The following is a 55997-nucleotide window of genomic DNA, read 5'->3' on the forward strand; positions in this document are numbered from 1 at the left end:
CGCGAAGACGCCGCGCTGAACGCATTGCGCGAAGCGATCAAGGCGCTGGAACTCCAGGCCGAACGGGAATTGCTCGCGCGCCTGGAACGGGCGGCGGAAGGCTGGAGCGCCGGGGAATCCTCGCCGGCATCCGCCTGGCTCGAAACCCTGGCGGATGCGGCGGGAGAGCGGGACCGCGACGCGCTGGAGCGGTTGCGCGCAGCGGCCCTGGCACCTTAGGCGGTGGTCGGCGGCGTCGAGCCGTTGCTGCCGGCGCTGGCCGAACCCTGGCCTTCCGCGGGCGCGGCCGCGGGGCTGGCCGGTGCGGCGGCGGGCTTGCCACGGGTCGGCGCCTTGCGCGCGACCGGCTTAGGTGCGGCCGACTTCGGCGCGGCCTTGGCGGTGGAACCGGCGGTCGTCGGGCGGGAGGCCGGCTTGGCTGCGCCGGTGCGGGCGGGCTTCGCGGCGTCATTCGTGGTCGCGGCCTTGGACGCCGGACGGGTACGATTCGCCGGTTTGGCGGCGGGTTTTTCGCTCGCGGCGGACGCCGGCTTGGCGGGTTTCGCCGCGCTACGGGCGGGCGACGTGGCGCCGCTCGCGGGGGTGGCCGGCTTGGCGCGGTTGACCACCGGCTTGGGCGGCGCCTTCAGCGTCTTGGTGGCGACAGGCTTGCTCGCCTCGCGGGTGGGCGCCTTGCTTGCCGGGCTACGGGAAGTCGAGACCTTGGCTTCGCGGGCGCTCAGCGCCTTGGCGGTGGCTTCGCGCACCTTGCCGATGCCCTGGGCCAGCTTCAGGCTTTCCTCGGCATCCTGCTTCAACTGGGCGATGTAGCCGCGGGTTTCCGCCTGGCGATCCTGCAACGCCTCGAGCAGGGTCTCCAGTTCGCCGACCGCCAGCTTGGCCTTGGCCTGGGCCTTGAGCTTACCGGCGCCGATCGCGTCCTGCAGCTTGGCGCGGCTGCCGAGGAGCTTGTCCTGGGTCTTGCCGCGCTGCTTCTCCAGCTTGGCCAGCAGCTTCTCCGCATCGATCAAGGCCTGGCTGCACGCGTTCTCCAAATGTTCGAGCAGGCTGCTCGACAGTTGCTGCAACAGGTGCAACGGGGTGCTCACGGGTTTCTTTTTAGCCGACATAGACGCCTCCGGGGCGGACGGGAATGCGCCCCATACTAGACACCTGTCCGGGCACTCGCCAGCACTGCATCGAGTCACGCGCCGCGACTGGCATAATCCTCGCCCTCGACCCACGGAGAACCCCCATGTCGCGTCCGCTGTTGCTCGGTCTTCTGCTGCTCTCGCCGCTCGCCCAGGCGGCCGAACCCGAGAGCCCCCACGATCTGGCCTACAGCCTCGGGGTACGCCTGGGCGAGCGCCTGCACGAGGAAGTACCGGACCTGCAACTGGAAGCGCTGCTCAAAGGCCTGAGCGATGCCTACCGCGGCGGCACGCTGGAACTGCCGGCGGCGCGCATCGAACAATTGCAGGCGGCCCACGAGGCCCGCATGGCCGAGGCGGAACGGCTGCACACCCGGGAGATCGCCGCGGAAACCCGTTTCCTGGTGGAGGAAAAGGCCAAGCCCGGCGTACGCGAACTGCCCGGCGGGCTACTGGTGAGCGTGCTGCACGCGGGCCAGCCGAATGCGCCGCGGCCGCGCGCGGGCGGCGAAGTGCGCGTGCGCTACAGCGGGCGTCTGGCGGATGGGAGTCTGTTCGATGCGAACGAAGCGCCGCAATGGTTCAAGCTGGACAGCGTGATCGCCGGCTGGCGCCAGGCACTGGTGGAGATGCCGGTCGGCGCGAAATGGCGGCTGGTGATTCCCTCGGCCCTGGCCTACGGCGCCGAAGGGGCGGGCGATCTGATTCCGCCCTACGCCCCCCTGGTATTCGAACTGGAACTGCTCGACAGCCGCTGAATCAGGCGGGTTCGACGTCCTGCTGCTGATGGGTGTTGTGCAACACCTCGATCAGGCAGTCCTCCAGCTCGAAACGCTCGTTGAGCAACTGGCCGAGGCGCTTGAGCTCCTCGGTGAGGCAGGTTTCCCGGGAAGCGCCCTTGTCGCACTGGTCGTTGAACGCCAGGGCTTCCTCGGTGATGACCTCGATGCGCGGGTAGATCTGCCGGGCGAGCTCCAGGCCACGCTGGTCGCCGTAGGCCTTGGCTTCGCTGAGCAGGTGTTCGTAGACCTCGAAATGGCCGGCGGACACGTAGTCAACCAGGGTCTCGCAGAAACTCGACAGGGCCTCGGGATTGTCGCCGGGCGCCTGCGGGGCGTCGCTCAAGGCCTTGTAGCGACGGACCAGTTCATGCCGCTCCTGCAACCAGCGATCGATCAGAAGATGGACACCGCCCCAGCGTTCCTGGGCGTTCTGGCAACTCTCGAGCATGATGGCTTCCCTTGTCTTTAATGCTGTGGACGTCTGCTCCGAGACGCTCTTGTCGATCGGCGAACAGTCGTGGGGAAGGCCCGCGGACGACTGTCCGACGGGAGTGTGGGGGCCAGATTATGCCGCCTGTCAGATGCCTTCAAGGCACCCGAGGGGAAAATTTCATACGCTCGTTCGAACGCAAAAAACACTGAACCGAAGGGTTCCCGCGGGGTCCTCAGCCCGCACCGGATGCGGGCTGCACGTTCTTCAGGCGCGGCGCAGCAACTGATACAGGCTAAACAGCATCATGCCGACGAAGGCCAGCAGCGCCCATTCCGGCAGGCTCATGCCGAACAGGGTCCAGGTCACCTCCACGCAGTCCGCACTGCCATGCAGCACCAGGCCGATGATCTCCTGGAAGGGCAGCGCGTCCATCATGTATTCCAGGCTGGGCAGGCAGGCGGGCAATTGGTCGGCGGGCACGTTCTGCAGCCAGATCTGCCGGCCGGCGGTGGCACCGCCGCCGGCCGCGCTGAACAACATCAGCGCGGCGTACACACGGCGCCCGATGGTCGCGGGGTTGTGCAGGAAACCGAGCAGGCCGAAGACCCCGAAGAGAATCACGAAGATGCGCTGCAGGATGCACAGCGGACAGGGCGCCAACCCGACCACGTGCTCCAGATACAAGGCGCCGGCCATGATGGCGACGCTACCGAGAAAAGCCAGGAGAAACAGCGAGCGGGGGCTGGCCAGAGGCATGGCGGCTCCGTTAGGGGGTCGAGGAAGGCGGTTACGGTAGAGCAAGCCCTGGGGGCTTTCAAGACGCAGCGCGGCGGCGGAGGGGATGTCGGTCCGGATTAATGCGCCACGCGTCCGATTATGCCCGGCGAGCCGCTGTGCCGCGCCGACCGGAGTCGGCGCGGCGAGGCCTAGCCGACCCGTTGCAGCGCGGACGGACGCGGCAACTGGCGCCGTTCCAGGGTATCGAAGCCCTCGCGGAACAACTGGTTGCTGCGTTCGACTTCGCCGAGCTCGGCCAGCAGGTGGGCCAGTTCGGCGCAGGTCTCCGGGTCGCGCTGCAACGTCAGGCTCGACTCGAGGTAGTCGCGGGCCTTGCCCCACAGCTGGTTATGCAGGCACAGGCGCCCGAGGGTCAGCAGCAGCGCGGGGTCACCCGGTTGCTGGGCCAACCAGCCTTCGGCGGTCTGCAACTGCCGGGCCGGATCGGCGCCCCGCAGTAGCCCGTATTCCCGCACCAGATGGCTGTCGTACTGCCTTTTCAACGCCTGGCGGATCACCTGCTCAGCCTCCTCCTGGGCATCCAGCCGCCGCAGTTGCCCGGCGTAGGCGGCCACCAGGGCCGGTTCGTTGCGCTGCGCCGAAGGCACCTGCTGCCAGGCCCGGGTCAGGTCCTGCAACGGACTCTCGCCGTCCGCGGCGGGCTGGCCGGCCTCGGCGAGCCGCTGGGTCCAGACATGCCGCTCCAGGGCGTTCAGTTCGCTTTCGCCGAGGATCTTTTCCTTGCGCAACTCGGGTAGCAGCCCGATGGCCGCCGACCAGGCGCCGCGCTGCACATAGAGCCGCTGCAACTGGCGCAGCACCTGATGATGATGGGGATGGCGGCTGCGCATCGCCTCCAGGGTTTCCTCGGCCTTGTCCGGCTCGCCGCGGGCCTGCTGCAATTCGGCATGGGTCAGGGCGATGGCCAGTTCGGCCTGCGGTTGGCGCTCCAGGGCGCGTTCCAGCAGGGCGTCGCTTTCGGCATGCTCGCCCAGCTCGTGGGCCGCGCGGGCGGCGCCGAGGTAGTACACCAGCGGCTGCGGGTCGGCTTCGGCGGCGCGCTTGAGATGACGCTGGGCCCGGGCCCAGCGCCCTTCGGCCAGATCGAGGAAGCCTTGCTCCGAAGCCTGGCGCACGCGCCGCTGCTTGTGCCGCCGCGACCAAGGGTTGAGCGCGCCGCCGGAAGCGGCCAGCAACACGATCAACAGGCGCAGCAGATAAAGCAACAGGACGACCACCGCCACCAGGGCCAGGGTGGCCCACAGGCTCGCCTCGTAGCGGAAGCCTTCATAGGCGATCAACACGTAGCCTTTGTGCTCGGCGATCGCTAACCCCAGCAGCGCCAGGCCGGCCGCCACCAGGAGCAGGAGAATCAGCAGGCCGACGCGCTTCATGGCGCCTCCCCCGCTTCCGCGGCTTCGGGCTCCACGGGCACGGCGTCACGGGCGGCCTGCTTGTGCTGCAGGTAGGCCTGCACCGCATCCAGGGCGCCGCTGAGATCGGGCGTGGCCACCGCCACCGGCTGCTTCTCCAGGTCGTCGAGGCGCGCACGGAGGGCACGGCTCTCCGGGTTATCCCGGTTAAAATGGGCATCGAGCACGCCGCGCGCCTGGCTCAGGGCTTGCCGATAGACCTCGGCTTCCCCATGCAACGCGCCCCACTGGGCTTGCTCCAGGGCCAGGGAAAGCGTCAGGCGCACTTGATCCAGGCTCTGCCCGGCCAGCAAGGGGCGGATGTTGCGGTCGGCGTCGAAGTCGATGCGGAAATATTCCGAGAGCTTGGCCAACCACTGCGCCCAGCGCCCATCGTCCTTGTGCTGAGCGGCCAGGGCGCTCAGGGCGTCGCCCTTGTTCTCGAACACCGGGGCCTGCGGGTTGAGGGCGGCGGCCTGCTCGCGCAAGGCACCCAGTTGCAGGAACAGCCCGGTGCGGTCCGGGCGCGGCAGCGTGCGCAGGGCCTCCAGGCTCTTCGCCAGTTGTTGGCGAGCGGCATAGCCGCTGGGGTCGTTCTGCTCGCGGAGAATGTCGTCGGCCGCCTGCACCAGCGCCTGGGCGCTTTCGATGTCCTGCAAGGCGGACAGGCGCAGCGCCGCCAGGCGCAACAGGTGCTCGGCCTCGGCCAGGCGCCAATCCTGCCGACTGGCCCCGAGCACGCTTTCCAGGCGCTCGCTCAGGCGTTGTTGTTCGCCCTGCAGGCTGGCCAACAGGCGCTGGCGCTCTTCCAGTTCGTTCGGCGCCGGCAGCTCCGCCAGGCGCGCGCTGAGCCGCTGCTCGCGCAGGGCGACCGCCTGGGCTTCGCCACGGGCGCTCTCCAACTGGGCGAGACGCTGCTGGTCGCGAGCATCCAGCTGGCGAACCTGCCACAGGCTCCACCCTCCGACGACGCTGGCGGCGATGCCCACCAGCAGCGCCAACAGGGCTACGCCGGTACCGCGGGAGGCAGGGCGCTCGGCCAGGCTCACCGGCTCGGGGGTCAGGGTCGTCTGTTCGTCTTTCGGAAAGGCTGTCTCGCTCACGTATCCATCCTTTGCATCAAGGGGAAGGCGTCGCGGAAGTCCCGAGCGCCGCCAGCAAGGCCGCGGCACTGGCGCCACGACAATCCACTACATTCTTCGCACCGGCAACGCGCGCCTGCTCGGCCACCCGGGGGCTCGGCACGAACAGCGGCATCGCGGAAAGGTCCGGCCAGGCATCGCCCGCCAATTGGAGCAGGTGCGCAAACCCCTGCCCACTGCTGACCACCAGGCCGTTCAAGCGTTCCGCCGCTATCCGCCGCGCCAGGGTGCCCGGCGGGTAACTCGGCAGCCGCCGCCGATAAAGTTCCAGATAGTCCACGGCGACGCCGCGTTCGCGCAACCGCTCGGCGAGCAGCCCGCGCCCGCCTTCGCCGCGCAGGATCAGCGCGCGCGGCTCTGGCCGGGCCAAGGCCTCGGCCAGGGCCGGCAGCGCCAGCAGGGCTTCGCTGTCGTCGCCCGTCTCGGGCCAGGCGACGTCCAGCCCATAGTCGAGGAGCAACTGCGCCGTGGCGCCGCCCACGCTGAACCAGCGTTGCGCGAAAGGCGGCTGCGGCCAGTAGCGGTCCAACAGCTCCAGGCCACAACGCGCGGCGGGCTTGCTGACCACGATCACCGCGGCGTAGCGGTCCAGATCGAGGATCAGGTTGCGCTGCGCCGGGGTTTCCGCGAGGGCCTCGATCGCCAGCAACGGCAGGCAGGAGCCGTACACCCCGCGTTCGGCGAGCGCTCCGGCCAGGGCCGCGCAGTCATCGGCGGGGCGGGTCAGCAACAGGCGCCAACCACCGGTCCCGGGCGCGGTGGCAGGCGTCACTCCGCGCCGGCCTCGCCGTAGACCGCCGCGAGGATGGTCGCGGCGCCCTTGTCCAGCAGTTCTTCGGCGACGCGCACGCCGAGGGCCTCGGCGTCGGCCGCGGCGGCATGCCCCTCGGCCCGCAGCAACAGGCTGCCGTCCGGATGGCCCACCAGGCCGCGAAGCCAGAGTTGGTCGCCCTGCAATTCGGCATAGCAGGCGATCGGCACCTGGCAGCCGCCGTTGAGGTGTTTGTTCAGCGCCCGCTCGGCGCTGACGCGCAAGGAAGTCTGCGGATGATGCAAGGCCTCCAGCAGGCGATGGATCTCGTGATCCTCGCTGCGGCACTCGATGCCCACCGCGCCCTGCCCGCCGGCGGGCAGGCTGTCGGCCACCGACAGGGAGGAACGGATGCGCGCCTCGAAGCCCAGGCGGATCAAACCGGCGGCGGCGAGGATGATGGCGTCGTATTCGCCGGCATCCAGCTTGGCCAGACGCGTGTTGACGTTGCCGCGCAGGAAATGGATGGTCAGGTCGGGCCGCCGGGCCAGCAATTGAGCCTGGCGACGCAGGCTGGAGGTGCCCACCACGCTGCCCGGCGGCAGGTCATCCAGGCTTCCATGGGCATTGGAGACGAAGGCGTCGCGCGGGTCTTCGCGCTCGCAGATGCAGAACAGCCCGAGGCCCTCGGGAAAATCCATGGGTACGTCCTTCATGGAGTGCACGGCGATATCGGCCTCGTGCTCCAGCAGGGCGGTTTCCAGCTCCTTGACGAACAATCCCTTGCCGCCGATCTTCGCCAGGGGTGCATCGAGCAGCTTGTCGCCGCGGCTGACCATGGGCACCAGGCTGACGCTCAAACCCGGATGCGCCTGTTCCAGGCGCGACTTGACGAACTCGGCCTGCCACAGGGCCAAGGCACTCTTACGGGTGGCGATGCGGATTTCGCGGGGCATGACAGGTAATTCCAGGAACGAACTACCGGGCATGATACCAGCCGCGACGACCGGCGAATTGAGGCTCGTCAGTGCGCGCGGCGGTGTTCGGGCAGGGAAGCGGCACGGCCGCTACAGGTTGTTCATCAACTTGCGCACGCCGGCGACGTGGCGCCGGCTGACGGTCAGCGCTTCGCCGTTCATGCCTTTCAGGTAGAGCTGGAAATGCCCGAGCGGCGTGCGCTGCAGCCGCTCGATGCGCTCGCGCGCCACCAGGGCGTTGCGGTGGATGCGCACGAAGCGCTCGCCGAACTCGTCCTCCAGGGCCTTCAAAGGCTCGTCCAGGAGCACTTCGCCGCCCTCGTGGCGCAGGGTGACGTACTTGTGGTCGGCGATGAAATAGATGACCTGATCCAGCGGGATCAGCTCGATGCCCTTGCGGGTGCGCGCGCTGATATGGCTGCGCGGCCCGTTTCCGGACTCCGCCGCCGGCCGGGTGAGGGCCGCCAGTTGCACCCGGTTCGGCCGCTCGGCCTTCTTCAGCGCCTCGACCAGGGACTCGGGGCGTACCGGCTTCACCAGATAGCCCACCGCGCTGACCTGGAAGGCCTCCAGGGCGAACTCGTCGTGGGCGGTGCAGAAGATTACGGCAGGCGGCGCGTCCCGCTCACACAGGCGCGCTGCGACTTGCAGGCCATCCAGGCCGGGCATGCGGATATCCAGCAGGACGACATCGGGTTTCAGGCTCTCGATCAGGCTCAACGCCTCTTCGCCATTGCTGGCGGCAGGTTCCAAAACACGGTACCCGTCGATGTCGCCGACCAATCGGCTCAAGCGTTCGCGGGCAAGGGGTTCGTCATCGACGATCAGGACATTCATATTGCTCTGGCTTCCTGCGTGAGTCTGGCACAAGGATAGCGTAGACAGGTGAAGTGGCGACCGTCACGGCGCTCCACGGTGAGACTCGCCCGCGGTCCGAAAAGTGCCGCAAGACGCGCCTCGATGTTGATCAACGCTTGTTGCGTTCCACGGGACGGCGCTTGGGCGCCGGTCCCTTCGAACGGGTTACTGACGCAGAGACGGAACACGCCGTCCGCATACTGAGCTTCGACCTGTACCAGGCCGCCTTCTATCCGCGGCTGGATGCCATAAATCAGGGCGTTTTCCAGCAGCGGTTGCAGCGTCAGTTGCGGAATCGGCAGATCGTCGGGCACCCGATCCACGTCCCAGCTCATTTGTAGACGCTCGCCCAGGCGATAATGTTCGATCGACAGATAACGCCGAGCCAGTTCGAGCTCCTCGGTCCAGCTCACCAGGCTGCCCGGCTTGGCCAGGCTGGCGCGAAACAGGTCGGACAGATCCAGCACCGCCTGCTCGGCCTTGGAGGGATCGATCGCCACCAGGCTGGCGATGCTGTTTAGGCTGTTGAACAGGAAATGCGGGCGGATGCGCGCCTGCAACGACTCCAGCCGGGCCCGCAGCTCCGCCTGTTGCTGGCGTCGCCACTGGCTCTGCAGGTAGAAGTAGCGCAGCAGCAGCGCCGACATGATCAGGCCGATCAGCGAGTGGCGCAGGTAGAGGTTGACTTCGCCGGTGCGGGACAGCGGGCCGCCCAGTTGGAAATGATCGGCGACGGCGGTGCAGCCCAGGGTCAGGCTGACCACCAGGGCGCAGCAGGCGACGCCCGCCAGCAACGCCGGCAGGCGCGCCAGCAGCGGCCGCAGCCGGCACAGCAGCGCCGCCGACAGCAGCACGATCCACTGTACGAACAGCGAGGTCAGCGCCAGTCGCGTCCAGTTGAAGGTGGCGACGAAGGGCTCCGCCAGCACCAGCACCATGACCAGCAGCTCGGCCAGCAGCACCAGGCCGAGCAAAGCCTCCGGCTCGCACAGTTCGGGGACGAAGAACTCATCGGTGGGCATGCGCTCGCGCATGCGGTCAAGCCAGTGTATTCGCATCGAGGCAGTTTCCGTGGCAGCCGCCCCGGCAGCAAGCCGGCGCGCTCCAGCCGGTGGAAATAACGCCGCGAAAGGCGGGCGGCATCCGGAAACTGTGAGGCGCCCGACACTTCCCGAATCGACCGCGGCGGCGGCGAAGCCGGCGGCAAGGCTGCTATCATCGGCGGCACTCCCCTGCCACGCAGGCGTCGCGCCTGCCTTCGTCACGAGTCAGCCCATGAGCACCGAAAAGACCAATCAATCCTGGGGCGGCCGCTTCAGTGAACCCGTCGATGCGTTCGTCGCCCGTTTCACCGCCTCGGTCGACTTCGACAAGCGACTCTATCGCCACGACATCATGGGCTCCATCGCCCATGCCACGATGCTGGCCCAGGCCGGCGTGCTCAGCGACGCGGAGCGCGACGCCATCGAGACCGGCCTCAGGCAGATCCAGGCGGAAATCGAGGCCGGCACCTTCGAGTGGCGCGTCGACCTGGAAGACGTGCACATGAACATCGAGGCACGCCTCACCGATCGTATCGGCGTCACCGGCAAGAAACTCCACACCGGGCGCAGCCGCAACGATCAGGTGGCCACGGATATCCGCCTCTGGCTGCGCGACGAGATCGACCTGATCCTCGGCGAGATCACCCGCCTGCAACAGGGCTTGCTGGAGCAGGCGGAGCGCGAGGCGGACACCCTGATGCCCGGCTTCACCCACTTGCAGACCGCGCAGCCGGTGACCTTCGGCCATCACCTGCTGGCCTGGTTCGAGATGCTCGCGCGCGACTACGAACGCCTGGTGGACTGCCGCAAGCGGGTCAACCGCATGCCGCTCGGCTCGGCCGCCCTGGCCGGCACCACCTACCCGATCCGGCGCGAGCTGACCTGCGAGTTGCTCGGCTTCGACGCGGTGGGCGGCAATTCCCTCGACGGCGTGTCCGATCGCGACTTCGCCATCGAATTCTGCGCCGCCGCCTCCCTGGCGATGATGCACCTGTCGCGCTTCTCCGAGGAGTTGGTGCTCTGGACCAGCGCGCAGTTCCAGTTCATCGACCTGCCGGACCGCTTCTGCACCGGTTCCTCGATCATGCCGCAGAAGAAGAACCCGGACGTGCCGGAGCTGGTGCGCGGCAAGGCCGGGCGGGTGTTCGGCGACCTGGCCGGGCTGCTGGTGCTGATGAAGGGCCAGCCGCTGGCCTACAACAAGGACAACCAGGAAGACAAGGAACCGCTGTTCGACGCCGCCGACACTCTGCGCGACTCGCTGCGCGCCTTCGCCGACATGATCCCGGCGATCAAGCCCAGGCGCGACGTCATGCGCGAGGCGGCGCGCCGGGGGTTCTCCACCGCCACCGACCTCGCCGACTACCTGGTGCGCAAGGGGCTGCCGTTCCGCGACTGCCACGAGATCGTCGGCCACGCGGTGAAATATGGCGTGGAGTCCGGCAAGGACCTGGCCGAGATGAGCCTCGACGAGCTGCGCCGCTTCAGCGACCAGATCGGTGAAGACGTGTACGCCGTGCTGACCTTGGAAGGCTCGGTGAATGCCCGCGACCACATCGGCGGCACCGCGCCAGCGCAGGTGCGTGCCGCGGTCGCGCGCGGCAAGGCATTGCTGGCCGCGCGCTGATGACAGAACCCTGGATACCCGGCCGGCGTATCTCAGTGGTCGGCTGCTCCGGCGCGGGCAAGACCACGTTGGCGCGCCGCCTGGCGCGACAGCTGGGCTATCGCCATGTGGAGCTGGATGCCCTGTATCACCAGCCCGACTGGCAGCCCCTGCCCACCGAGCGATTCCAGCAGGCGGTCGCCGAGGCCCTGGAGGGGGACGACTGGGTGGTGGAAGGCAACTACTCCTCGGTACGCCCCCTGGTGCTGGAACGCGCGGACACGGTCATCTGGCTGGATTTGCCCAGGGCCTCGGTGATGCGCCAGTTGGTGCTGCGCACCCTCAAGCGCGTGCTCGGCAGGCAGGTGCTGTGGAACGGCAACCGGGAGCGCTGGAGCAACCTGTACAGCCTGAACCCGGAACACTCGGTGATCGCCTGGGCCTGGACCCGCTACGCCATCCATCGACAGCGCTATGCGGCGGAGATGCTCAACGCCCGCCCCGGCCTGCGCTATCTCCATCTGGCTTCGCACGGGGCGGTCGACGCCCTGTTGGCGCGCACCGCGGACCGCCCGCCAGGCACCGACGCGCAGCCCGCCCGCGCCCGAGCGGGCGACACCCTCGAATCGATGCCCCCTTTACGCTAGAAGGCCTACCCCATGTCGCTGACCATCCGCCCCGCCAACGCCGACGACGCCGAGTTGATCCTGCGGTTCATCCGCGATCTGGCGATCTATGAAAAAGCCGAGCACGAGGTGCAGACCGATGTGGCCGGCATTCGCGACAGCCTGTTCGGCGCAGAGTCCAGCAGCCATGCGCTGATCTGCGAGCGCGACGGCGAAGCGATCGGCTACGCCGTGTACTTCTTCAACTATTCGACGTGGCTGGGCAAGCACGGCCTGTACCTCGAAGACCTCTACGTCAGCCCCGCGGCGCGTGGCAGCGGCGCCGGCAAGGCGCTGCTGCGCCATCTGGCGCGCCTCGCCGTGGCACGCGGCTGCGGGCGCTTCGAATGGGCGGTGCTGGACTGGAACACCCCGGCCATCGAGTTCTACCGCGCCTTCGGCGCCCGCGCCCAGGACGAGTGGACCACCTATCGCCTGAGCGGCCAGGCGCTGCTGGACTTCGCCGCCGACCACGACTGAGAGAGAGCCCCGACATGACCGTCCACGACGACAGCGACGAAGCCTTCGCCGAATCCGCCCTGATCCAGGCCGTCGAGAACCAGTTGCAGGCCGACGACCCCGCGGCGGTGCAGGCCACCCTCAACAAGCTGACCCTGGTCGGCTACGACCGCGAGGAAAGCCTGCGCCTGATGGCGCTGGTGCTGGCCCAGGAAATCCGTGCCATGCTGCGCGAGGACCGTGCCTTCGATCGTGCCTGGTACGAGCAGGCCCTGCGCGCGCTGCCGGACCTCCCGGAAGACGACGGCGAGGCCTGATCCGCTCGGGCTTTCGCTGTCGCCCCACTCGGCCCCAAGGAATTCGCGCCGAATGAGCCACCCGCTGTCCGTGTCGTCCCGGCTGTTGACCCTGATGCTGTTCCTGCTGGTCGTCGGGAGCCTTCGAGCACGCGCGGAAGAACCCGTGCCGATCGGCGCCGAGGACGACTGGTACCCCTTCACCGCACTGAAGGACGGGCGGATCCAGGGCATGTCGGTGGATATCGTCAAGGCCGCCTTCGCCGCGAGCGAAACGCCGATACGGCTGGTGGCCTACCCCTATTCGCGCTGCATGCAACTGGCGAAGCGCGGCGAGCTGGCGGGCTGCTTCAACACCGCGCCGGACGCGCGGATCGCCGAGGACTTCCGCCTGCCCCGGGAGCCGCTGTTCAGCGACGACATCCTGCTCTGGACGCGCCGCGAGCAACCCGACCCCATCGACGACCTGCATCGCCTGAATGGCCGGCGGGTGGCGGTGACCCTCGGTTACGAATACGGCGAGGCCTTCGATACCCTGAACGGCATGATCCGCGTGCAAGTGCGCAAGGACCTAAACGGCTTCCTGATGCTCAGTCACCGCCGGGTGGACTACGCGGTCGCCTACCGCGGCACGGCCGAGCAATTGTTCCAGGACACCCCTGCCCTGCAGGGCCTTTTCGTCGCGGTCGCGCGGGTGCACCAGCCGCAGCTCTACCTGTCGTTCTCGCGCAACCACCCGCGCAGCGAATTTCTCCTGCGCCGCTTCGAACTGGGCATGCGGCGCATCCGCGCCGATGGCCGCTATCAGGCGATCCTGGACGCCTGGCAACCCCCGGGCGGCGATTCCCCTGCACATTGAGGCGTCACTCGCTACACTGCGGAAGGCCCCGCCGCCTGGCGGCACAGGGCCCATCCCTTCAAACAAGAACAGCCCGGAGCGCCCATGTCGTTCACCCCCGAACTGATCGCCGAACTGGAAATCCTCGCCTTGTTCAACCTGGGCAACACCCTGGAAGGCATCAAGGTGCATAACAACGCGACCCGGGACGCCCTCGGCGCCATCGATCGCCTGCATGCCAAAGGCCTGACCACCCTGCCGGATGGCGGCTACCTGACCAGCCTCGGCCTGGATGCCGCCGAACACGCCCAGTCGCTCCTGACCATCCTGCGGCGCGACCCCGCCTGAAACGCCGAACGCCCCGACGGAGCGCTCGCGGAGCCCCTACAGAAGCGGCCCGGCCGCGCCGATAACCCGACAGGGTTCCACGATCCCGGCGCCACCGGTGCCCGGGATCGCGAACGCCCCCAACACAGCCTTTTTCCGGCAGCCTCCCGCGTCCGGACGTCCGCTGGTAGTCTTTGCCCACCCATAGGCATGAGCGAGTCATGACGCGTAACCAGGAAATCCGTCCGGACATCGATGACGGGATCGATCGCAAACAGCTCGCCCAGCTGCGCGCGCGCTTTCTCAAGGTCAACGCCGGCCGCCTGCAACGCACCTTCCAGGCCCTGTCGACGCGCCAGCAACTGGTGCTGAAGCTCCTGCCGCTGCTGTTCCACGTGAACCACCCGCTGTTGCCCGGCTACGTATCCGGAACCACTCCGGCGGGCCTGTCCGGCTTCGAGCCGGACGACGAGCTCTTGTCCGAGGCGCAGCGCCTGACCCGCTCCTTCGCCTACAAGGCGCGCCGCGGCAACCCCCTCGGCGGCAAGCCCTCGATGCCGATCCACGGCCTGTTCCTGATGGGCAGCCTGGGCACCGTGGCCCAGGCCGAGCAGAGCGACATGGACGTATGGGTGTGCCACGACTCGCACCTGAACGGCGTCGCGGTAGCCGAGCTGCGGCGCAAATGCGATCTGCTGGAGAACTGGGCGGCGACCCTGGGAACGGAGGCCCACTTCTTCCTGATCGATCCGCAACGCTTCGTGGTCGGCGACCGCGAAACCCACCTGACCTCCGACGACTGCGGCACCACCCAGCATTACCTGCTGCTGGACGAGTTCTACCGCACCGCCATCTGGCTCGGCGGGCGCACCCCCTTGTGGTGGCTGGTGCCGGTCTACGAAGAGCGGCGCTACGCCGAGTTCACCCACTTGCTGCTCAACAAGCGCTTCGTCCGCGCCGACGAAGTGCTGGACCTGGGCCACCTGGCGCGCATCCCGCCCGCCGAATACATCGGCGCCGGCATGTGGCAGCTGTTCAAGGGCATCGACTCGCCCTACAAGTCGGTGCTCAAGCTGCTGCTCACCGAGGTCTACGCCAGCGAACACCCGCAGGTGGAATGCCTGTCCCTGCGCTTCAAGCAGGCGGTGTTCGCCAACCGTATCGACCTGGACGAACTGGACCCCTACATCGTGGTGTACCGCCGGCTGGAGGAGTACCTCTCGGCCCGTGGCGAACACGAGCGCCTGGAACTGATCCGCCGCTGCCTCTACCTGAAGGTGAACAAGAAGATCAGCCGGCCGCCGCGCAACCGCGCCAAGAGCTGGCAACGCCTGCTGCTGGAGCGCCTGGTGGGCGAGTGGAACTGGGACGAGCGGCAACTGGCGATGCTCGACAGCCGCAGCCAGTGGAAGGTGCGCCAGGTGGGCGCCGAACGCCGCGCCCTGGTCAACGAGCTGACCTACAGCTATCGCTTCCTCTCCCAGTTCGCCCGCACCGGGCACACCGGCAGCTCGCTGAACAACCGCGACCTCGGCGTGCTCGGCCGGCGCCTGTACGCCGCCTTCGAGCGCAAGGCCGGCAAGGTGGAATTCATCAACCCGGGGATCGCGCCGGACCTGGCCGAGGACACCCTGACCCTGGTGCAATCGCCGAGCCCCGAGGCGCCCGGAGAAACCCAGTGGGCGCTCTACAGCGGCAGCCTGAACGCCCAGGAATGGGCGGATTTCGCGCCCCTCAAGCGCACCCGTGAACTGCTCGAACTGCTCGCCTGGTGCCACCGCAACGGGGTGATCGACGGCAGCACCCGGCTGTCGGTGCATCCCGGCGAAAGCGACCTCACCGATTTCGAACTGAACAACCTGCTCGCCAGCCTGCAACAGATGCTGCCGCTGCCCCTGGCGCCGGTGGACGAGAACGCCCTGCTGCAGGCGAGCGCGCCGACCGACGTGCTGCTGCTGGTCAATATCGGCCTCGACCCCCTCAAGCAGCACAGCCAGATGAACGTGCACATGACCACCGACCGCACCGACGCCCTGGGCTATTCCGGGGTCAGGGAGAACCTGGTGCTGACCCTCGACCAACTGACCCTGAACAGTTGGAACGAGCTGCTGGTGAAGCGCTACGCGGGGGCCAATGCGCTGCTGGACTGCCTGTGCGACTTCCTCAACGACCTGCCCCCCGCGGGGCCGCTGCCGCGGCTGAAGGTGCGTTGTTTCTGCAAGAACCGCGCGCAGGCCATCGCCCTGCGCGTCGAAGACCTGTTCCGCGACGTCTTCGCCAACCTCGGCGGCGGCCGCACCAGCCGCTACCTGTTGCGGGTCCAGCAGCAGTACCACCTGCTGACCCTGGCCCCGGGGGAAGTCAGCCATGCGGTGCTGGCCGATCTGCCGGCGCTGATCGAGCACCTGGGCGAGGAACTGCCCGCGTACAGCCCGCTGCACCTGGACGCCTACGCCCTGGAAGGCCTCGACCTGGCGCTGATCCTGCCCCTCGGGCGCCCCGACAGCATCCAGGTGTTCTACCGGGTGGACGGCGACAGCGCCGAGGTCACCGTGCTCGACGAGCACAACGCCTTGTGGCGCCAGCGCTTGCCGTTCCGCGACGAACAGAGCCTGCTGACCCCGCTGCAACGCTTCCTGCAGTCGGTGCTGTACCGGCGCAATGCCCTGCTGCCGCTGGACAGCGCCCTACCGGTGGCGGCCATGGAACTGGTCTACTACGAAGTGCTGCCGACCCAGCCCGGCCGCGCCATGCGCCTCGATCGCCGGCAGGCGCCCCTGGCCGCGCCGGGGCACTCGCTGTACGACGTGCAGGCGATCGTGGAGCCGGCCGCGGGCAAGCGCGTGCACGTCACCCTGTACTGCAACCATCGGGAGTTCTCCGAACTGGAGTACGGCACCGAGCTCTACGCCACCGTGGCCCGGCACATCCTCGCGCAGCGCCGCGAGGTGGAACGCTACCCCTGCTACATCACCGACCTCGACCTGTCACGGATCGAAGGCACCGCGCAGACCGTGCACTACCTGCGCTACAAGGCGCGCCTGGAACAGGCCCTGAACCAGGCCCTGCGCAACGCCTGAACGGTCGCCGCCTCAGCAGCCGCGCATCGGCGCGTCCGGATGCTCCAGCGCGTAGAGGTAGCAGTCGGCGAGGCTGTGGGCCAGGGCTTCGCCGGGGTAGCTGGCGCTGAAGGTCACCGGCCAGCCGACATGCTGGAAGTAGCGCCCGCGACGGGCGGCCGGCGGCGTTTGCGGCACCTCGTCGCTGTCGTTGACCAGCCGATAGGTCGGAATCCGCAAAGCGTTGTAGAAAGCCGCGAAAGCCGGATCGCCGAGCCGTGGGCTGGCGAAGTTGTACTGCTCCAGCGGCTGGTCCGGCCATTGCTCGCGGATATCCAGCACCGCCAGGGTCGACAGGCTGCAACCCAGGCTGTGCCCGCAGGTGAGCAGCGCGCCGCCCGGGCGCAGGTCGTCCAGCGCCTGCAAGGCGTGCTGGCGCAACGAGCGGTAGAGCTTGAGGAAGCCGTCGTGGATCAGGCCGACCCGCTGCTGCCAGGGATAATGGCTGGGGTCCGCGGCGAAATCGTCGCGCCAGTCGGGCAAGGTGTCGGTGCCGCGGAACACCAGGTAGACCGCGCCCTGCGGGTCGCGGGCGGCGAACCCGAAGGGTTCCGCCTCGCTGAGGTAGGGCAACCCGCTGAGCACGCTCCAGATCGGCGCGGAAAACTGCCAGCCGGCGGGCACCGGCGCCGCCCAGGCGAACGCCCGGGGCCGCGAAGGGCTGCCCTGGCGGTGCCATTGGCTATGCATGTCGTAGGCGTGGCCGACCAGGACCGCGCAGCGCAAGGCCTGCTCGCGGTCGTAGCCGGCCGGGAAATAGAGGGGAAGACTGGACATGGCGACGGCCTCCTTGCCGACTGGTCTTACCACTCTAGACCATGCCGCAGGCGCCATCCCCTGCCCGCCGGACGGTGCCGACGGACTGTCTGCGCGCCGCTCAGGGGGTGTATTCGCCCGCCGCTTCGGGCTGGTACTCCACCGCCAGCAGGGTCAGACGCAGGGCCTTGCCGCTGGGCGCCGGCCAGTCGATGTGCTGGCCCACGCTGAGGCCGAGCAGGGCACAGCCGACCGGCGCGAGGATCGACACGGTGCCCTCGGCGCCGGCGTCCTGCGGGTAGACCAGGGTCAGGTGATAGTCCTTGCCGTTGTTTTCCTCGCGGCAGTGCACCCGCGAGTTCATCGTCACCACGCCCGGCGGCACCTCGTCATGGCCCACCACCTGCGCCCGCGCCAGCTCGGCTTCCAGGGCCTCGGCAGCGGGACCGTACGTCTCCAGGCTGTCGAGCAGACGCTCGAGACGCTGCAGATCGAGACGGGTGATGGTTATCGGCGGCTGAGTGTTCATGGTGAACGCGAGGCTCCTCGGGTACGGATTGCATGGGTTGAAAAAAGCAAAACCCCGCCTCGAAAGACTGGATGATCGGGTTGGCGCGGGGCATGGCCATACGGACAGGACGCGGGAGACGCCTGCTGAACGCTGTGGGGCCGGGAGCACCGCGCGCAGCCGTTTCGATCGAGCGGCGAAGGCGGGGTTTCAGGATAGGTCGCGTCTAACCGACGCGTCCTGACCGGACCGACACTACGTCAGCCCGGCGCCGATTGGCAATACCGTCGAGATCAGGCCCGTCGCGCGCGGGCGTCGCGGCCGATCTGCAGGCGCCGCGCATCGCTGGCCGCGCGCCACTCGCGGATTTCGTCGAGGGTGCGGCCGCAGCCCAGGCAGACCTGGGCGTCGTCCAGGCAACATTGGCGCACGCAGGGCGAGGCCGGGCGTCCGTCGGCCCCCAGCGCTGGCGCGCCGGCCAGGGCCTCAGAGCCCATCGAATTCCAGGTTCTCGCCGGTCTGCTCCTGGGTGACCCGGGCGAGCAGTTCGGCCAGCGGCTCCTCGCTGGTGTCGCAGATCCAGCGGGCACTCTCCTCGTCGTAGTCGAAGTGGAAGCCGCCGGAACGCGCCGCCACCCACAACTGCCGCAGCGGCTCCTGGCGGCTGAGGATCACCTGGGTGCCGTTCTCGAACCGCACCGTCAGCACGCCGGCGGCGTTTTCCAAGTCGACGTCCAGGTCGCTGTCGTCGAAGACATCCTCGACTGACTCCTGGACGGCATCGAGCAGGTCGTGGAAACGGGCTTCGCTCAGACTCATGGGGGCACCTCGTGAAAGAAATCGGATCCTGCGCCGCGTGCGGCCCGCCGCACCGGGCGGCAGCCAGCGGGGCGACCGGGTAGGCGCCGCCGCGCGGTCATGACCGGCGATAATGCCGCAGCCCGCACCGGCCTGTCTCCCCGCCATGGCATGCCGGGCCATCGACGACGCCGGAAAAGCCCCAGCCGAGCGCCCGCCGAAAGCCCGGAAAATCCCCGGCGGCGGGGCTCGCGACGGCCTCCGGAGCCCCGCCGGACGGGCACCCCGCGCGCATAGGCAAGGCGCCGGGGGCTGGGTATACTCCGGCCCATTCGATGCTTAGTTCAAGGATTCCGTCATGAAGCGCCTGCTGCTTCCTTTCCTCGCGTTGGCCGTGCTGGCCGGCGCCCTCGCCGGTTGCGGCCAGAAAGGCCCGCTCTATCATCCGGACGACGAAAAAGCCGCCAAAGAACACCGCAAAGACCGCTACGAACTCTGACTGGAGGCATTCCATGGAAGCCTTCAACAACCGCGACGGCTCGCTGTTCGCGGAAGACGTGGCGCTGTCCGCTATCGCCGAGCGTTTCGGCACCCCCACCTACGTGTATTCCCGCGCGCACATCGAGGCCCAGTACCGGGCCTACGCCGACGCGCTGGAAGGCGCGCCGCACCTGATCTGCTTCGCGGTCAAGGCCAACTCCAATCTCGCCGTGCTGAACCTGCTGGCGCGCCTGGGCGCGGGCTTCGACATCGTCTCCCGGGGCGAGCTTGAGCGGGTGCTGGCCGCCGGCGGCGAGGCCGGGCGGGTCGTATTCTCCGGCGTCGGCAAGAGCCGCGAGGACATGCGCCGCGCCCTGGAAGTGGGCGTGCACTGCTTCAACGTCGAGTCCACCGACGAGCTGGAACGCCTGCAGACGGTCGCGGCGGAGCTCGGCAAGACCGCGGCGATCTCCCTGCGGGTCAACCCCGACGTGGACGCCGGCACCCACCCGTACATTTCCACCGGCCTCAAGGAAAACAAATTCGGCATCGACATCGCGCAGGCCGAGGCAACCTACCGCCGCGCGGCGTCCTTGCCCAACCTGCGGATCGTCGGCGTCGATTGCCACATCGGCTCGCAACTCACCAGCCTGCCGCCCTTCCTCGATGCCCTCGACCGCCTGCTGGCGTTGATCGACCGCCTCGCCGGGAGCGGTATCCACATCCGCCACCTGGACCTCGGCGGCGGACTGGGCGTGCGCTACAAGGACGAGACCCCGCCCCCGGCGGCCGACTACATCCGGGCCGTGCGCGAGCGCATCGCCGGGCGCGAGCTGACCCTGGTGTTCGAGCCGGGCCGCTTCATCGTGGCCAACGCCGGCGTGCTGCTGACCCGGGTCGAATACCTCAAGCACACCGAACACAAGAACTTCGCCATCGTCGACGCGGCGATGAACGACCTGATCCGCCCGGCGCTCTACCAGGCCTGGATGGAGGTGGTGCCGGTCGCCCCGCGCGACGCGACGCCGCGCGCCTATGACCTGGTCGGGCCGATCTGCGAGACCGGCGACTTCCTCGCCAGGGGCCGCGAACTGGCCCTCGCCGAGGGCGATCTGCTGGCCGTGCGTTCCGCCGGTGCCTACGGGTTCGTCATGAGTTCCAACTACAACACCCGCGGCCGTGCCGCCGAGGTGCTGGTGGACGGCGAACGCGCGTTCGAGGTGCGCCGCCGCGAACGCCTCGAGGACCTCTACGCCGGCGAAAGCCTGCTGCCAGTGTGAGGGCGCACGCATGTTACTGCGCTTCACCAAAATGCACGGGCTGGGCAACGACTTCATGGTCCTCGACCTGGTCAGCCAGCACGCCCACATCCAGCCCAAGCACGCCAAGCAATGGGGCGACCGCAACACCGGCATCGGCTTCGACCAGTTGCTGATCGTCGAGGCGCCGACCAATCCGGACGTGGACTTCCGCTACCGCATCTTCAATGCCGACGGCTCCGAGGTGGAACAGTGCGGCAACGGCGCGCGCTGCTTCGCCCGGTTCGTGCTGGACAAGCGCCTGACCGTGAAGAAACGCATCCGCGTCGAGACCAAGGGCGGGACCATCGAGCTGGACGTGCGCTCCGACGGGCAGATCGGCGTCGACATGGGCGCGCCGCGCCTGGACCCGCGTGCGATCCCCTTCCAGGCGGACGCCGAGGCGCTGGACTACGAAGTGGAGGTGGACGGCGCCAAGGTGCGCCTGGCCGCGCTGTCCATGGGCAATCCCCATGCGGTGCTGCGCGTCGATGACGTCGACAGCGCCCCGGTGCGCGAGCTCGGCCCCAAGCTGGAACACCACCCGCGCTTCCCGCAGCGGGTCAACGTCGGCTTCCTGCAGGTCCTCGACCGCCACCAGGCGAAACTGCGCGTCTGGGAGCGCGGCGCCGGCGAGACCCGCGCCTGCGGCACCGGCGCCTGCGCCGCCGCGGTCGCGGCGATCCGCCAGGGCTGGATGGAATCGCCCCTGCAACTGGAACTGCCCGGCGGCAAGCTCTCCATCGAGTGGGCAGGCGAGGGGCACCCGGTTATGATGACCGGCCCCGCCGTCCGCGTGTACGAAGGACAGGTTCGTCTATGACCGAGCATCGCCCATGACCGACCAGCGCCAGGACCCGCCCCAGCCTCTGGATTCCGAGGCGGTCGCCGCCTACCTGCGGCAGCACCCGGAATTCTTCGTCGACCACGAAGAACTGATCCCCGAACTGCGCATCCCGCACCTGCCGGGCGCCGCGGTCTCCCTGGTGGAACGCCAGGTCAAGCTGCTGCGCGAGCGCAACATCGACATGCGTCATCGCCTGTCGCAATTGATGGACGTGGCGCGCGACAACGACCGCCTGTTCGACAAAACCCGCCGGCTGGTGCTGGACCTGTTGGATGCCGGCAGCCTGGAAGAGGTAGTCAGCCTCGTCGAGGACAGCCTTCGCCACGAATTCCAGGTGCCCTTCGTCAGCCTGATCCTGTTCAGCGAAAACGCCCTGGGCGTCGGCCGCTCGGTGAGCAGCGCCGAAGCCCATCAGGCGGTGGGCGGGCTGCTGGCGGGGGGCAAGACCATCTGCGGCGTGCTGCGCGCCCACGAGCTGGAGTTTCTCTTCGGCCAGGAGGAACGCGACCAGGTGGGCTCGGCGGCGGTGGTGAGCCTGAGCCACCAGGGCCAGCACGGCCTGCTGGCGATCGGCAGCCCCGACCCGCAGCACTACAAGAGCACCCTCGGCACGCTGTTCCTCGGCTATATCGCCGAAGTGCTCAGCCGCGTCCTGCCGCGCCTCTCCGCGCCCCTGCGCTCGGTGCGCTGACGCCTTCGCTTCCGGATCGCGCGCCGCGGGCGCCGGTCCCTTGCCTGCTCCCAGGGCGATTCACGGAGTTTCCATGCGAACCGAACTGGATGCCTATCTCGAACACCTGCGCCGCGAGCGCCAGGTATCGCCGCACACCCTTGACGGCTATCGCCGCGACCTGCTCAAGGTGTTGGCACTGGCCGAAGGCGCCGGGGTGAGCGAATGGGCGGCGCTGGACGCCCACCACCTGCGCCACTTCGTCGCCCGGCTGCACGAACGCGGGCAGTCCAGCCCCAGCCTGGCGCGCCTGCTGTCCGCCACCCGCGGCCTGTACCGCTACCTGATCCGCGAAAAGCGCTGCCAGCAGGACCCGGCCGCCGGCCTCAGCCCGCCCAAGGGCGCGCGCCGCCTGCCGCGGACGCTGGACGCCGACCGCGCCCAGCAGCTCCTCGACGGCGCCGTGGAAGACGACTTCATCGCCCGCCGCGACCAGGCCCTGCTCGAACTCTTCTACTCCTCCGGGCTGCGCCTGTCCGAACTGGTCGGGCTGGACCTGGAAAGCCTGGACCTCGGCGATGGGCTGGTGCGCGTGCACGGCAAGGGCGGCAAGGTCCGCGAGCTGCCGGTCGGGCGCAAGGCACGCGAGGCGCTGCACGCCTGGCTGCCGCTGCGCGCCCTGGCCGCCAAGGACACGGCGCTGTTCATCGGCCGCCAAGGGCGCCGCCTGGGGCCGCGCGCGGTGCAGCTACGGGTGCGCCAGGCGGGCGTCCGCGAACTCGGCCAGCACCTGCATCCGCACATGCTGCGGCACAGCTTCGCCAGCCACCTGCTGGAGTCGTCCCAGGACTTGCGCGCGGTGCAGGAATTGCTCGGCCATGCCGACATCGCCACCACGCAGGTCTATACCCACCTGGACTTCCAGCACCTGGCCAAGGTGTACGACAGCGCCCACCCACGGGCGCGGCGACGGACGGAAGACAACGAATGAGCGTACGCCTGATCACCTTCGACCTCGACGACACCCTGTGGGACAACCGGCCGGTCATCGAGGGCGCGGAAACCGCCATGCGCGACTGGCTGAACCGCCATGCCGCGGCCCTCGGCGAGGTGCCGGTGGAGTACCTGTGGACGATCCGCAGCGGGCTGCTGGAGCGCCAGCCGGAACTCCGCCACCGCCTCAGCGAACTGCGCCGGCGCACCCTGTTCCTCGCCCTGGGCGAAGTGGGCTATGCCGAGCGGGAAGCCGGCGAGCTGGCCGAGGGCGCGTTCCAGGCAATGCTCGACGCACGTCACCGCATCACCTTCTTCAGCGATACCCTGCCGACCCTGGAACGGCTCGCCAGGCACTACATGCTAGGCGTGATCACCAACGGCAACGCGGACGTGCGCAGGCTCGGCCTCGCCGATCATTTCGCCTTCGCCCTGAGCGCGGAAGAACTGGGCATCGGCAAGCCCGATCCGCATCCGTTCCGCGAGGCCCTGCGGCACGCGGGGGTCGACGCCCCCGAGGCGGTGCACGTGGGCGACCATCCCGGGGACGACATCCTCGGCGCGCAACAGGCCGGCCTGCGCGCGATCTGGTTCAATCCCCTGGGCAAGCCCTGGGAGGCCGCGCATCGCGCCGACGCCGAGATCCGCGCCCTGGCGGAACTGCCGGAACTGCTGCGCGCCTGGTGACGCCGCTCGCGCCAGCGGCATGAAAAAGCCCGCCGAAAGGCGGGCTTTTCAAGCGATGGGGCGCGCTCAGATGGGACGACTGCCGTACTTGCTGTCCGGCTTCTTCGGCGGGTCGGCGACCACGTTGGGCTCGACTTCCTGCACCTTGCCGCCACGGGAGAGGAATTCCTCCATCGCCCGGGCCAGCGCGTCGCGCTCCTTCTGCTTGGCTTCGATGCTCGGCAGCTCCTCGGCGTCTACCGCGGCCTTGGCTTTCTTGCCCTTGCTCGCGGTGCGCTCGCCCTCGCCGGCCTCGCCATCGTCCTCGCCGTCGCTGGTGTCGTCGGCGGCGGCCAGCTCTTCGCCGTCCTCTTCCTCAGCCGTATCCAGATCGTCCTGTTCCAGTTCTTCGTCACTCATTGTTCTACCTCATCGCTTTACCAAAGCAGGTTATTTATAGCCCAGCCGCGCCGGCTTTCTACGCGACCGGGAGAATCAGAAAGGCTCGCCGTGCAGGGTGGCGAGGACCCGGCGCGCGCCGCCCTGGTCGCGGTGCTCGCCCAGGTAGACGCCCTGCCAGGTGCCCAGCGCCAACTGGCCCTGGGTTATCGGCAGGCTCAGCTGGCAGCCCAGCAGGCTGGCCTTGAAATGCGCGGGCAGGTCGTCCGGCCCCTCGTAATCGTGTTCGTAGCCGCCCTCGCCCTGGGGCACCAGGCGCTCGAAGAACCGCTCGAAATCACGGCGGACGGCCGCATCGGCGTTCTCGTTGACGGTCAGCGAGGCGGATGTGTGCTGCAGCCACAGATGCAACAGACCGGTGCGGTATTCGCGCAGTTCCGGCAACTCGGCGAGCACCTCGTCGGTGATCAGGTGAAATCCGCGCGGGCGGGCCCGCAGGGTAATCGAACGCTGTCGCCACATGATCGCCTCCGGCCTCGATTCCATGTCGGCGCGCATTCTAGCGCGGCGACGGAAAAAGCAAAGAGCGCTGGCGCACGCGGGCGGTTTTCCGGGGGCGAATGCCGGACAACGAAAAACGCCCGGGGAATCCCGGGCGTTCCGTCGTGGGTCGAGGGGTTACAGGTTGTAGCCGCGCTCGTTGTGCAGCGCGAGGTCTAGGCCCACGGTCTCTTCCTCGTCGTTGACCCGCAGGCCCATCACCAGGTCGAGCACCTTGAGGATCACGAAGGTGACGATGGCGGTGTAGATCACCGTGAAGGCCACCCCTTTGAACTGGATGAACACCTGGGCCGCGATGTCCTCGACGGTGCCGAAGCCACCCAGGGCCGGCGCGGCGAACACGCCGGTGAGCAAGGCGCCGATGATGCCGCCGATGCCATGCACGCCGAAGGCGTCCAGGGAATCGTCGTAGCCCAGCTTGCGCTTCAGGCTGGTGGCGCAGAAGAAGCACAGGACCCCGGCGACCAAGCCGATCACCAGCGAACCCATGGGGCCGACGGTACCGGCGGCCGGGGTGATGGCCACCAGGCCGGCGACCACGCCGGACGCGATGCCCAGGGCGCTGGGTTTACCGTGGGTGACCCACTCGGCGAACATCCAGCCCAGGGCCGCCGCGGCGGTGGCGATCTGGGTGACCAGCATGGCCATGCCGGCGGTGCCGTTGGCGGCGGCGGCGGAGCCGGCGTTGAAGCCGAACCAGCCGACCCACAGCATGGCGGCGCCCACCAGGGTGTAGCCGAGGTTGTGCGGCGCCATCGGCGTGGTCGGGTAGCCCTTGCGCTTGCCCAGCACCAGGCAGGCGATCAGCCCGGCGACGCCGGCGTTGATGTGCACCACGGTGCCGCCGGCGAAGTCCAGCACGCCCCAGTCCCACAGCAGGCCGCCGTCGCCGCTCCAGACCATGTGCGCGATGGGCGCATAGACCAGGGTGAACCACAGGCCGATGAACACCAGCATCGCGGAGAACTTCATCCGCTCGGCGAAGGCACCGGCGATCAACGCGGGGGTGATGATGGCGAAGGTCATCTGGAAGGTGATGAACACGCTTTCCGGGAACAGCGCCGCGGCGGACGTCAGCCCATCATGGCTGAGGCCAGCGAGGAAGGCCTTGGAAAAACCGCCGACGAAGGAATTGAGGTTGACGACACCCTTCTCCATGCCGGTGACGTCGAACGCCATGCTGTAGCCATAGATCACCCACAGCAGGCTGATCAGGCCGGTGATGGCGAAGCATTGCATCATCACCGAGAGGATGTTCTTCGAGCGCACCATGCCGCCGTAGAACAGCGCCAGGCCGGGAATGGTCATGAACAGCACCAGCGCCGTGGACGTGAGCATCCACGCGGTGTCGCCGGAGTTGAGGGCGGCCTCGTCAGCCATGGCCAGGCCAGGGGTAACGAGGGACAAAAGGGCGCCTAGCCCTGCGAATTTACGCAGAGTCATGTTTTTTCTCCTGGGGCTTCTGGGGCTTGGGGGTGTCGGTGGCTTAGATCGCGTCTGTGTCGGTCTCGCCGGTACGGATACGGATGGCCTGTTCCAGATTCACCACGAAGATCTTGCCGTCGCCGATCTTGCCGGTGTTGGCCGCCTTGGTGATGGCTTCGATGACGCGGTCCAGCTGATCGTCCGCGATGGCGACGTCGATCTTCACCTTGGGCAGGAAATCGACCACGTACTCCGCGCCGCGATACAGCTCGGTGTGACCCTTCTGCCGTCCGAAACCCTTGACTTCGGTGACGGTGATGCCTTGCACGCCGATCTCCGACAACGACTCGCGCACGTCGTCGAGCTTGAACGGTTTGATGATGGCAGTGACTAGCTTCATGAAATCTCTCTCCCGTATTGGTGGACTTGCCCCAGGAAAAACAAACCCGGGCCAAGTCTAAGCGCAGTGTCTGGCTTTTGTAATGCGCCGGCCGCCCTCGCTCGGTCACGACGCCAACCAACCGCTCGCGGCGAGACGACTCCCCGCCTCGCCCGCCGCACCGGAACCGCATCGGTGCAGACTTCATTCGGTCCTTAGCAGAAAGCTTGCCAGCTCACGCAAAGGCTCGGGTTTGAGCGGTCCGAAGGCATCGGCCGGCGGCGAGCGGCGAGCGATGCCGCGGTCGCTCGCCCAACTATGGTGCGAAACCCCCACCGCGGCGGCTCGAAAAGCGTGCACCGGTCGGTGAATCGCCTGGCTCCGACCCCATGGTAGACTGCCGCCTCCCCGACTCCGGATACCGCCCATGCTGCCGCCCAAAGCCCTGCTCGACGCCCTGTCCAAAAACGCCTCGCGCCTGTTCGAGGGCGATCGCCCGCTGCCCCGCGAAGAGTTTCAGACCCAGTTCAAGGCGCTGTTGCAGAGCGCCTTCGGCAAGCTGGACCTGGTCAGCCGCGAGGAATTCGACAGCCAGATGGCCGTGCTGGCGCGCACCCGCGCCCGTCTCGAAGCCCTGGAAGCCAAGGTCGCCGAGCTGGAAGGCGCCACCCCGCAGCAAGCGGTGTCCGTCGATCCCACCTGATCGCCGCGCCGGCGAAGCCTTCGCCACGAGCCGCCGACGTTCGGGCATACCATTCGCACGGTGTTACTGGCACTTTCGTACCATATCGCTAGACTCCTTCGGGCTGTCAGGGAAGACAGCCATGCACGGGCCGATGCCTGCCCCTCTCCTTCCTCCCTGATCGCTTACCCGAGCACGCCGGCTGTCCTGCCGCGGCAGAGCGACTGCTTGCCCGTCATTCAGCAAGGAGTTTGCGATGAGAAACTTCCATGGAGCCCTACTGTTCACCGCTTGCGCGCTGGTCGCCGTCGATATCCAGGCGGCTCCCCCGGTCAAGCCTGAAGCCGCCCTGCTGTATTCCTACCAGGAAATGCAGACCTTCGACCTGGCCGCCTACCTGCGCGAGCATGCCCCCGCGCTATTGCCGCAAGCCGAGGTGATCAGCCACTGGGCGGGTTACAGCAGCATCAGTCCGAAGGTCCTGCTGACCCTGATCGAGATGCACAGCGCGGCCCTCAGCAAGCCGACCGCCTACGCCCTGGCGCACCCCTTCGGGCCGTTGTCCACCGGCAAGGACTTTTCCGCCCAGGTGGAAGAGATCGCTTTGCGGCTGGCCCGCGACTACTACCAGCGCCTCGACGCTCGAACACTCGCACCCTCCAGCCACGCCCTCGCCGGGCTGCTGCCCGCCGCCACCGGCGAGGCCGACTTCGCCGCCACCTACGGCCGCCTGTTCGGCCAGCGGCCGCCGACCCAGGATGCCAAACAGCGCGCCCAGTACTACGCGGCCGAGGTGCCCCCGGCGAACCTGCTGCAACTGCCCTTCCCGGTCGGCCAATCCTGGGGATTCGGCGGCAGCCACACCAACACCGGCAGCGGCAACTTCCCGCTGTCCTCCCTGGATTTCCACGACGGCGGCTACTGGGGGTCGGATACCTCGAACAAATGGGTGGTCGCGGCCGCCGAGGGGCGCGCGATCAGGCATTCGTCCTGCTCGGTGGAGGTGGTGCACAACGGCGGCTGGTCGACCACCTACTATCACCTGGACAACGTGCAGATCCAGACCAACCAGATCGTGCGCAAGAACCAGCGGCTGGCCAACTACGCGGGCAACATCAACCAGGCGCTGTGCAACGGCGGGCACTCCACCGGTCCGCACCAGCACTTCAGCCTGAAGCGCAACGGCGCCTTCCAGCACCTGAATGGCGTGCAGTTGTCTGGCTACCGGATACACACCGGCCGCGACAGCTACGACACCGACTGCAGCTATTTCTGGCTCGACCGCAACGGCCAGCGCTACTGCGTCGGCTATCGCCTGCAGAACCCGGGAACGCCCGTGGGGCGCGGCCAGGCGCGGGAAGTCGAGGCGAACGAAGCGCCGGGGCAGCGGGCGCAGGTCACCAGCGACTACCGCAGCGCGGCGCCCATTGGCGCGACCAACCTGTACATGGGCTTTTCCAGCCGTGACGACGCGCCGCCCTACTCGCTGTCCGCGTCCCGTTCCAGCCTCGACGACTGGGGCTGCCGGCCGTTCGATGCGGCGCACCGGGAGCTGTGCCGCTTCACCCGGCCGGCGACGGGCGCGCCGCTGGTGATGCTGGACGAGGAAACCGAAGCGCCGCTGCCGGGCCTGCTGGAACTCGCGGATTCGCAGCGAGTGGTGTTCTGACCCTAACGTCCGGCCGAAGGGACGCCTTCGGCCGGTCTCGCCTTTCGAAGCGTCCCCGCGCACCACCCGGGCCGGCACGAGCCGTTGGCCCGGCGCTGGACGTCACCCGCCGCCGCTCCTAGACTGCCCCGCGCAACGCCACACGACTCGGCCCCGCGCCGCACGATCAAGGAGCGATCATGTCACTGGCCATCGTCCACAGTCGCGCCCAAGTGGGCGTCGAAGCACCTGCTGTCACCGTCGAAGCGCATCTGGCCAACGGCCTGCCGTCCCTGGCCCTGGTCGGGCTGCCGGAAACCGCGGTCAAGGAAAGCAAGGACCGCGTGCGCAGCGCCATCCTCAACTCGGGTTTCGACTTCCCGCCCCGCCGCATCACCCTCAACCTCGCCCCGGCTGATTTGCCGAAGGACGGCGGGCGCTTCGACCTGGCCATCGCCCTGGGTGTGCTCGCCGCCAGCGGCCAGGTCCCCGCGGATGCACTGGACGGCGTCGAATGCCTTGGCGAACTGGCCCTGTCCGGGAGCCTGCGACCGGTGCAGGGCGTGTTGCCGGCGGCGTTGGCGGCTCGCGCGGCGGGCCGGGCGCTGGTGGTGCCCCGAGCGAATGCCGAGGAAGCCTGCCTGGCCAGCGGCCTGCGCGTCCTGGCCATCGAACACCTGCTGGAGCTGGCCGCCCACTTCAGCGGCCAGACCCCGTTGGCGCCTTATCAGGCCCAAGGCCTGCTGCGGCGCCTGCGGCCCTACCCGGACCTCGCCGACGTACAGGGCCAGCACGCCGCCAAGCGCGCGCTGCTGGTGGCCGCCGCCGGCGCGCACAACCTGCTGTTCTCGGGTCCGCCCGGCACCGGCAAGACCCTGTTGGCCAGCCGCCTGCCGGGCCTGCTGCCGCCGCTGGACGAAGGCGAGGCCCTGGAAGTGGCGGCGATCCATTCGGTGGCCAGCCACGCGCCGCTGGACGCCTGGCCGCAACGCCCGTTCCGCCAGCCCCACCACAGCGCGTCGGGGCCGGCATTGGTGGGCGGCGGCAGTCGGCCGAAACCCGGGGAAATCACCCTGGCCCACCGCGGTGTGCTGTTCCTTGATGAACTGCCGGAGTTCGATCGCAAGGTGCTGGAGGTGTTGCGCGAGCCCTTGGAGAGCGGCGAGATCGTCATCGCCCGGGCCCACGACAAGGTGCGCTTCCCGGCCCGCTTCCAACTGGTCGCGGCGATGAACCCCTGCCCCTGCGGCTACCTGGGCGATCCCAGCGGGCGCTGCCGATGTACGCCGGACCAGATCCAGCGTTATCGCGCCAAGCTGTCCGGGCCCCTGCTCGACCGCATCGACCTGCACCTGCGGGTGGCGCGGGAGGCGACGGCGTTGCAGGTCGAACCCTTGGCGGGATCGAACAGCGCCGAGGGCGCCGCCCAGGTCGCGGCGGCCCGGCAACGGCAACTCGGCCGCCAGGGCCGGGCGAATGCCTTTCTCGATCTCGAAGGGTTGCGTCGCCATTGCGCGTTGAACGACACGGATCGCCACTGGCTGGAAAATGCCTGCGAGCGCCTCGGCCTGTCGTTGCGGGCGGCCCATCGGGTCCTGAAGGTGGCGCGGACCCTGGCCGATCTCGAAGCGTGCGAACGGATCGCCAGGAGCCATCTGGCCGAGGCCCTGCAATACCGCCCGAGCGGGCAGACCTGACCGGCGGGGAAGCTCCCCGCCGGCGCGGTCCGGGGGTTACAGGCGGTCCACGCTGACGTCATCGACGAACAGCGATTGCGCCGGCTGGTCGCCCACCAGGATCAGTTCGACCCGCTTGAGGTTGCCGGCCGGGAGTTGGACCTGCGCCTGCAGGGGCACCCAGGTGTTGCCCGCGGTCTGGCGCAAGCCGAGGGACTGGTAAGTGCCCTGGCCGCGGGCATCCTCCACGTACAGGTAGCCGTACACCGAGCCCCTGACCCGGGCGTCGCGACCCAGCGCCAGGTTGGCGCTGACGCGGTAGGCCCGGCCACCCTCGACGTTGCCCAGCAGGCTGACGCTGGCGCCGCTGCCGGCCGCGCTGCGCCCATAGGCTTCGAGGGCGCCGCGACCGCTCCTGGCGAAGGCGCTGGCGCGCACGTAGCCGTAGAAACCGCTCCAGCCGGCGACCCCGCGCTCGAAATCGAAGGCGATCCGCGCCGGTGCCGGCGGCAACCCCGGCGCGGCGCCGGTCCACTCGCTGAGTTGCACCTCGTCCGCCAGCAGGCTGGCGCCGCTGTCGGTGACCGCCGCGACGTACAGCGCGCGGGTGCCCGCGGCCGGCTTGAAGGTGAAGCGCTTGTCGAAGCGGGTGAACTCGTTGCCGGTGATCGACAGGCTGATGGCCTGCTGGTTCTGGAAGTTCAGGCGCCCGTCGGCACCTTCCTCGAGGACGGCCAGCATCGCGTTCTCGCGCTGGCCCGGGGTCTTCAGCATCAGCTTGCCCTGCAGGCGATACTCGGCGCCGACGCGCAGCCCGCTCACCGGGGTCGCGAGGATGTCGAACGAGCGCGCATCCATCTGTACCACATTGTCGCGGCAACCCTGGCCGACGTTCAGCAGGCTCAGCTCGGCGGCGCCGTAGAGGCTGCGCCAGCCTTCCAGGCCGCGGAACTCGGGATCGGCCAGCAGCCCTTTGAGCTCGGGCTTTTCGCACCAGGGCAGTTGCGGCGTCGGCGGCTGCGGGTTGCCCGGGTCGGGCTGCGCCACCTTGGTCGGCCGGTAGGCGGCGATCTGCACGGCCATCGCGTTCAAGGCGCGCACCGCGTCGGCCTTGCCGGCTTCGCCGCAGGCCTGGTTGGCGCATTCGCCTTGTACCAGCGCCGGGTTGGAAAAGAACGGTGCCTGCACCGTCGCGCCATACACATGGGGGTAAGCCATGATGGTGCTGAACTTGCCGTAGACGCCGTAGCCACGGCTCCACTCGAAGGTGCCGCTGTGGCTGTTGCCGGTGCGGTAGTAGCCCTCGCTCTGATCCTGTTCGTAGGAGTGGCGCAGGCCCATGTTGTGTCCCGCCTCGTGGGCGAAGGTGTTCAGGCCGCAGTCGACGCCCACCAGGTTGAAGGCGACGTCCTTCGACCAGTCGTAGAACTGCCCGCTGTTCTTCGCGCCGCTGCCCATGTAGCCGATGCCGCAGGTGAGGAAACCGCCGCCGGCATCCGCCGACAGGTTGATCAGGCTGACCACGTCGGCGCCGTACTGCTCGCGCAGGCGCAGCACGCCGGCATCGCTCTTGAAGCGATCCAGGTTGGCCGAGGTGACGTCGGGGAGTTGCGCCCAGTCGAGCAACTGCTTGTGTACCAGGCGCATGCGCAGGTCGACGCCGCTCTTTTCGTAGGCGCGGTTGGCGAATTCGATATAGCTGGCGATGCGCGCGTCGATGTCGCGGCCATTGCGGTTGGCCACGGCGTCCGGGGTGTAGAGCACCAGCACATCGACCGTCTGCGGCGCCGCCTGGGCGCCCAGCGCGGCGGCGAGTAGGGCCGGCGCGGCCAGCCATTGCATTCCTTTCATGGGTGTTCTCCTAAGGGTTTCGAGGGATTCGGCGGATTGGCGGCAAGGCGGGGCCCGCCACCACGCGGGTGGAGGCCCGGCCGGCGGGCGTCAGCCTTGTGCGGGAGGAGCCAGGGGCGGCAGGGCCTGCCGCTGGAATTCGACGTGGTCGCTGTTCGGGTCGCTGCGCCGCGCCAGCTCGTTTTCGTCGGTGATCACCGTCTGGCCGCTGGCGTTGTCGACGATCAGCGACAGGCTGCCGCCGAGGGTGGCGACGCTGATATGGGTGTCCAGGCGCCCACGCACCAGGGTCATGCTCTCCATGGGATGCGCATCCAGCAGGCGCGCTTCCCACACCTCCAGGCCATCGGCGTTGTGGGTGGCGGTCAGCTCCGCGCGCAACGGCTCGGCGCGCCCCGGCAGGGGCACCGTCAGGACCTGACCCTCGTGCAGGTCGGCGAGCACCGCCGGCTCGGCCTGCAGGTAATGCACCGGCACGCCATCGGCCTGGCCTTCACGGAAGTCCGCGTGGGGGAACAGCTCGGTTTTCGCAGCCGCGGCGGGAGCGGCGCCCTTGGCCGGCAGGCTGGCAACCGGCGACGGAGCGGGCAGCGCCGGGGCGGTAGTGGGCGGTTGCGCCGCGGACGTGGCCGCGACTATGGCAGCCGGTTCACGGGTGTCGTCGTCGAAGTACATCAGGCTACCGACCGCGGCACCTGCCAGCAGGAGGGCACCTGCGATCACGCCATATTGTGCGGACATTCGCGAACTCCATGGATAAATGAGGCGGCAGTTATAACCAATCAATTATCGATTGAACGAAACACGTCCGGACCAACGACAGGAGAATGTGAAAGCGGTCGGGAAAAATAAGCCACCGTCACGTTCAAACATGAACCAGTTCCAACTTTCGCCGCCGCGCATTAATTACACCGGGTTCACATTTATGCCCGAGCGCAGGCGCCACGCTCTGGAGATCATTCGAATCGAATGCGTATGAAGGCTGTCGATGTGGCAGTATCGGGCCGGTTTCAGTCGCCATCGGATCCCGTTATGCGCAGGCAAATGCTGATGTACACCGCCAGGACGTTTCCGCTCCTGTTGGCGACGCTGCTCGCCGGATGCGTCCATCGCGCCAGCGACTCGGCAGCCATGGAGCGCGACTTCGAGGCTTGCAAGGCTCTCGTCGAAACGGCTGCGACCCGCGACTTCAAGGCCTCGACGGTCGAATACGCGAGCGAGGGTACCTACCGGATCAGCGAAGACGACGAAGCGATCATCGAGATCGACGTCACCCTGCGGGGCAAGTCGCGCGCGCTGCACAAGTCCGCGTTATGCACCTTGCCTTGGTTCGGGAAAGAACAGCTGGTGCTGACGGACCCCGTCCTGAAATGAATATCCGAGAGTGTTGCACGGGTACTCGCATATATATATCGCGCCTATCGAGCGCCGATATCGAATCGCCACTCCAACGGCGACAGGATGAACCGCGAGAGAATAATGAATGGGATAAAGACGGTCGCGCCAAACGTAGGGACAACTATTCAAGGGTGCCTTCCGAATTGAATTACCGGCCATTATCCTTCGCCACATCCTGACTATCGGCGCGCGTTCTCCAGCGCTGTAAAACGGGAGACCCGCTTTACCTACCCTTTACACCCCACTGACCGTCCGCTGCAGTCTAAAACCTTGCCCGAAAGGAATCGGGCTAACGTGTTGGAAGCTCAAACGCTTTCTTGAAGCCCGCCCTGAGCGGGCTTTCTTTTGTCCGCGCGCTGGCGGATCCCATCCCAGGCATGGGCTTTCCCGGTCGGGTCATGGAAAAAAGCGCCGCGACACTGTGACACCCATCACATTCCACTGAAAACCCTCTATAGTGCGCGCCGCCAAAATCCCCTACTCGGTCCGACATGGAGGTCGCCCCGTGCGAGCCATCTTCCTTCCCCTCGCCCTTTCCCTGCTCACCGGTTGCGCCAGTATCGTCAGCGAGAGCAAATACCCGGTCAACATCGTCACTTATCCGGCAGGTGCCCAGGTGGACATCCACGACCGCAACGGCGTCGCCATCTACACCGGCACCACGCCGGCCCTGGTCAACCTGGACTCCGGCGACGGCTATTTCGGCCGCGCGGCCTACACCATCGACCTGAAGAAAGAGGGCTTCGTGCCCGCTCAGGCCCACCTGCGGGCGTCGATGAACGGCTGGTACTGGGGCAACATTTTCTTCGGCGGCCTGATCGGGATGCTGATCGTCGATCCCCTTACCGGCGCCATGTACAAGTTGCCCACCAGCAGCATCAGCCAGCTCGACGCCTTGCCTCCACCGCCAGTCACCCCCATGCCTGCCGCCGGGACGGCGATCCCGGCCTCGAAGACCGAGGAAATCCGCGACCTGCAACAATCCAACCTGCCTTACGAGGAATACCAGCGTCGCTACGAAACCATCCAGGCGAAGTGACAGGCACCGGCGTCGCCGAACTCCCGCTGGCGGCACCCCGGAAACTGTGCGCTGGTCGGCGTTCGGCAGCATGGCCTTCTGCCAAAGCCGGCGCGGCGCCCTAGAATGACCGCGCCACGGAGCGCGTTCACGCTTCGCATCTGGATTCCCCGACACAGGAAGCGTCATTCATGCGCAAACCCGCCTTTCCCGCCCTGCTCACCGCTTGGTTGCTCTCGGCCCCGGCCCATGCGATGTACCTCAATGCCAACGGCGAGGGCCAGGTGCTGTTGTTCCCGCTCTACAGCACCGAGGCCGGCAACGACACCCACCTGCACATCACCAACGGCAGCACCGACTATAAGGCGGTCAAGGTGCGCGTCCTCGAAGGGATGAATTCGCGCACGGTGCTGAGCTTCAACCTGTACCTGCAACCCAACGATGCCTGGACCGGCGCCCTGGTGCGCACGGCCGGCGGGGCCAAGTTGGTCTCCTCGGACAGCTCCTGCACCGTGCCGCGCATCGAGCGCACCAACGGTCTGGAACTCTCCGCCAGTGCCTACCAGGGCAACGACTATGCCGCCGGCCAGGGCGGTCCGCAGGACGAGGCGCGCACGCGGCTCGGGCATATCGAGGTGATCGAGATGGGCGTGCTGCCCGCCGACATGGTGCTCACCGGCCTGGTGACCGGCAGTGCCGCCCAGGTCGCCTCGGCGCTCGACGACGGTGGCCGCTCCGGCGATTGCTCGGAACTGCGCTCGGCCTTCGCGGCAGGCGGCCTCTGGGAGCGCGACCCCGGCGCCGGCGTGCTACCGGCCAGCGGCGGCCTTTACGGCACCTCGACGCTGATCAACGTGGAAAAAGGCAACGAAGATGGCATCGGCGCCCTCGCTTTGGAAGGGTTCTGGCCGGCCAATGCCAGCCAGCACACCCGCCCCGAGGTGGACGCCCCGCGGCTGGACGCCGGCGCCACCGAGGTGATTTTCGCCGACGGCAGCAAGACCACCTTCTCCCGCGGCATCGACGCCGTCAGCGCGTTGCTGATGACCCCCTGGCTGAAGAACGACTACGCCTACGGGGTCGGCTTGAACGCGGAAACCGACTGGGTGGTGACCTACCCCACCAAGGCCTTCTACGTGACCCCGGCCTTGTCCGGCTCCGGCTCTGCCCGCGCACCCTTCAGCCATGCCTGGACCTCCAGCCGCGGCGGCACGGCCTGCGACAGGTTGCCGATCTCCGCTTACGACCGGGTCGGCCATCTCATCGGCAGTTCGGATAACGATCTCTGCTGGGCGACCAACGTCATCAGCCTGAACGACAGCGACATCGTCGGTCACGGCTCGGTCGGTCTGATCCTCAGCGACGCCCGCTACCAGGCCGGCTGGCTGCGCATCGACCAGCCGTCCAAGGATTTCCGCCTGCAATCCGCCAGCGGCCGCAGCGTCTACGGCCTCCCGGCCACCGGCTTCGCCGTGACGCGCATCCAGAACGGCGACGTCGGCGGCCTGCTCTCCAACTACTCGGCGGCCTGGCCCCACAAGGTCTCGCGCAAGCTCAGCAGCAGCGGTGGCGGCAGCGGCAGCGGCAGCGGCAGCGGCAGCGGGACCGGTAACTGAAAACGACCTCTGGACGACGCGACGACCTCCTGGCGGGGCGCGTCTGTGCCTATCGCTTCGGCTCATCCATGTCGGCGATCGCGCGCGGATGCCGCCAGATTGGGCGCCGCGTAGAGGGCACTCATCGAAGCGTCCCACGACGGGCCTTCTTCATTTCATAAGGACAAATGGCATGAATGTTTCTCGCTCCCTCACCCTGGCCGCCGCGCTGTGCCTGTCCTGCGGTGCAGGCGCCGTGGAACTCTCGGTCGGCGGCCAGGGGCAGGCGCTGATCTACCCGATCTACAGTGTGGACTCGGGCAACGACACGGCGATTCACGTCACCAATGGGTCTGCCGAGCCGAGTATCGCCAAGGTACGCATCCTCGAGGGCATGACCGGCAAGGTGGCCCATAGCTTCAATCTCTACCTGGGTGGTCACGATGTCTGGACCGGCGTGCTGACCCGCAGCGGCGATAGAGCGCGCCTGATCAGCGCCGATACCAGCTGCACCCTACCGCGACTGCCGGCCGAAGGTGTGGAACTGGGCACCGGCGCCAATCCAGTCCTGGCGCCGCGCACTCGGGTGGGCGCTGTCGAAGTCATTGAAATGGGAACGCCTGACTTCGCCTTGGAAGACGCCCGGACGCAACTCACGAACTTCTTCAGCGGCAGTTGTGACAGCCTTTACGGCGCGTTCGCCGAAGGAGGTCTATGGGCCCTGGACAGCCGGTATGGACTCAAGCCCCCAAAAGGCCGGCTCTCCGGCAGCGCGACCCTGACCAACGTGATGAATGGTCATCAGATCGGCGTGGATGCCACGGCGTTGGTGAACTTCAGCGTACATGCGCGCCAAACCCGCCCGGAAGATCCCGAGCCGACGCTGGGTCAAAGCGAAACGAGTTACGCGACAATGCGTAGCGCTGTGGTGAAATTCCGCACCGGTGCCGATGCTGTCACGGCCCTGCTGACTCGCCCGAGCGCCGAAGGGGACTTCGCCTATGGCGCGGGGCTGAACGCGGAGACGGACTGGGTCCTCACCTTTCCCACCAAAGCCTATGTCAACGCCCTGACCACGCCGGATATGGAGGGTGAGCGCTACTCGCCCTTCGTAACGACCCCTGGCGCGAACGGCCTGACTTGCGAAGAGGTCGGAGTCGGTTTCGTGAATCGCGACAGCGAGCCACAGCGGGGGTTCGGTGCCACGATAAACCTATGCGCCATCACCAACATCATCGGCCTCGGCGACAGCGATATCCTGGGCGGTCAGTACGTACGCACACAGGTGCCCGCACCCAACACCACCGGCCGGATGAACATCCCGCTGATAGCGTTCGAGTACATTCCAGAGCTGCACATTAAGCGGAATTTGTGGCCGATTTCGCCCACCCCCTTCGACCTCGAAGGGCTGGGAGTGATCGGACTCTCGCTCACCCGAATCCAGAATGGGGACGTAGGCGGGCTGCTGTCGAACTATGTGAGCGTCCAGCGCCTCACGTCGCGAACCGATGCGGTTTCCTTTTAACGCAGCTGTGTTCATAGAGCCCTTTAGGGTGTCATGGTCGAAGCGCCCCATGACGGGCCTTCTTCATTTCACAAGGACAAAAATGACATGAATGTTTCTCGCTCCCTCGCCCTGGCCGCAGCATTGGGCCTGCCCTGCGCAGGCGCCGTGGAACTCTCGGTCGGCGGCCAGGGGCAGGCGTTGATCTACCCGATCTACAGCGTGGAGTCCGGCAACGACACGGCGATTCACGTCACCAACGGGGCGCTTGACCCGAGTATCGTCAAGGTACGCCTTCTCGAGGGCGTGGGCGGCCAGGTGGCCCATAGCTTCAACCTCTACCTGGGTGGTCACGATGTTTGGACCGGTGTGCTGACCCGCAGCGCCGACGGAGTACGTCTGATCACCGCCGATACCAGTTGTACCCTGCCGCGACTGCCGGCCGAAGGCGTGGAACTGGGTGCCGCTGCCGATCCAGCCCTGGCGCCGCGCACGCGAGTGGGCATTGTCGAGGTCATTGAAATGGGTTCACTCGACCCCGCTGTCGAATATTCCGAGTGGAAGCAACTCAATGAGTTCTTCTCCGGCGGCAATTGTGGAGGTCTTTCCGGCGCGTTCGACGCAGGAGGTCCATGGGCCTTGGACCGCCACTACGGACTCAAGCCTCCAAGAGGCCACCTGTCCGGCAGTGTCACCCTGACCAACGTCATGAATGGTCATCAGATCGCTGTGGAAGCCTCGGCGCTGAACGAATTCAGCCAAAATGTCCGGCAGACCCGCCCGGAAGATCCCGAGCCGACGCTGGGCCAGAGCGAAACGAGCTATGCGACCATGCGCGGCACGGTGATACCGTTCCGCAACGGCGTCGAGGCTGTCACGGCCCTGCTGACTCGTCCGAGCGCCGAAGGGGACTTCGCCTATGGCGCCGGCCTGAACGCGGAGACGGACTGGGTCGTCACCTTCCCCACCAAGGCCTACCTCAACGCCCTGACCACGTCGGATATGGCGGGCGAGCGCCACTCGCCGTTCGTAACGACCCCTGACGAGAATGGCCTGACCTGCGAACGGGTCGATACCCTGCTCGCAAGCCGCGAGGGCGAGCGCGAATCCAGCGACAGGATAAATCTCTGTGCCATCACCAATATCATCGGTCTCGGCGACAGCGATATCCTGGGCGGCCAGTACGTTCGCACACGGTTGCCTGCACCCAAATACGATACCGGCTGGTTGGAACTGACACTGTCGGGCTACGACGACACCTCAGAGTGGAGCAGCTACAAGCGGAATCTCATGCCGATCGATCCTCCAGCGCCCTTCGAGCTGAAAGGGTTGGGCATGATCGGGCTCTCGCTCACCCGTATTCAAAACGGGGATGTGGGCGGCCTACTGTCGAACTATATGAGCGCCAAACGCCTCACATCGCCAACCGACCCCTATTAACGCAACAACGTCTCCATGGTGCGCTTGAGGGTGTCCATGGAGAAGGGTTTGCCGAGGACGGTGGCCTTGTCGAGCACATCGCTGCCGGTCTCGAAGATTTCCGTGGCGTAGCCGCTGATGAAGATCACGTTGAGGTCGGGGCGCAGTTTCAGCGCGGGTTCGGCGATTTTCACCCCGGAGACGCCGCCGGGCAGGCGGTAGTCGGTGATCAGCAGGTCCAGGCGTGGCCGGCCGGCGAGGATGAGGAAGGCGGCATCCGCCGAGTCGGCCTGCAGCACGTGATAGCCCTCGCCCGACAGGTAGTCGACGAGCAACATCAGGATCAAGGGTTCGTCCTCGACCACCAGCACCGTTTTCTTCACTGAATGTCCCATCCGCTTTCCACTGGTTCGGCCGATCCGGCCCGTGCAGGCTGCGCCGCGTTAGCGGGCGCTGACATCGTCGCCGAGGCCTGCCCCTTCGACAGCCGCGATCGCCCGGTCGTTCGGCTCGCCCAGGGGCAGGTGGACGCAGAACAGCGAGCCCTCGCCCGGCGCGCTCTGCACGGTGATGCTACCGCCGTGGGCCTTGACGATCTGTTCCGAAATGTAGAGCCCCAGCCCCAGGCCGGCCACGGCGTCGTTGCCCACCCCGCGCTCGAACTGCTGGAAGATCCGCTGCTGGTTTTCCGGCGGGATGCCGATGCCATGGTCGCGCACGTCGATGCGGGCGCCTTCGGCGACCGGGTAGACGCGTACCTCGATGGGTTTCTTCGCCCCGTAGCGCAACGCATTGGTCAGCAGATTGGCGAGGACCTGTTCGATGCGGAACTCGTCCCAGACCCCGACGATGGGGGTATGGCCCAGCACCGATATCTCGTATTCGGCGGTCGCCACCTGGTGGGAGAAGCTTTCCACCACCTGGGTCACCAGGCGGGTCAGGTCGAAGCGCTTGGGCCGGATCGATAGCTTGCCGGTGCGGATGCGCGACACGTCGAGCATGTCTTCGATCAGCCGGATCAAGCTCTGCAACTGGCGCTCGTCGCGGGCGAACATGGCGCTCAGCTTGTCGAGGGTGAAGGCTTCGGCGTTGTTGCGCTCCAATTGCATCTTGCGCAATTGGGTGTCGAGGATCAGCCCGTTGAGCGGCGTGCGCACTTCGTGGGAAACCATGGACATGAAGTCGTCGCGCATGCGCAACGAACGTTGCAGTTCGTCTTGGGTCGAGCGCAGCTCGGCGAGCAGCGCATCCTGCTCCTGGCGGCTGCGTTCCAGCGCCTCGACCTGGCGCATCATCACCTTGCGCTGACGATAAAGGTCGACGAACACGTTGACCTTGCTCTTCACCGCGTGCACGTCGAGGGGCTTCTGCAGGAAGTCCACCGCGCCGCTTTCGTAGCCCTTGAACGCGTAGTTGAGCTCGCGCCCGGCGGCGCTGACGAACACGATGGGGATGTGCTTGGTCTTTTCCGTGCCGCGCATCAGCTCGGCCAGCTCGAAGCCGTTCATCCCAGGCATCTGCACGTCGAGGATGGCCAGGGCGAACTCGTGCTCCAGCAGCAGCGCCAGCGCCTCGTCGGCGGACAACGCCTTGTACACCGCGCGTCCCTCGCGCTTGATCAGCGCCTCGAGGGCCAGCAGGTTTTCCGGCAGGTCGTCGACGATCAGCAGCTTGCTTTCGGTGGCGCTCAGCATGAGGAGGGGTCCAGTTGGGCCAGCACGGCGGGCATCTCGCGCAAGGGAAGTATAAAGTCCGGTCGATGCAGCGCCAGCGCGGCCTGCGGCATGGTGGGCACCTGGGCGTCGACGGGGTCCTGGACCAGGGTCAGGCCGCCGCGGCGCTTGATCATCGCCAGCCCCGCGGCACCGTCGTCGTTGGCGCCGGTGAGCAGCAATCCGGCCAGGTTGACGGTATACACGTCGGCAGCCGACTCGAACAGGATATCGATCGACGGCCGTGAATAATGTCGCGGTTCCTCGCGGCTGAACGAAAAGCTGCGATCCTGCTCGATGGACAGGTGGTAACCCGGCGCGGCGAAATACAGGGTGCCGGCGGCCAGCGGCTCCTTGTCCTCGGCCTCCTTCACCCGCAGCGCCATGCGCGTCTGGAACACCTCCGCCAGGCGGCTGTGGCGTTCCTCCGGCAGGTGCAGCACGGCGACCACCGGCACGCCGTAGTCCGCCGGCAGGCAGGCGAACAGCTCCAGCAGCGCCTGCACGCCGCCGGCGGACGCGCCGACCACCAGCGCATCGATGCGACGGGTTGGCGTCAACGGCGGCACAGGCGTTCACCCCGGGGCTGGTTCATAGTTTGCGGAAGATCCGTTCTTGCCGGACCAGCGGCTCGAAGCTGGTGGCATAGGCGGAGAAGTCCAGGCTTTCCTTGCTGCCCAGGCCGAGGAAGCCGCGATGGCAAAGCGACTCGTGGAACAGCCCGAAAGCCCGGTTCTGCAGCTTCTTGTTGAAATAGATCAGCACGTTGCGGCAGGAGATCAAGTGGGTTTCGGCGAACACGCTGTCAGTCGCCAGGCTGTGGTCGGCGAAGGTCACCCGCTCGCGCAGCGCCTTGTCGAACAACGCGCCGTCGTAGGCGGCGATGTAGTAGTCGGAAAGCGATTGGCGCCCGCCGGCCTTCTGGTAGTTCTCGGTGTAGCCGCGGATGTTGTCCAGGGAAAAGATGCCCTGCCGTGCCCGCTCCAGGGAGTGCGGGTTGATGTCGGTGGCATAGAGGATGCTGCGCTCCAGCAGCCCCTCTTCCTTGAGCAGGATCGCCATGGAATAGACCTCTTCGCCGGTGCTGCAGCCGGCGATCCAGATCTTCAGCGACGGGTAGGTGCGCAGTACCGGGATCACCTGCTGGCGCAGGGCGAGAAAATAGGTCGGATCGCGGAACATCTCGCTCACCGGAATGGTGAGGTATTGCAGCAACTGCATGAAGGTCTGCGGCTCGTGGAGCACGCGCTCCTGCAAGGCCGAGATGGTCTTGCAGTCGAATTGGTTGAGGGCGTGCAGCACCCGGCGCTTGAGCGATGCGCCGGAGTAGTCGCGGAAGTCGTAGCTGTACTTCAGGTAGATCGCTTCGATCAACAGCCGCAGTTCGATTTCGATGTCGCGATCGGACATATCAGATCCGTTCCAGTTTCGGCATCCAGACGCGGATCAGCGAGAACAGCCGATCCAGGTCTATCGGCTTGGCCAGATAATCGTTGGCGCCGGCTTGCAGGCAGCGTTCCTGGTCGTCCTTCATCGCCTTGGCGGTGACGGCGATGATCGGCAGCTTGCGCCAGCGCGGGTCCTTGCGGATTTCGAGGGTCGCCTGGTAGCCGTCCATCTCCGGCATCATCACGTCCATCAGCACCAGGTCGATGTCCTCCACCTGGTTGAGCTTGTCGATGGCTTCCAGGCCGTTGCGCGCCACTTCCACGTCGGCGCCCTTCTGCTCAAGCGCGCTGGTGAGGGCGAAGATGTTACGCACGTCGTCGTCCACCAGGAGGATGCGCCGGCCCTCGAAAACCTTGTCGCGGCTGCGCGCGGTCTTGAGCATGCGCTGGCGATCGCTGGAGAGCTCGGACTCCACCTTGTGCAGGAACAGGGTGACCTCGTCGAGCAGGCGTTCCGGGGAGCGCGCGCCCTTGATGATGATCGAGCGGGAATACTTCATCAGCTCCGCTTCCTCGTCCCGCGATAGGTTGCGCCCGGTGTAGACGATCACCGGCGGGAAGGAGCAGATTTCCTCACTGGCCATGCGCTTGAGCAGTTCATTGCCCTGCATGTCCGGCAGCTTCAGGTCGATGATCATGCAGTCGAAGATCGTCGTGTGGAGTTTCTCCAGGGCTTCGCTGCCCAGCTCGACGGCGGTGATCTCGATGTCGTCGTCGCCGATCAGGCGGGCGATGCTGTCGCGCTGGCGGGCGTCGTCCTCCACCAGCAGGATGTGCTTCACCTTCTGGTCGAGCTTGGCCTCCAGCCGGCCGAACACTTCCTTCAATTGGTCGCGGGTGGTGGGTTTCACCGCGTAGCCGATGGCGCCCAGGTGCAGCGCCGCTTCCATGCGGTCCTCCACGGAAATCACGTGGACCGGGATGTGGCGGATCTTCGGGTCTTCCTTGAGCTGTTGCAGCATCGACAGCCCGGAACCGTCGGGCAGGCGCATATCCAGCAGGATCGCGTCGGGACGGAACTGGCGGACCAGGCGGAGGCCCTCGTCGATGCCATGGGCGACCAGGCAGTTGTAGTCGAGCTCGCGGGCCAGGTCGTAGAGGATCTTGGCGAACTTCGGCTCGTCCTCGATCACCAGCACGGTGCGGCCGGCGAAGGGCGCCTGGTCGCGGTCGTCGGCGAAGCTCGGCAGCGGGACTCGCTCGACCACCGGCGACGGCGCCAGCATGGGCCGCTCGATCAGGCTCGGGGTCGGCGTCAGGGGGAGACTCGGCGAGGGCGCGGGCGATACGTCGAGCAAGGCCTCCTCGTAGGTCTCGGGCAACAGCAGGGTGAAGGTGCTGCCGACCCCCGGCTCGCTGTGCACGCCGATGGAACCGCCGAGCAAATTGGCCAGGTCGCGGGAAATCGACAGGCCCAGCCCGGTGCCGCCATAGCGACGGTTGGTGGTGCCGTCGGCCTGGCGGAAGGCCTCGAAAATGCTTTCCTGCTGATCGTCGCGGATGCCGATGCCGGTGTCGCGCACCGCGAAGGCGATGCCCTTCGGATGCCGGCTCACGCTCAGGCTGACCTGCCCTTTCTCGGTGAACTTGAGGGCGTTGGAGAGCAGGTTCTTGAGGATCTGCTCGACCCGCTGGCGGTCGGTGAACAGCACCTTGGGCGCGGCCTCGTCCAGGTTCACCTCGAAGCTCAAGCGCTTCTGGCTGGCGAGCGGCTGGAACATCGTCTCCAGGGACTCGACCAGCTTGGCCACGCGGGTGCTCTCCGGACGCACGTCCAGCTTGCCCGCCTCGACCTTGGAGATGTCGAGGATGTCGTTGATCAGGTTGAGCAGGTCGTTGCCGGCGGAATAGATGGAGTCGGCGAACTTGACCTGCTCTTCGTTGAGGTTGCCCTGGGCGTTGTCCGCCAGCAGCTTGGCCAGGATCAGCGAGCTGTTCAGCGGGGTGCGCAGCTCGTGGGACATGTTGGCGAGGAATTCGGACTTATAGCGGCTGGCGCGCTGCAGGTCCAGGGCACGCTGCTCGAGCTGCTCCTGGGCATCGTTGAGCGCCGCGTTCTTCTGGTTCAAAACGTCGCGCTGGTCGGCCAGGGCCTGGGCCTGCTCGGCGAGTTGCTCGTTGGTCTGCTCCAGCTCGGCCTGCTGGCTTTCCAGGTGGCTCTGGGATTCCTTGAGGATCCGCGACTGCTCCTCCAGCTCCTCGTTGGCGGTCTTCAGCTCTTCCTGCTGGACCTGCAGTTCTTCGTTGAGCTGCTGGGTTTCGGCCAGCACTTCCTGCAAGCGATGGCGGTAGCGCGCCGCTTCGATCGAGGAGCCGATGTTGCTGGCGATCAGCCTGAGGAACTCGACGTCGCGCTCGCTGGGCTTGCGCAGGAAACCCAGCTCGACCACGCCGTTGACCTTGTCGTCGTCGGTGAAGGGCAGCACCACCACGCTACGCGGCAGGCCCTCGCCCAGGCCCGAGGACACCTTCAGGTAGTTCTCCGGCAGTTCGTCGAGCTGCAGCAGCCGGCGCTCCTGGGCTGCCTGCCCGACCAGGCCCTCGGCGCTGTAGAACGACTGGTCGGCCTTCTCCTGCTCGCGGGAAAAGCCGTAGGACGCGACGCGGGTGAGGCCGCCGTGGTGCTCGCGCACGTACAGCGCGCCCACCGCGATGTCCAAGTAGTGGGCGAGGAATTCCAGCACGCCGCGACCCAGTTGGTTCAGGCCGGGCTGGCCGATCAGGCGTTCCGCCATCTGGGTCTGGCCGCTGCGCAGCCAGGCTTGCTGATGCAAGACCTGGGCATGCTCGTTCTGCTGGCGCAGGGCGTTGTTGTAGGTACTCGACAGGGCCATCAGCTCGCGGCGGCCGAAGTACGCGAGGAACCCGCTCAGGGCCAGGCTCAGGCTCAGGTAGAGGGTCACCAGCCAGAAGGTGCTGGAGTTGGCGGTGTTCTGACGATCGAAGCGCAATCGCTCCTCGGTGGCGATGAAGTCGACGAACTCCTTGCGCACCTCGTCGGTGAGCCGCTTGCCACGCCCGGTGCGGATGATGTCGGCGAGGTCCTGCCCGCCGCGGCGCTTCTCGATCAACTCGCGGGCCACCTCGCCCCACTGGTGCTGCAGGGCGGCGATGCGCTTCAGGCGGTCGATCTGCTGAGGGTTGTCCGCCACCAGTTCCAGCAGGGTTTCGATCTGGGCATCGAACCGCGGCAGCGCCAGTTCGTAGGGATCCAGGAAGCTTTCGTCGGCGGTGATGAGGAAGCCGCGCATGCCGGTCTCCTGATCCACCGCCAGCTTGGCCGCCTCGTTGGCGTTGCCGATCACCCGATCGGTGTGCTCGACCCATTCGAGCACGTTCAGCAGATAGCCGATGAGCACGGCGAAAAACACCGCGCTGAGCAAGCCCACGCCCAATGGCAGGGTCACATTGCGGGCAAGGATACGGCGAAAACGTTGCTCGTCGAGGCTGTTCATCGGGACTTCCGAGTACGAAGGCTGGGTACGGCCGATCAGGGAGAAAGGCAAAGCCCCGGATGGTAATGGGGCCACTGGAAGAGTTCAAACCAGTCGCTGCCGCTTGGCCGGGAAACGCACATCTGCCTATCGACTGCGCCGCCGGCAAAGGGTTCGCACGAAATGGCCCGCCCGCATCGGCCCGGAGACGCCGGAGGAAGACTGAATTTTCCCGGCACACCCCCTTCTAAACCAGCAACCTATCCCGCAACCGCGCCCGGCGGCCCGCCATGGCGAACCAGAATGCTCGCGACACGGACGAGCGACCGTAATCCCCCAGGACGTACCGATGCCGCCTCGACATCCCCATCCCGCGCCGCCCGCCCCTCCCGGCGGCGGCGAACCGCTCATCGGCCGCGGCCCGATGGCGAACCTGATCCGCGCCACCGACTGGAGCACCAGCGGCCTCGGCCCCCTCGACGACTGGTCGCCGATCCTCAAGGCGATCCTCGGCGTCGGCCTCAACTGCAAGTTTCCGGTATGCATCTATTGGGGCAGGGATTTTCACCTGCTCTACAACGATGCCTGGAGCCTGCTGCCCGGGGACAAGCATCCCTGGGTGCTGGGCCGGCCGGCACAGGAAGCCTGGTCGGAGCTCTGGTCGATCCTGCAACCCATGTTCGAGGCGGTGATGACCACCGGCGAGGCCGTGCACACCGAGGACGGCATGCTGCCGATGCAGCGCTTCGGCTACCTCGAGGAGTGCTACTTCAATTACAACGTCAGCCCCATCCCCGATGGCGACGGGCATCCGGTCGGCCTGTACAACACGGTCATCGAGACCACCGCCAAGGTCCTCGACCGGCGCCGCGCCCGGTTGCTCACGGCATTGGCCGAACAGAGCAAGCAGCACGAAACCGTCGAGAACGCCTGCCGGCACGCACAGCGGCTGCTCGCCTCGGCTAGCGCCGACCTGCCCTTCGCCCTGATCTACTTGATCGACCCACAACGCCCGCGCCAGGCACGCCTGATGGCGGCCCAAGGCCTGCCCGCCGACCACGCGCTGGCCCCGGCGCTGATCGGACTCGACGACGCCCAGGCGCCCTGGCCGCTGGGCGAGGTGCGCGACGAAGCGGGACGGGTTTGCGACGACCTGGCAGGCCGCACGCAGGCGCCCCTGGTGCTGGCGCCCTGGCCGGAACCGCTAGGTACGGCGTATATCCAGCGCCTGCACGACCTGCGCCTGGACGACCAGCCGATCGGCTTCCTGGTCTGCGGCATCAGCCCGCGGCGCCGACTGGACGCGGACTACCGGACCTTTCTCTCTCAGGTCGCCGACAGCCTTGCCCTGGACATTTCCCAGGCGCGCGCCCAGGAGGAACGTCGCCTGCGCACGGCCGACCTGGAGCAGCGCATCGAACTGCGCACCCAGGAGCGCGACCGGCTCTGGAGCCTCAGCCAGGACATGCTCTGCGTGGCCGACCTGAACGGGGTGATGCTGAGCGTCAACCCGGCCTGGGAAACCCTCCTCGGCTGGAGCGAGGCGGACCTGCTCGGCAAGACCACCCATTGGCTCGAACACCCGGACGACATCGCCCGCACCGATCAGGAGCGCCAGAACCTGGCGGCCGGGCTGCACACCCTGCACTTCGAGAACCGCTTCCGCCACAAGGACGGCAGCTACCGCTGGTTCGCCTGGCGCGCCACCTCCCAGGGACCCTACGTATACGCCAACGCCCGCGACGTGACCGAGGAAAAGCACACCGCGGAGGCGCTCCGACGCGCCGAGGAAGCGCTGCACCAGGCGCAACGGATGGAGGCGGTGGGGCAGCTCACCGGCGGCATCGCCCACGACTTCAACAACCTACTGGCCGGCATCATCGGCAGCCTGGAACTGATTCGCCGCAAGCTGTCGCCGGACGCGCGCCAGGGCGTCGAGCGCCTGCTGGAGGCCGCCAGCGTCTCCGCCAACCGGGGCGCGGCGCTGACCCAGAACCTGGTGGCCTTCGCCCGCCGCCAGACCCTGGAACTCGCCAGGGTCGACCTCAACGCGCTGGTCCGGGCGCAGCACGACAGCCTGCGCCGCAACCTCGACCCCGATATCCAACTGCACACCCGGCTGGCCCCGGACCTGTGGCCCACCCGCAGCGACCCCCACCAGTTGCAACGGGTGCTCCAGCACCTGGCCAGCAACGCCCGCGACGCCATGCCCGGGGGCGGCGTCCTGCTGTTCGAAACCGGCAACCTGAGCCTCGGCCAGGACGTGTCGACGAGCGAGGATCAGCCGCCTCCGGGCGATTACTTGGTGCTCAAAGTGTGCGACAGTGGCAGCGGCATGAGCGCCGACACCCTCGCCCATGCCTTCGAACCCTTTTTCACCACCAAGACCATCGGCCAGGGAACCGGCCTCGGCCTGTCCATGGTGCATGGCTTCATCAAGCAGACCGGCGGCTACATCCGCATCAACAGCGAGGCGGGACAGGGCACCCACGTCGTCCTCTACCTGCCCAGGGACACCACCATGCAAGAGAGCAACCACCCGTTGGAAACCGCACCCGCCGAGGACACCGCCGGCAAGACCATCCTGGTGGTCGAGGATGCCGATATCGTGCGCATGCTCACCGTCGAAGTGCTGGAAGACCTGGGCTACGCGGTCCTCCAGGCAGCCGATGCCCAGGAGGCACTGCCGATCCTGCAGGGCGGACAGACCCTCGACCTGCTGATGACCGATATCGGCCTGCCCGGCATGAACGGCCAGCAGTTGGCAGAAGAGGCGCGCAAACTACGGCCGCACCTGCCGGTGCTGTTCGCCAGCGGCTACGCGGAGATCGCCGATATCGACGGACAGTTGGTCGGCGGCGGCATGGAAATGATCGCCAAGCCCTTCACCATCGACCTGCTGCGGGAAAAGGTGAGCGGCATCCTGGAGCGCTGAGCGCGGCGCGATGCCCGCAAAGGGCGCAGCCGCGACGCCGGCGCACAGCCCTGACGCGCGCGCCAGCGCACCCCCGTGAACCGCAGAAAACCATCCCGAGGCGGCTGAAATCGGCCGGTTATTGTGGTTACGCGACAGTGCGCTGCGCCGATGCGACAAGATGCCATCATCGCCGCCGCCACCCGCCCAGCCCTGCTTGGCGCCCCACAGAACGCTGTGCTAGCTTGCCCCTCGCCAGGAAGGCCAGTTGCAGACGGAGCGCATTCGAATAAGAAGAGGATCCCCCATGGCCGAGGCCACGCCCGCGCTGGAAATCCGTAACCTGCATAAACGCTATGGCGACCTCGAGGTGCTCAAGGGCATCTCCCTCACCGCGCGCGACGGCGACGTCATCTCCATCCTCGGCTCTTCCGGCTCCGGAAAGTCCACCTTCCTGCGTTGCATCAACCTGCTGGAAAACCCGCACAAGGGCCAGATTTTCGTCGCCGGCGAGGAAATGCAACTGAAGGCCGCGAAGAACGGCGAACTGGTCGCCGGGGACAGCAAGCAGATCAACCGCCTGCGCAGCGAAATCGGTTTCGTTTTCCAGAACTTCAATCTCTGGCCGCACATGACGGTGCTCGACAACATCATCGAAGCGCCGCGCCGTGTGCTCGGCCAGAGCAGGGCCGAGGCCACCGAAGTGGCCGAAGCGCTGCTGGCCAAGGTCGGTATCGGCGACAAGCGCCATGTCTACCCCGCGCAGCTCTCCGGCGGTCAGCAGCAGCGCGCGGCGATCGCCCGCACCCTGGCGATGCAACCCAAGGTGATTCTTTTCGACGAACCCACCTCGGCACTCGATCCGGAAATGGTACAAGAAGTGCTTAACGTGATCCGCGCGCTCGCCGAGGAAGGCCGTACCATGCTCCTGGTCACCCACGAGATGCATTTCGCCCGGCAGGTGTCGAGCGAAGTGGTGTTCCTTCACCAGGGCCTGGTGGAGGAACAGGGGACACCCGAACAGGTGTTCGAACACCCGCTATCGGCGCGCTGCAAACAATTCATGTCCAGCAATCGCTAAACACGGAGCAATAACGCATGAAGAATTACAAGAAGATTCTGCTGGCCGCGGCCGCCACCCTGGCACTCGGTACCTCGGCCTTCGCCGCCGAACAACTGAAGATCGGCACCGAGGGTGCCTACCCGCCCTTCAACCTGATCGACGCCAGCGGCCAGGCCGGCGGCTTCGACATCGAGATCGCCAAGGCCCTCTGCGCCAAGCTGAAAGCCGAGTGCGAAGTGGTCACCTCCGACTGGGACGGCATCATCCCGGCGCTCAACGCGAAGAAATTCGATTTCCTGGCCGCTTCCATGTCGGTCACCGAGGAGCGTAAGCAGGCGGTGGACTTCACCGACGCCTACTACACCAACAAGCTGCAATTCGTCGCGCCCAAGACCAGCGACCTCAAAACCGACAAGGAAAGCCTCAAAGGCAAGTCGATCGGTGCCCAGCGCGCCACCATCGCCGGCACCTGGCTGGAGGACAACCTGGGTGACGTGGTCGACATCAAGCTGTACGACACCCAGGAAAACGCCTACCTCGACCTCGCCTCCGGGCGCGTCGATGGCGTGCTGGCGGACAAGTTCGTCAACTGGGAATGGCTGAAGAGCGCCGCCGGCAAGGACTTCGAGTTCAAGGGCGACCCGGTGTTCGACAACGACAAGATCGCCATCGCCGTGCGTAAGGGCGATCCGCTGCGCGACAGGCTGAACGGCGCACTGAAGGAAATCATCGCCGACGGCACCTACAAGAAGATCAACGACAAGTACTTCCCCTTCAGCATCTATTGATGCCGTCCGGCCGGCCCCGCCCATGCGGAAGCCGGCCGCCGCCCGCACCCTCCAGCAGTAGCCTTCCAGATGACCCTCGATCTCCACGGATTCGGCCCCGCCCTGGCCGCCGGGACGCTCATGACCATCAAGCTGGCGCTGTCCGCGCTCAGCCTGGGTCTGGTGCTCGGCCTGCTCGGCGCGCTGGCCAAGACTTCCCCCCTCAAGCCCTTGCAGTGGCTGGGTGGTGCCTACTCGACCCTGGTTCGCGGCATTCCCGAGCTGCTCTGGGTGCTGTTGATCTACTTCGGCACGGTCAACCTGATGCGCAGTATCGGCGAGGCCATCGGCTACCCGGCGCTGGAGCTGAGCGCCTTTTCCGCCGGCACCATCGCCCTCGGCCTGTGCTTCGGCGCCTACGCCACCGAAGTGTTCCGCGGCGCCATCCTGGCGATCCCCAAGGGTCATCGTGAGGCCGGGCAGGCCCTGGGCATGTCGCCGTCGCGGATCCTCTGGCGGATCATCCTGCCGCAGATGTGGCGCATCGCCCTGCCGGGCCTGGGCAATCTGTTCATGATCCTGATGAAGGACACGGCCCTGGTATCGGTGATCGGCCTCGAAGAAATCATGCGCCGCTCGCAGATCGCCGTGACCGCCAGCAAGGAAGCCTTCACGTTCTATATGGTCGCCGCCTTCATCTACCTGGGCCTGACCGTCTTCGCCATGACCGGCATGTACTTCCTCGAGAGACGGGCCGGACGCGGCTTCGCCAGGAGCGCGGCATGAACTGGGACGTGATCATCAAATGGCTGCCGCGCCTGGCCGATGGCGCCATCCTCACCCTGGAACTGGTGGCCATCGCCGTCGTCGCCGGGCTGATCCTGGCGATCCCCCTGGGCATCGCCCGCTCCTCGCGGCACTGGTACGTGCGCGCCTTGCCTTATACCTACATCTTTTTCCTGCGCGGCACGCCGCTGCTGGTGCAGCTGTTCCTCGTCTACTACGGCCTGGCGCAGTTCGACGCGGTGCGCCACAGCGTGCTCTGGCCCTACCTGCGCAGCCCCTATTGGTGCGCGGTGATCACCATGACCCTGCACACCGCGGCCTACATCGCCGAAATCCTCCGTGGTGCGATCCAGGCCATCCCGCCCGGCGAGATCGAGGCGGCGCGCGCGCTGGGTATGTCCCGTAACCAGGCGCTGGTCTACATCATCCTGCCGCGGGCGGCGCGCATCGGCCTGCCCGCCTACAGCAACGAGGTGATCCTGATGCTCAAGGCCAGCGCGCTGGCCAGCACCATCACCCTGCTGGAGCTCACCGGCATGGCGCGCACCATCATCGCGCGCACCTACCTGCCGGTGGAAATCTTCTTCGCCGCCGGGCTGTTCTACCTGGTGATCGCCTACGTGCTGGTGCGCTGCTTCAAGGCACTGGAGCGCTGGCTGCGGGTCGACGCCTGTCAGGGACGCTAAGTCAGAGACGCTGAGTCAGGGGCGTCGAGCCGCGGCATCGCGGCCCTCCGTCGCCATGACGGGGGCCGCCGGCCCGGGGCTATAATCGCGCTCCCGCTTCCTGCCCGGCGCACACCGTGTCCAGTTCTCCTCCGCTGCAAGGCCCGCATCTCCGCGAGCGTTTCGCCGCGCTCGACGCCTTCCTGCTCGAGCACCAAGACCTCTGGCGCCCGAAGCCCTTCACCGACCTGCATTTGCCTTGGGAGGCACGACATCCCGACCTGTCGGCCTGGTTGCGCAGTCGCACCCTGGAGGCAGCGGAAGCGGCCCATGCCCGACCGAACGACCTGGACGCACCGGCACCTTTCTCGACGCTGGCCGAGCGTTCGCGACAGCTGATCGCCCTGGGCCATTTCGACACCAAGGCCTTGCCCGCCGTGCCGGCGCGCTTCTCCGTGGACGTGCCCGGTCGCAAGTGGCAGCAGATCGAAGCCTTCGCCGGCAGCCTGGACTTCGCCGCCGTCCCGCGCCACTGGTTGGACTGGTGCGCCGGCAAGGGTCACCTGGGGCGTCGGCTGGCCCAGGACGGCAGCCCCTTGAGCTGCCTGGAGCGCGATGCCCACTTGGTCGAAGACGGCCAGGCCCTCAGCGATCGCCTGCACCTGAACGCGCGGCACATCCAGCAGGATGTGATGGCCGAGAGCGTCGCCCGGCACCTCGATGCCCAGCATACGCCCGTCGCCCTGCATGCCTGCGGTGACCTGCACGTTCGCCTGCTCGCGCTGGCCAGCGCGGCCGGCTGCCGGCAACTGGCGCTGGCCCCCTGCTGTTACAACCGCATCGCGGACGACCGCTACCGGCCGCTGTCCCGGACGGCCCGGGCATCGCCCCTGACGCTCGACGCGGACGACCTGCGCCTCTCCATCAGCGAAACCGTTACCGCCGGCGCCCGGGTCAGGCGTCAGCGCGACCGCTCCATGGCGCGCCGCCTGGGCTTCGACCTGCTGCAACGGCACCTGCGCCAATGCGACCACTACCTGCCAACGCCCTCCCTGCCGCCCGCCTGGCTGGACCGTCCGTTCGCCGAACACTGCCAGCGCTTGGCCGGGGAGCGCCTCGCCCTGCCCGCGAGCATCGACTGGGCGCACTGGGAAGCCGCCGGCTGGCGACGCCTCGCGGACGTCCGTAACCTGGAGCTGCTGCGCGGCTTGTTCCGCCGCCCCCTGGAAATCTGGCTGGTCCTCGACCGCGCCCTCTACTTGGAGGAACGGGGCTACCGCGTCCGCCTCGGCCCCTTCTGCGACCCCTGCCTTACCCCGCGCAACCTCCTCCTCCTCGCCGAGCGCTGAGCTGCAAGGGACCGGGAAGCGAACTCGAATCGCTCCGTGGCGACACCGCCCCATCGAGCCGCGCCCGGATCGTCCCCTTTGCGTTAGCCCAAGTAAAAACAACGGCTTGGAACGGCTGCCGAGCCGCAGGGAATCCGAGAGACGAACCCCTGGCCGCCCCCGCCTTCGGCTTCAGCCACCCTCCGACCTTAGCCTGAAGAACCTGCATAAGGGAGTTTACTCGCCGCGCCAGATGGCTATAATGCGTCCCGCAATTGCCGGTATAGCTCAGCTGGTAGAGCAACTGACTTGTAATCAGTAGGTCCCGGGTTCGACTCCTGGTGCCGGCACCAATTAAATCAAGCACTTACGGTGCTTGATAGGCTCGCAGAGCAGCCTACACGTAATAACACACGTAACAGCAGTGTGAAAGCGCCGCAGCATGCGTGGCTCGCCACTCCCCTCCTCCCTGGCAAAGACCCCCGTTTTATGTTCGGCCAAGGGGACTCCGTAACTTTTGTTACCTCCATTTTTTTCTTGCTGAAAATCCTTATAACTCAATGAGTTAGGCATGAGAATTCGCCGTAACTATAGCGTTACTTTATAGTTAAAAAGTTACATTCACTAACGTAACTTTTTACCGAATTAAATTCCTTTAAAATCAGTCACTTGAAAAAAGTTACAGCTGAAGGAACAGAAAGTTACACCCCGCCGTTCTCCCTCTATCCCGCACGCCACTGGGCTCTCAGGCACATGCGGCCTCCCTGGTAACGGAAGTTACAGGTCGGCATACCCCACATAGAAAACAAGGCGGCGGAGGCCATCGCGCCCGCATTTGAAATAAAAGGGCTTGCTGCAGGGATTCGCAGGCTTTTCCGTGACCCACAACCCGCCGCCAGCGCCCAGCCTGGGCCGCTCTCACCACCCTGCAGGGGTGCAGAAAAATCGACCCATTTAGCCCGCAGGCGTGGCGGGGGGACGACTGCGCGCGCCGGGCTCAGACACGCCCGCGCGCAGCTCTCGACTGTTCAAAATTTGTACGATGCTCCTGGCGGTGAAGAGCCCACTGAGGCGGAGGCTGCGCGCAAGCGTGGTGCGCCGAGCCCCTACGTCAGCCGGAATCGGTTGACCTAAGAAACTCGATGGGGCTATGGTTCGCCCGTCGCTGTAAGTCCAGCGGCACGGGATTGGCGTCCCGGTTTACGAGGCGGACACGACCGCCAATAGAGCGGTTTTTTTGTGTCCGCAGCATGGCAAGCCTGTTATGGGCGGGCCGTGTGTGGGTGCCTTCGGGCACGCCGGCCCTCGTACCGGTACGCCAACCCGCACGGTTCCGCTCACCCAAATTGGCGTTTGGGGGCGGGTTGCAAGCCATACGAGGATTCAATCATGTCGACCTTCTCCCGCACCCTCGCTCGCCTTGCCGAGCTGCATGCCCACCTTAGCCCGCTGCGCGGCGCCGATAGCGCCGTGCTCAAGGCCAATCACTTCGACGCCCAGCTCGATGAACTCGCGGCTATCACCGACGACCTCAAGCGACTCAGAGGCATCGGGCTGGAACTGAGCAACGTGCGTGGCGCGGTTGACATGCTGCTGGAGCTGTTGGATGCGGCGCACAACCGGAAATTGGATGGTGGCCATTTGCATTGCCTGCTGAAGCCCCTGGTCGGCAAACTAGGCCAGGCCGAAGACGCGCTGGATGAGATCCTATGAAGGGAAGCCAAAGCATGAACACCGCACCGCAGCTGTTCCCCGTTCCTTTCCACGGGGATACGGTCGTCCTGGTTGGCCAGGACAATGAGCCCTATGTGGCGATGAAGCCAATAGTCAGCAACATGGGGCTTTCGTGGCAGGGCCAGCAGGAAAAACTGACCGAGCGTTTCAACTCAACTATCAGGGAAATCCTGACAGTTGCGGAGGATGGGAAGCAGAGAGGAATGATCTGTTTGCCGCTCAAGAAGCTCCCCGCTTGGCTCTATTCGATCAGCCCCAACAAGGTCGCCCCCGAGCTTCGCGAGAAGATCATCCGGTACCAGGAAGAATGCGACGACGCCCTTTGGAACTACTGGACCCAGGGAGTGGCCGAGCGGCCCGGGGCTTCGACCGCTGCCTCGCGCATCGCCAACCACCGTCTGCGCCTGTCCCTGGCCAAAGAGCTGTACCGCACCCGCGACCAGGAACTGCGGCAGTTGATTCACCAGCAACTGGCCGACGTTTCCAATGCGCTGGGCTTGCCAGTACCGGAGCTGGAGAGCATCGGCCGCGCCGCACCCAAGGCGCCAGACGTGGTTGAACCGTTCTGGAAGGCGTTGGCGTTTCTCGACGGCAAGGGGGTGGACTACAACCACGCGCTGGCCAGCGGCCTGCTGGCGGTGAACCTGCCCGAACTGGCCCGCCTGTTGATCGAGCACGGCCAGCCACTGCGCTTCGACAGCACCCTGCGCCAGGGACTGTGGCAAAGCACCGCCCCGCGCTGCCTGCATAAGAACCGCGTGATACATAGCCGGCTGACGGATAAGGCGATTCGCTGCTGGGTATTCGTGCGGCCATTGGGAAGCTAGCCGTACACATGGCCATGGATGCTCAAGGGAAAATCCTTTCGTAACAGCCTTATATCTATGAAAACTTGGCTTGGAAGGCAGGTCTGAATTAACTAAGGGGCACCTAATTTGAAACCCAAACTACAATCCGACC

56 protein-coding genes and 1 tRNA gene (2 of these 57 only partly in view) are annotated in these 55997 nt (G+C 66.8%); 33 read left to right on the forward strand and 24 right to left on the reverse strand.

Translation table 11 applies throughout. From position 1 onward, the window contains the following. On the forward strand, positions 1 to 219 hold the 3' end of the coding sequence (locus OGL92_RS12420; protein ID WP_263143926.1) for a TIGR02444 family protein. The gene continues 246 nt to the left of window position 1, outside the view; 219 of the gene's 465 nt are visible here — the last part of the coding sequence; the start codon falls outside the window, past its left edge; it ends in the stop codon at positions 217 to 219. Here OGL92_RS12420 and OGL92_RS12425 read toward each other — a convergent pair. Further along, complete coding sequence (locus OGL92_RS12425) at positions 216 to 1088, reverse strand: AlgP family protein (protein WP_346659497.1); 873 nt, start codon at positions 1086 to 1088, stop codon at positions 216 to 218. The genes OGL92_RS12420 and OGL92_RS12425 overlap by 4 nt on opposite strands. A 146-nt stretch (positions 1089 to 1234) precedes the next feature. On the opposite strand from OGL92_RS12425, the gene OGL92_RS12430 reads away from it, so the two are divergent. Next, positions 1235 to 1888 carry an FKBP-type peptidyl-prolyl cis-trans isomerase gene (locus OGL92_RS12430; RefSeq protein ID WP_263143928.1) on the forward strand — a complete coding sequence of 218 codons (654 nt, stop codon included), beginning with the start codon at positions 1235 to 1237 and terminating at the stop codon, positions 1886 to 1888. Between the two features lies 1 nt (position 1889). On the opposite strand, the gene rsd is transcribed toward OGL92_RS12430, so the two are convergent. The 8 genes from rsd to OGL92_RS12470 form a co-directional block, all read right to left on the reverse strand. Further along, positions 1890 to 2360: a sigma D regulator gene (gene rsd, locus OGL92_RS12435; RefSeq protein WP_263143929.1), complete on the reverse strand. Its 471-nt coding sequence runs from the start codon at positions 2358 to 2360 to the stop codon at positions 1890 to 1892. Positions 2361 to 2609: 249 nt separating this feature from the next. Further along, positions 2610 to 3101, reverse strand: coding sequence for a disulfide bond formation protein B (locus OGL92_RS12440; RefSeq protein WP_263143930.1), 492 nt, complete (start codon positions 3099 to 3101; stop codon positions 2610 to 2612). Between the two features lie 170 nt (positions 3102 to 3271). Then, positions 3272 to 4516: a heme biosynthesis HemY N-terminal domain-containing protein gene (locus OGL92_RS12445; RefSeq protein WP_263143931.1), complete on the reverse strand. Its 1245-nt coding sequence runs from the start codon at positions 4514 to 4516 to the stop codon at positions 3272 to 3274. Further along, complete coding sequence (locus tag OGL92_RS12450; protein WP_263143932.1) at positions 4513 to 5637, reverse strand: uroporphyrinogen-III C-methyltransferase; 1125 nt, start codon at positions 5635 to 5637, stop codon at positions 4513 to 4515. Before OGL92_RS12450 ends, OGL92_RS12445 begins: the two co-directional genes overlap by 4 nt. 16 nt (positions 5638 to 5653) lie before the next feature. Further along, a complete protein-coding gene (locus tag OGL92_RS12455; protein ID WP_263143933.1) occupies positions 5654 to 6448 on the reverse strand; it encodes a uroporphyrinogen-III synthase in 795 nt (264 codons plus the stop codon). Next, a complete protein-coding gene (gene hemC, locus OGL92_RS12460) occupies positions 6445 to 7383 on the reverse strand; it encodes a hydroxymethylbilane synthase (protein WP_263143934.1) in 939 nt (312 codons plus the stop codon). The genes OGL92_RS12455 and hemC overlap by 4 nt, the downstream gene beginning before the upstream one ends. Before the next feature lie 111 nt (positions 7384 to 7494). Next, the gene (locus OGL92_RS12465) at positions 7495 to 8241 is read right to left on the reverse strand and encodes a LytTR family DNA-binding domain-containing protein (protein ID WP_263143935.1); all 747 of its coding nucleotides are present in this window, start codon (positions 8239 to 8241) and stop codon (positions 7495 to 7497) included. After that, positions 8238 to 9320 (reverse strand): sensor histidine kinase, encoded by a 1083-nt coding sequence (locus OGL92_RS12470; protein WP_263143936.1) that lies wholly within the window; start codon positions 9318 to 9320, stop codon positions 8238 to 8240. The genes OGL92_RS12465 and OGL92_RS12470 overlap by 4 nt, the downstream gene beginning before the upstream one ends. 217 nt (positions 9321 to 9537) lie before the next feature. Between OGL92_RS12470 and argH the strand changes: the two genes are divergently transcribed. From argH to OGL92_RS12505, 7 genes are all read left to right on the forward strand, one after another. Continuing rightward, positions 9538 to 10932, forward strand: a complete 1395-nt coding sequence (argH, locus tag OGL92_RS12475) for an argininosuccinate lyase (protein ID WP_263143937.1) — start codon at positions 9538 to 9540, stop codon at positions 10930 to 10932. Continuing rightward, positions 10932 to 11558 (forward strand): AAA family ATPase, encoded by a 627-nt coding sequence (locus OGL92_RS12480; protein ID WP_263143938.1) that lies wholly within the window; start codon positions 10932 to 10934, stop codon positions 11556 to 11558. Before argH ends, OGL92_RS12480 begins: the two co-directional genes overlap by 1 nt. Positions 11559 to 11570: 12 nt before the next feature. Beyond that, positions 11571 to 12056 carry a GNAT family N-acetyltransferase gene (locus OGL92_RS12485; protein ID WP_263143939.1) on the forward strand — a complete coding sequence of 162 codons (486 nt, stop codon included), beginning with the start codon at positions 11571 to 11573 and terminating at the stop codon, positions 12054 to 12056. 14 nt (positions 12057 to 12070) lie between these two features. Continuing rightward, positions 12071 to 12352: a hypothetical protein gene (locus OGL92_RS12490; RefSeq protein ID WP_263143940.1), complete on the forward strand. Its 282-nt coding sequence runs from the start codon at positions 12071 to 12073 to the stop codon at positions 12350 to 12352. A 52-nt stretch (positions 12353 to 12404) separates the two neighbouring features. Further along, positions 12405 to 13190: a transporter substrate-binding domain-containing protein gene (locus OGL92_RS12495; RefSeq protein WP_346659498.1), complete on the forward strand. Its 786-nt coding sequence runs from the start codon at positions 12405 to 12407 to the stop codon at positions 13188 to 13190. Positions 13191 to 13274: 84 nt separating this feature from the next. Further along, positions 13275 to 13517: a TIGR02647 family protein gene (locus OGL92_RS12500; protein ID WP_263143941.1), complete on the forward strand. Its 243-nt coding sequence runs from the start codon at positions 13275 to 13277 to the stop codon at positions 13515 to 13517. A gap of 200 nt (positions 13518 to 13717) precedes the next feature. After that, the gene (locus tag OGL92_RS12505) at positions 13718 to 16576 is read left to right on the forward strand and encodes a class I adenylate cyclase (protein ID WP_263143942.1); all 2859 of its coding nucleotides are present in this window, start codon (positions 13718 to 13720) and stop codon (positions 16574 to 16576) included. 12 nt (positions 16577 to 16588) lie between these two features. Here the strand turns inward: OGL92_RS12505 and OGL92_RS12510 are convergent, their stop codons facing one another. The 4 genes from OGL92_RS12510 to cyaY all read right to left on the reverse strand — a co-directional run bounded on the left by OGL92_RS12510 (position 16589) and on the right by cyaY (position 18698). Next, positions 16589 to 17392: a lipase family protein gene (locus tag OGL92_RS12510; RefSeq protein WP_263143943.1), complete on the reverse strand. Its 804-nt coding sequence runs from the start codon at positions 17390 to 17392 to the stop codon at positions 16589 to 16591. A 100-nt stretch (positions 17393 to 17492) separates the two neighbouring features. Continuing rightward, positions 17493 to 17900, reverse strand: coding sequence for a nucleoside diphosphate kinase regulator (rnk, locus tag OGL92_RS12515; protein WP_263143944.1), 408 nt, complete (start codon positions 17898 to 17900; stop codon positions 17493 to 17495). A 272-nt stretch (positions 17901 to 18172) separates the two neighbouring features. Continuing rightward, complete coding sequence (locus OGL92_RS12520; RefSeq protein WP_263143945.1) at positions 18173 to 18376, reverse strand: DUF1289 domain-containing protein; 204 nt, start codon at positions 18374 to 18376, stop codon at positions 18173 to 18175. After that, the gene (gene cyaY, locus OGL92_RS12525; RefSeq protein WP_263143946.1) at positions 18366 to 18698 is read right to left on the reverse strand and encodes an iron donor protein CyaY; all 333 of its coding nucleotides are present in this window, start codon (positions 18696 to 18698) and stop codon (positions 18366 to 18368) included. The genes OGL92_RS12520 and cyaY overlap by 11 nt, the downstream gene beginning before the upstream one ends. Before the next feature lie 337 nt (positions 18699 to 19035). On the opposite strand from cyaY, the gene OGL92_RS12530 reads away from it, so the two are divergent. The 6 genes from OGL92_RS12530 to OGL92_RS12555 all read left to right on the forward strand — a co-directional run bounded on the left by OGL92_RS12530 (position 19036) and on the right by OGL92_RS12555 (position 23652). Then, a complete protein-coding gene (locus OGL92_RS12530; RefSeq protein WP_263143947.1) occupies positions 19036 to 19176 on the forward strand; it encodes a lipoprotein in 141 nt (46 codons plus the stop codon). Between the two features lie 13 nt (positions 19177 to 19189). Further along, the gene (gene lysA, locus OGL92_RS12535) at positions 19190 to 20437 is read left to right on the forward strand and encodes a diaminopimelate decarboxylase (RefSeq protein ID WP_263143948.1); all 1248 of its coding nucleotides are present in this window, start codon (positions 19190 to 19192) and stop codon (positions 20435 to 20437) included. Positions 20438 to 20447: 10 nt separating this feature from the next. Beyond that, the gene (gene dapF / locus OGL92_RS12540) at positions 20448 to 21278 is read left to right on the forward strand and encodes a diaminopimelate epimerase (protein ID WP_263143949.1); all 831 of its coding nucleotides are present in this window, start codon (positions 20448 to 20450) and stop codon (positions 21276 to 21278) included. A 13-nt stretch (positions 21279 to 21291) separates the two neighbouring features. Then, positions 21292 to 21993, forward strand: coding sequence for a DUF484 family protein (locus OGL92_RS12545; protein ID WP_263143950.1), 702 nt, complete (start codon positions 21292 to 21294; stop codon positions 21991 to 21993). 73 nt (positions 21994 to 22066) lie between these two features. Beyond that, positions 22067 to 22963: a tyrosine recombinase XerC gene (gene xerC / locus OGL92_RS12550; RefSeq protein ID WP_263143951.1), complete on the forward strand. Its 897-nt coding sequence runs from the start codon at positions 22067 to 22069 to the stop codon at positions 22961 to 22963. Then, entirely contained in the window at positions 22960 to 23652 is a 693-nt protein-coding gene (locus OGL92_RS12555) for an HAD family hydrolase (RefSeq protein WP_263143952.1), read from the forward strand. The genes xerC and OGL92_RS12555 overlap by 4 nt, the downstream gene beginning before the upstream one ends. Positions 23653 to 23718: 66 nt before the next feature. Here the strand turns inward: OGL92_RS12555 and sutA are convergent, their stop codons facing one another. The 4 genes from sutA to glnK all read right to left on the reverse strand — a co-directional run bounded on the left by sutA (position 23719) and on the right by glnK (position 26416). Beyond that, complete coding sequence (gene sutA / locus OGL92_RS12560; protein ID WP_263143953.1) at positions 23719 to 24051, reverse strand: transcriptional regulator SutA; 333 nt, start codon at positions 24049 to 24051, stop codon at positions 23719 to 23721. 75 nt (positions 24052 to 24126) lie between these two features. Further along, positions 24127 to 24552: a secondary thiamine-phosphate synthase enzyme YjbQ gene (locus OGL92_RS12565; RefSeq protein WP_263143954.1), complete on the reverse strand. Its 426-nt coding sequence runs from the start codon at positions 24550 to 24552 to the stop codon at positions 24127 to 24129. 156 nt (positions 24553 to 24708) lie between these two features. Then, positions 24709 to 26034, reverse strand: a complete 1326-nt coding sequence (locus OGL92_RS12570) for an ammonium transporter (RefSeq protein ID WP_263143955.1) — start codon at positions 26032 to 26034, stop codon at positions 24709 to 24711. Between the two features lie 43 nt (positions 26035 to 26077). Beyond that, positions 26078 to 26416, reverse strand: coding sequence for a P-II family nitrogen regulator (gene glnK, locus OGL92_RS12575; protein ID WP_003096476.1), 339 nt, complete (start codon positions 26414 to 26416; stop codon positions 26078 to 26080). A gap of 406 nt (positions 26417 to 26822) precedes the next feature. Between glnK and OGL92_RS12580 the strand changes: the two genes are divergently transcribed. The 3 genes from OGL92_RS12580 (at position 26823) to OGL92_RS12590 (ending at position 30422) form a co-directional block, all read left to right on the forward strand. Then, on the forward strand, positions 26823 to 27098 hold the full coding sequence (locus OGL92_RS12580) for an accessory factor UbiK family protein (RefSeq protein WP_263143956.1): 276 nt from the start codon (positions 26823 to 26825) through the stop codon (positions 27096 to 27098). A 235-nt stretch (positions 27099 to 27333) separates the two neighbouring features. Further along, a complete protein-coding gene (locus tag OGL92_RS12585; RefSeq protein ID WP_263143957.1) occupies positions 27334 to 28746 on the forward strand; it encodes a peptidoglycan DD-metalloendopeptidase family protein in 1413 nt (470 codons plus the stop codon). Positions 28747 to 28925: 179 nt separating this feature from the next. Further along, positions 28926 to 30422, forward strand: a complete 1497-nt coding sequence (locus tag OGL92_RS12590) for a YifB family Mg chelatase-like AAA ATPase (protein ID WP_263143958.1) — start codon at positions 28926 to 28928, stop codon at positions 30420 to 30422. Positions 30423 to 30458: 36 nt separating this feature from the next. On the opposite strand, the gene OGL92_RS12595 is transcribed toward OGL92_RS12590, so the two are convergent. Further along, a complete protein-coding gene (locus OGL92_RS12595) occupies positions 30459 to 32252 on the reverse strand; it encodes a zinc-dependent metalloprotease family protein (RefSeq protein ID WP_276583957.1) in 1794 nt (597 codons plus the stop codon). Positions 32253 to 32342: 90 nt separating this feature from the next. Beyond that, a complete protein-coding gene (locus OGL92_RS12600; protein ID WP_263143959.1) occupies positions 32343 to 32993 on the reverse strand; it encodes a hypothetical protein in 651 nt (216 codons plus the stop codon). A gap of 303 nt (positions 32994 to 33296) precedes the next feature. On the opposite strand from OGL92_RS12600, the gene OGL92_RS12605 reads away from it, so the two are divergent. The 5 genes from OGL92_RS12605 to OGL92_RS12625 all read left to right on the forward strand — a co-directional run bounded on the left by OGL92_RS12605 (position 33297) and on the right by OGL92_RS12625 (position 39207). Continuing rightward, positions 33297 to 33626, forward strand: a complete 330-nt coding sequence (locus OGL92_RS12605) for a hypothetical protein (protein WP_263143960.1) — start codon at positions 33297 to 33299, stop codon at positions 33624 to 33626. Positions 33627 to 34155: 529 nt separating this feature from the next. After that, positions 34156 to 34689, forward strand: coding sequence for a hypothetical protein (locus tag OGL92_RS12610; protein ID WP_263143961.1), 534 nt, complete (start codon positions 34156 to 34158; stop codon positions 34687 to 34689). A 170-nt stretch (positions 34690 to 34859) separates the two neighbouring features. Next, positions 34860 to 36284: a hypothetical protein gene (locus OGL92_RS12615; protein ID WP_263143962.1), complete on the forward strand. Its 1425-nt coding sequence runs from the start codon at positions 34860 to 34862 to the stop codon at positions 36282 to 36284. Between the two features lie 172 nt (positions 36285 to 36456). Then, a complete protein-coding gene (locus OGL92_RS12620; protein WP_263143963.1) occupies positions 36457 to 37788 on the forward strand; it encodes a hypothetical protein in 1332 nt (443 codons plus the stop codon). A gap of 87 nt (positions 37789 to 37875) precedes the next feature. Further along, a complete protein-coding gene (locus tag OGL92_RS12625) occupies positions 37876 to 39207 on the forward strand; it encodes a hypothetical protein (RefSeq protein WP_263143964.1) in 1332 nt (443 codons plus the stop codon). Here the strand turns inward: OGL92_RS12625 and OGL92_RS12630 are convergent. From OGL92_RS12630 to OGL92_RS12650, 5 genes are read right to left on the reverse strand one after another with little or no spacing between them, the layout of a single operon-like run. Next, a complete protein-coding gene (locus tag OGL92_RS12630; RefSeq protein WP_263143965.1) occupies positions 39204 to 39581 on the reverse strand; it encodes a response regulator in 378 nt (125 codons plus the stop codon). The two genes, OGL92_RS12625 and OGL92_RS12630, sit on opposite strands and share 4 nt — an antisense overlap. A 48-nt stretch (positions 39582 to 39629) precedes the next feature. Then, entirely contained in the window at positions 39630 to 40880 is a 1251-nt protein-coding gene (locus OGL92_RS12635; protein ID WP_263143966.1) for a hybrid sensor histidine kinase/response regulator, read from the reverse strand. Continuing rightward, a complete protein-coding gene (locus OGL92_RS12640; RefSeq protein ID WP_263143967.1) occupies positions 40874 to 41458 on the reverse strand; it encodes a chemotaxis protein CheB in 585 nt (194 codons plus the stop codon). Before OGL92_RS12640 ends, OGL92_RS12635 begins: the two co-directional genes overlap by 7 nt. Positions 41459 to 41489: 31 nt before the next feature. After that, positions 41490 to 42308 carry a CheR family methyltransferase gene (locus OGL92_RS12645; RefSeq protein ID WP_263143968.1) on the reverse strand — a complete coding sequence of 273 codons (819 nt, stop codon included), beginning with the start codon at positions 42306 to 42308 and terminating at the stop codon, positions 41490 to 41492. A gap of 1 nt (position 42309) precedes the next feature. Continuing rightward, positions 42310 to 45801: a response regulator gene (locus OGL92_RS12650; RefSeq protein ID WP_263143969.1), complete on the reverse strand. Its 3492-nt coding sequence runs from the start codon at positions 45799 to 45801 to the stop codon at positions 42310 to 42312. A gap of 328 nt (positions 45802 to 46129) precedes the next feature. On the opposite strand from OGL92_RS12650, the gene OGL92_RS12655 reads away from it, so the two are divergent. From OGL92_RS12655 to OGL92_RS12700, 10 genes are all read left to right on the forward strand, one after another. Beyond that, positions 46130 to 48715, forward strand: coding sequence for a PAS domain S-box protein (locus OGL92_RS12655; RefSeq protein ID WP_263143970.1), 2586 nt, complete (start codon positions 46130 to 46132; stop codon positions 48713 to 48715). A gap of 286 nt (positions 48716 to 49001) precedes the next feature. Further along, positions 49002 to 49775, forward strand: coding sequence for an ABC transporter ATP-binding protein (locus OGL92_RS12660; protein WP_263143971.1), 774 nt, complete (start codon positions 49002 to 49004; stop codon positions 49773 to 49775). 17 nt (positions 49776 to 49792) lie between these two features. Next, positions 49793 to 50545: an ABC transporter substrate-binding protein gene (locus OGL92_RS12665; protein ID WP_263143972.1), complete on the forward strand. Its 753-nt coding sequence runs from the start codon at positions 49793 to 49795 to the stop codon at positions 50543 to 50545. 69 nt (positions 50546 to 50614) lie between these two features. Next, positions 50615 to 51310, forward strand: coding sequence for an ABC transporter permease (locus tag OGL92_RS12670; RefSeq protein WP_263143973.1), 696 nt, complete (start codon positions 50615 to 50617; stop codon positions 51308 to 51310). After that, positions 51307 to 51996 (forward strand): ABC transporter permease, encoded by a 690-nt coding sequence (locus OGL92_RS12675; RefSeq protein WP_263143974.1) that lies wholly within the window; start codon positions 51307 to 51309, stop codon positions 51994 to 51996. Before OGL92_RS12670 ends, OGL92_RS12675 begins: the two co-directional genes overlap by 4 nt. Before the next feature lie 116 nt (positions 51997 to 52112). Next, a complete protein-coding gene (locus OGL92_RS12680; protein WP_263143975.1) occupies positions 52113 to 53324 on the forward strand; it encodes an SAM-dependent methyltransferase in 1212 nt (403 codons plus the stop codon). 256 nt (positions 53325 to 53580) lie between these two features. After that, positions 53581 to 53656: transfer RNA gene (locus OGL92_RS12685), tRNA-Thr, on the forward strand. A 1036-nt stretch (positions 53657 to 54692) separates the two neighbouring features. Further along, a complete protein-coding gene (locus tag OGL92_RS12690; protein WP_263143976.1) occupies positions 54693 to 55016 on the forward strand; it encodes a DUF1484 family protein in 324 nt (107 codons plus the stop codon). A gap of 14 nt (positions 55017 to 55030) precedes the next feature. Continuing rightward, a complete protein-coding gene (locus tag OGL92_RS12695) occupies positions 55031 to 55864 on the forward strand; it encodes a phage antirepressor N-terminal domain-containing protein (protein ID WP_263143977.1) in 834 nt (277 codons plus the stop codon). A 108-nt stretch (positions 55865 to 55972) separates the two neighbouring features. After that, positions 55973 to 55997, forward strand: the start of a protein-coding gene (locus OGL92_RS12700) for a hypothetical protein (RefSeq protein WP_263143978.1). 545 nt of this gene lie beyond the right edge of the window; only the first 25 of its 570 coding nucleotides appear in the window; its start codon is at positions 55973 to 55975; its stop codon lies beyond the right edge, outside the window.

The sequence above is a fragment of the Pseudomonas sp. RIT-PI-AD genome (assembly GCF_025642785.1).
GTDB lineage: Bacteria > Pseudomonadota > Gammaproteobacteria > Pseudomonadales > Pseudomonadaceae > Pseudomonas_T.

Coding starts and splice junctions, on each gene's coding strand:
- OGL92_RS12430 (WP_263143928.1), top strand. CDS start 1,235: ATGTCGCGTCCGCTGTTGCTCGGTCTTCTGCTGCTCTCGCCGCTCGCC.
- rsd (WP_263143929.1), bottom strand. CDS start 2,360: ATGCTCGAGAGTTGCCAGAACGCCCAGGAACGCTGGGGCGGTGTCCAT.
- OGL92_RS12440 (WP_263143930.1), bottom strand. CDS start 3,101: ATGCCTCTGGCCAGCCCCCGCTCGCTGTTTCTCCTGGCTTTTCTCGGT.
- OGL92_RS12445 (WP_263143931.1), bottom strand. CDS start 4,516: ATGAAGCGCGTCGGCCTGCTGATTCTCCTGCTCCTGGTGGCGGCCGGC.
- hemC (WP_263143934.1), bottom strand. CDS start 7,383: ATGCCCCGCGAAATCCGCATCGCCACCCGTAAGAGTGCCTTGGCCCTG.
- OGL92_RS12465 (WP_263143935.1), bottom strand. CDS start 8,241: ATGAATGTCCTGATCGTCGATGACGAACCCCTTGCCCGCGAACGCTTG.
- OGL92_RS12470 (WP_263143936.1), bottom strand. CDS start 9,320: ATGCGAATACACTGGCTTGACCGCATGCGCGAGCGCATGCCCACCGAT.
- argH (WP_263143937.1), top strand. CDS start 9,538: ATGAGCACCGAAAAGACCAATCAATCCTGGGGCGGCCGCTTCAGTGAA.
- OGL92_RS12480 (WP_263143938.1), top strand. CDS start 10,932: ATGACAGAACCCTGGATACCCGGCCGGCGTATCTCAGTGGTCGGCTGC.
- OGL92_RS12485 (WP_263143939.1), top strand. CDS start 11,571: ATGTCGCTGACCATCCGCCCCGCCAACGCCGACGACGCCGAGTTGATC.
- OGL92_RS12490 (WP_263143940.1), top strand. CDS start 12,071: ATGACCGTCCACGACGACAGCGACGAAGCCTTCGCCGAATCCGCCCTG.
- OGL92_RS12495 (WP_346659498.1), top strand. CDS start 12,405: ATGAGCCACCCGCTGTCCGTGTCGTCCCGGCTGTTGACCCTGATGCTG.
- OGL92_RS12500 (WP_263143941.1), top strand. CDS start 13,275: ATGTCGTTCACCCCCGAACTGATCGCCGAACTGGAAATCCTCGCCTTG.
- OGL92_RS12505 (WP_263143942.1), top strand. CDS start 13,718: ATGACGCGTAACCAGGAAATCCGTCCGGACATCGATGACGGGATCGAT.
- OGL92_RS12510 (WP_263143943.1), bottom strand. CDS start 17,392: ATGTCCAGTCTTCCCCTCTATTTCCCGGCCGGCTACGACCGCGAGCAG.
- rnk (WP_263143944.1), bottom strand. CDS start 17,900: ATGAACACTCAGCCGCCGATAACCATCACCCGTCTCGATCTGCAGCGT.
- OGL92_RS12520 (WP_263143945.1), bottom strand. CDS start 18,376: ATGGGCTCTGAGGCCCTGGCCGGCGCGCCAGCGCTGGGGGCCGACGGA.
- cyaY (WP_263143946.1), bottom strand. CDS start 18,698: ATGAGTCTGAGCGAAGCCCGTTTCCACGACCTGCTCGATGCCGTCCAG.
- OGL92_RS12530 (WP_263143947.1), top strand. CDS start 19,036: ATGAAGCGCCTGCTGCTTCCTTTCCTCGCGTTGGCCGTGCTGGCCGGC.
- lysA (WP_263143948.1), top strand. CDS start 19,190: ATGGAAGCCTTCAACAACCGCGACGGCTCGCTGTTCGCGGAAGACGTG.
- dapF (WP_263143949.1), top strand. CDS start 20,448: ATGTTACTGCGCTTCACCAAAATGCACGGGCTGGGCAACGACTTCATG.
- OGL92_RS12545 (WP_263143950.1), top strand. CDS start 21,292: ATGACCGACCAGCGCCAGGACCCGCCCCAGCCTCTGGATTCCGAGGCG.
- xerC (WP_263143951.1), top strand. CDS start 22,067: ATGCGAACCGAACTGGATGCCTATCTCGAACACCTGCGCCGCGAGCGC.
- OGL92_RS12555 (WP_263143952.1), top strand. CDS start 22,960: ATGAGCGTACGCCTGATCACCTTCGACCTCGACGACACCCTGTGGGAC.
- sutA (WP_263143953.1), bottom strand. CDS start 24,051: ATGAGTGACGAAGAACTGGAACAGGACGATCTGGATACGGCTGAGGAA.
- OGL92_RS12565 (WP_263143954.1), bottom strand. CDS start 24,552: ATGTGGCGACAGCGTTCGATTACCCTGCGGGCCCGCCCGCGCGGATTT.
- OGL92_RS12570 (WP_263143955.1), bottom strand. CDS start 26,034: ATGACTCTGCGTAAATTCGCAGGGCTAGGCGCCCTTTTGTCCCTCGTT.
- glnK (WP_003096476.1), bottom strand. CDS start 26,416: ATGAAGCTAGTCACTGCCATCATCAAACCGTTCAAGCTCGACGACGTG.
- OGL92_RS12580 (WP_263143956.1), top strand. CDS start 26,823: ATGCTGCCGCCCAAAGCCCTGCTCGACGCCCTGTCCAAAAACGCCTCG.
- OGL92_RS12585 (WP_263143957.1), top strand. CDS start 27,334: ATGAGAAACTTCCATGGAGCCCTACTGTTCACCGCTTGCGCGCTGGTC.
- OGL92_RS12590 (WP_263143958.1), top strand. CDS start 28,926: ATGTCACTGGCCATCGTCCACAGTCGCGCCCAAGTGGGCGTCGAAGCA.
- OGL92_RS12595 (WP_276583957.1), bottom strand. CDS start 32,252: ATGAAAGGAATGCAATGGCTGGCCGCGCCGGCCCTACTCGCCGCCGCG.
- OGL92_RS12600 (WP_263143959.1), bottom strand. CDS start 32,993: ATGTCCGCACAATATGGCGTGATCGCAGGTGCCCTCCTGCTGGCAGGT.
- OGL92_RS12605 (WP_263143960.1), top strand. CDS start 33,297: ATGCTGATGTACACCGCCAGGACGTTTCCGCTCCTGTTGGCGACGCTG.
- OGL92_RS12615 (WP_263143962.1), top strand. CDS start 34,860: ATGCGCAAACCCGCCTTTCCCGCCCTGCTCACCGCTTGGTTGCTCTCG.
- OGL92_RS12620 (WP_263143963.1), top strand. CDS start 36,457: ATGAATGTTTCTCGCTCCCTCACCCTGGCCGCCGCGCTGTGCCTGTCC.
- OGL92_RS12625 (WP_263143964.1), top strand. CDS start 37,876: ATGAATGTTTCTCGCTCCCTCGCCCTGGCCGCAGCATTGGGCCTGCCC.
- OGL92_RS12630 (WP_263143965.1), bottom strand. CDS start 39,581: ATGGGACATTCAGTGAAGAAAACGGTGCTGGTGGTCGAGGACGAACCC.
- OGL92_RS12635 (WP_263143966.1), bottom strand. CDS start 40,880: ATGCTGAGCGCCACCGAAAGCAAGCTGCTGATCGTCGACGACCTGCCG.
- OGL92_RS12645 (WP_263143968.1), bottom strand. CDS start 42,308: ATGTCCGATCGCGACATCGAAATCGAACTGCGGCTGTTGATCGAAGCG.
- OGL92_RS12650 (WP_263143969.1), bottom strand. CDS start 45,801: ATGAACAGCCTCGACGAGCAACGTTTTCGCCGTATCCTTGCCCGCAAT.
- OGL92_RS12655 (WP_263143970.1), top strand. CDS start 46,130: ATGCCGCCTCGACATCCCCATCCCGCGCCGCCCGCCCCTCCCGGCGGC.
- OGL92_RS12660 (WP_263143971.1), top strand. CDS start 49,002: ATGGCCGAGGCCACGCCCGCGCTGGAAATCCGTAACCTGCATAAACGC.
- OGL92_RS12665 (WP_263143972.1), top strand. CDS start 49,793: ATGAAGAATTACAAGAAGATTCTGCTGGCCGCGGCCGCCACCCTGGCA.
- OGL92_RS12670 (WP_263143973.1), top strand. CDS start 50,615: ATGACCCTCGATCTCCACGGATTCGGCCCCGCCCTGGCCGCCGGGACG.
- OGL92_RS12675 (WP_263143974.1), top strand. CDS start 51,307: ATGAACTGGGACGTGATCATCAAATGGCTGCCGCGCCTGGCCGATGGC.
- OGL92_RS12690 (WP_263143976.1), top strand. CDS start 54,693: ATGTCGACCTTCTCCCGCACCCTCGCTCGCCTTGCCGAGCTGCATGCC.
- OGL92_RS12695 (WP_263143977.1), top strand. CDS start 55,031: ATGAACACCGCACCGCAGCTGTTCCCCGTTCCTTTCCACGGGGATACG.